The sequence below is a fragment of the Parapedobacter sp. SGR-10 genome (assembly GCF_011030405.1).
GTDB lineage: Bacteria > Bacteroidota > Bacteroidia > Sphingobacteriales > Sphingobacteriaceae > Sphingobacterium.
In genome coordinates this window covers 403,700-461,370 of the sequence record NZ_JAAJTJ010000001.1, presented here as the reverse complement: position 1 = coordinate 461,370, position 57,671 = coordinate 403,700, and the positions used below count along the sequence as shown (strand labels likewise).

Annotated in this window: 47 protein-coding genes (2 of these 47 running past the window's edge); 29 read left to right on the top strand and 18 right to left on the bottom strand. The window is 43.8% G+C overall.

What is annotated here, in order from left to right; translation table 11 throughout:
• The 12 genes from G5B00_RS01890 to sufD form a co-directional block, all read left to right on the top strand.
• A protein-coding gene (locus tag G5B00_RS01890) for a SusC/RagA family TonB-linked outer membrane protein (RefSeq protein WP_240894346.1) crosses the window boundary here: on the top strand, positions 1–1,282 show its 3' end. 1,880 nt of this gene lie to the left of the window's left edge; the window shows 1,282 of its 3,162 coding nt (coding positions 1,881–3,162); its start codon lies beyond the left edge, outside the window; the stop codon is at positions 1,280–1,282.
• Between the two features lie 12 nt (positions 1,283–1,294).
• Positions 1,295–2,872, top strand: coding sequence for a RagB/SusD family nutrient uptake outer membrane protein (locus G5B00_RS01885; RefSeq protein WP_163871540.1), 1,578 nt, complete (start codon positions 1,295–1,297; stop codon positions 2,870–2,872).
• Positions 2,873–2,910: 38 nt separating this feature from the next.
• A complete protein-coding gene (locus G5B00_RS01880) occupies positions 2,911–3,933 on the top strand; it encodes a DUF5017 domain-containing protein (RefSeq protein WP_163871539.1) in 1,023 nt (340 codons plus the stop codon).
• A 10-nt stretch (positions 3,934–3,943) separates the two neighbouring features.
• Positions 3,944–4,885, top strand: coding sequence for a DUF5017 domain-containing protein (locus G5B00_RS01875; RefSeq protein WP_163871538.1), 942 nt, complete (start codon positions 3,944–3,946; stop codon positions 4,883–4,885).
• A gap of 11 nt (positions 4,886–4,896) precedes the next feature.
• Complete coding sequence (locus G5B00_RS01870) at positions 4,897–5,811, top strand: endonuclease/exonuclease/phosphatase family protein (protein WP_163871537.1); 915 nt, start codon at positions 4,897–4,899, stop codon at positions 5,809–5,811.
• Positions 5,812–5,847: 36 nt separating this feature from the next.
• Entirely contained in the window at positions 5,848–6,843 is a 996-nt protein-coding gene (locus tag G5B00_RS01865) for a metallophosphoesterase family protein (protein ID WP_163871536.1), read from the top strand.
• A gap of 115 nt (positions 6,844–6,958) precedes the next feature.
• Entirely contained in the window at positions 6,959–8,086 is a 1,128-nt protein-coding gene (locus tag G5B00_RS01860) for a sialidase family protein (protein WP_205966253.1), read from the top strand.
• 112 nt (positions 8,087–8,198) lie between these two features.
• Entirely contained in the window at positions 8,199–8,780 is a 582-nt protein-coding gene (locus G5B00_RS01855; RefSeq protein WP_205966252.1) for a helix-turn-helix domain-containing protein, read from the top strand.
• A gap of 211 nt (positions 8,781–8,991) precedes the next feature.
• Positions 8,992–10,443 carry a Fe-S cluster assembly protein SufB gene (gene sufB, locus G5B00_RS01850; protein WP_163871535.1) on the top strand — a complete coding sequence of 484 codons (1,452 nt, stop codon included), beginning with the start codon at positions 8,992–8,994 and terminating at the stop codon, positions 10,441–10,443.
• 55 nt (positions 10,444–10,498) lie between these two features.
• Positions 10,499–10,849: a four helix bundle protein gene (locus G5B00_RS01845; protein ID WP_163871534.1), complete on the top strand. Its 351-nt coding sequence runs from the start codon at positions 10,499–10,501 to the stop codon at positions 10,847–10,849.
• Positions 10,850–10,979: 130 nt separating this feature from the next.
• Positions 10,980–11,738, top strand: coding sequence for a Fe-S cluster assembly ATPase SufC (gene sufC, locus G5B00_RS01840; protein WP_163871533.1), 759 nt, complete (start codon positions 10,980–10,982; stop codon positions 11,736–11,738).
• A gap of 50 nt (positions 11,739–11,788) precedes the next feature.
• A complete protein-coding gene (sufD, locus tag G5B00_RS01835; protein WP_163871532.1) occupies positions 11,789–13,093 on the top strand; it encodes a Fe-S cluster assembly protein SufD in 1,305 nt (434 codons plus the stop codon).
• Positions 13,094–13,152: 59 nt separating this feature from the next.
• On the opposite strand, the gene G5B00_RS01830 is transcribed toward sufD, so the two are convergent.
• Both G5B00_RS01830 and G5B00_RS01825 read right to left on the bottom strand, forming a co-directional pair.
• Positions 13,153–13,539 carry an energy transducer TonB gene (locus G5B00_RS01830; RefSeq protein WP_163871531.1) on the bottom strand — a complete coding sequence of 129 codons (387 nt, stop codon included), beginning with the start codon at positions 13,537–13,539 and terminating at the stop codon, positions 13,153–13,155.
• Positions 13,540–13,715: 176 nt separating this feature from the next.
• Entirely contained in the window at positions 13,716–14,168 is a 453-nt protein-coding gene (locus G5B00_RS01825) for a hypothetical protein (RefSeq protein WP_163871530.1), read from the bottom strand.
• A 90-nt stretch (positions 14,169–14,258) separates the two neighbouring features.
• Between G5B00_RS01825 and G5B00_RS01820 the strand changes: the two genes are divergently transcribed.
• The 8 genes from G5B00_RS01820 to G5B00_RS01785 all read left to right on the top strand — a co-directional run bounded on the left by G5B00_RS01820 (position 14,259) and on the right by G5B00_RS01785 (position 26,644).
• Positions 14,259–15,479, top strand: a complete 1,221-nt coding sequence (locus tag G5B00_RS01820; RefSeq protein WP_163871529.1) for an MFS transporter — start codon at positions 14,259–14,261, stop codon at positions 15,477–15,479.
• A 271-nt stretch (positions 15,480–15,750) separates the two neighbouring features.
• A complete protein-coding gene (locus G5B00_RS01815; RefSeq protein ID WP_163871528.1) occupies positions 15,751–16,359 on the top strand; it encodes an RNA polymerase sigma factor in 609 nt (202 codons plus the stop codon).
• A gap of 151 nt (positions 16,360–16,510) precedes the next feature.
• Positions 16,511–17,665, top strand: a complete 1,155-nt coding sequence (locus G5B00_RS01810) for a FecR family protein (RefSeq protein WP_163871527.1) — start codon at positions 16,511–16,513, stop codon at positions 17,663–17,665.
• A 111-nt stretch (positions 17,666–17,776) separates the two neighbouring features.
• On the top strand, positions 17,777–21,271 hold the full coding sequence (locus G5B00_RS01805) for a SusC/RagA family TonB-linked outer membrane protein (protein WP_163871526.1): 3,495 nt from the start codon (positions 17,777–17,779) through the stop codon (positions 21,269–21,271).
• Between the two features lie 11 nt (positions 21,272–21,282).
• A complete protein-coding gene (locus G5B00_RS01800; protein WP_205966251.1) occupies positions 21,283–23,151 on the top strand; it encodes a RagB/SusD family nutrient uptake outer membrane protein in 1,869 nt (622 codons plus the stop codon).
• A 48-nt stretch (positions 23,152–23,199) separates the two neighbouring features.
• On the top strand, positions 23,200–24,402 hold the full coding sequence (locus tag G5B00_RS01795; RefSeq protein ID WP_163871525.1) for a DUF5000 domain-containing lipoprotein: 1,203 nt from the start codon (positions 23,200–23,202) through the stop codon (positions 24,400–24,402).
• A 29-nt stretch (positions 24,403–24,431) separates the two neighbouring features.
• Positions 24,432–25,109: a DUF4998 domain-containing protein gene (locus tag G5B00_RS01790; RefSeq protein ID WP_205966250.1), complete on the top strand. Its 678-nt coding sequence runs from the start codon at positions 24,432–24,434 to the stop codon at positions 25,107–25,109.
• 362 nt (positions 25,110–25,471) lie between these two features.
• A complete protein-coding gene (locus G5B00_RS01785) occupies positions 25,472–26,644 on the top strand; it encodes a trans-sulfuration enzyme family protein (RefSeq protein WP_163871523.1) in 1,173 nt (390 codons plus the stop codon).
• A 41-nt stretch (positions 26,645–26,685) separates the two neighbouring features.
• Here the strand turns inward: G5B00_RS01785 and G5B00_RS01780 are convergent, their stop codons facing one another.
• Positions 26,686–27,243, bottom strand: coding sequence for a hypothetical protein (locus G5B00_RS01780; RefSeq protein ID WP_163871522.1), 558 nt, complete (start codon positions 27,241–27,243; stop codon positions 26,686–26,688).
• Between the two features lie 246 nt (positions 27,244–27,489).
• Here G5B00_RS01780 and G5B00_RS01775 point away from each other — a divergent pair, with 246 nt between their 5' ends.
• From G5B00_RS01775 to G5B00_RS01765, 4 genes are all read left to right on the top strand, one after another.
• Positions 27,490–28,419: a lysylphosphatidylglycerol synthase transmembrane domain-containing protein gene (locus G5B00_RS01775; RefSeq protein ID WP_163871521.1), complete on the top strand. Its 930-nt coding sequence runs from the start codon at positions 27,490–27,492 to the stop codon at positions 28,417–28,419.
• Positions 28,419–29,129: an SDR family NAD(P)-dependent oxidoreductase gene (locus G5B00_RS01770; RefSeq protein ID WP_163871520.1), complete on the top strand. Its 711-nt coding sequence runs from the start codon at positions 28,419–28,421 to the stop codon at positions 29,127–29,129. Before G5B00_RS01775 ends, G5B00_RS01770 begins: the two co-directional genes overlap by 1 nt.
• 640 nt (positions 29,130–29,769) lie before the next feature.
• Positions 29,770–29,901 (top strand): hypothetical protein, encoded by a 132-nt coding sequence (locus tag G5B00_RS18245; RefSeq protein WP_255453770.1) that lies wholly within the window; start codon positions 29,770–29,772, stop codon positions 29,899–29,901.
• 5 nt (positions 29,902–29,906) lie between these two features.
• Complete coding sequence (locus G5B00_RS01765) at positions 29,907–30,068, top strand: hypothetical protein (RefSeq protein ID WP_163871519.1); 162 nt, start codon at positions 29,907–29,909, stop codon at positions 30,066–30,068.
• Here the strand turns inward: G5B00_RS01765 and G5B00_RS01760 are convergent.
• The 15 genes from G5B00_RS01760 to G5B00_RS01690 form a co-directional block, all read right to left on the bottom strand.
• Positions 30,058–30,363, bottom strand: coding sequence for a hypothetical protein (locus tag G5B00_RS01760; protein WP_163871518.1), 306 nt, complete (start codon positions 30,361–30,363; stop codon positions 30,058–30,060). The two genes, G5B00_RS01765 and G5B00_RS01760, sit on opposite strands and share 11 nt — an antisense overlap.
• Positions 30,364–30,570: 207 nt before the next feature.
• On the bottom strand, positions 30,571–32,412 hold the full coding sequence (locus G5B00_RS01755) for a carbon starvation protein A (protein ID WP_205966249.1): 1,842 nt from the start codon (positions 32,410–32,412) through the stop codon (positions 30,571–30,573).
• 129 nt (positions 32,413–32,541) lie between these two features.
• Positions 32,542–33,720, bottom strand: coding sequence for an AGE family epimerase/isomerase (locus G5B00_RS01750; protein ID WP_163871517.1), 1,179 nt, complete (start codon positions 33,718–33,720; stop codon positions 32,542–32,544).
• 11 nt (positions 33,721–33,731) lie between these two features.
• Positions 33,732–34,667 (bottom strand): DUF4434 domain-containing protein, encoded by a 936-nt coding sequence (locus G5B00_RS01745; protein ID WP_163871516.1) that lies wholly within the window; start codon positions 34,665–34,667, stop codon positions 33,732–33,734.
• A complete protein-coding gene (locus G5B00_RS01740) occupies positions 34,668–35,342 on the bottom strand; it encodes a GDSL-type esterase/lipase family protein (protein WP_163871515.1) in 675 nt (224 codons plus the stop codon).
• A gap of 1 nt (position 35,343) precedes the next feature.
• Positions 35,344–36,036 carry a GDSL-type esterase/lipase family protein gene (locus G5B00_RS01735; RefSeq protein ID WP_163871514.1) on the bottom strand — a complete coding sequence of 231 codons (693 nt, stop codon included), beginning with the start codon at positions 36,034–36,036 and terminating at the stop codon, positions 35,344–35,346.
• A 10-nt stretch (positions 36,037–36,046) separates the two neighbouring features.
• The gene (locus tag G5B00_RS01730) at positions 36,047–37,447 is read right to left on the bottom strand and encodes a DUF5009 domain-containing protein (RefSeq protein ID WP_163871513.1); all 1,401 of its coding nucleotides are present in this window, start codon (positions 37,445–37,447) and stop codon (positions 36,047–36,049) included.
• 15 nt (positions 37,448–37,462) lie between these two features.
• Positions 37,463–38,347, bottom strand: coding sequence for a hypothetical protein (locus G5B00_RS01725; protein WP_163871512.1), 885 nt, complete (start codon positions 38,345–38,347; stop codon positions 37,463–37,465).
• Position 38,348: 1 nt separating this feature from the next.
• Complete coding sequence (locus G5B00_RS01720; RefSeq protein WP_163871511.1) at positions 38,349–39,548, bottom strand: copper amine oxidase; 1,200 nt, start codon at positions 39,546–39,548, stop codon at positions 38,349–38,351.
• Positions 39,549–39,550: 2 nt separating this feature from the next.
• Positions 39,551–40,471 (bottom strand): DUF5017 domain-containing protein, encoded by a 921-nt coding sequence (locus G5B00_RS01715; protein ID WP_163871510.1) that lies wholly within the window; start codon positions 40,469–40,471, stop codon positions 39,551–39,553.
• Between the two features lie 17 nt (positions 40,472–40,488).
• Positions 40,489–42,066 carry a RagB/SusD family nutrient uptake outer membrane protein gene (locus G5B00_RS01710; RefSeq protein WP_163871509.1) on the bottom strand — a complete coding sequence of 526 codons (1,578 nt, stop codon included), beginning with the start codon at positions 42,064–42,066 and terminating at the stop codon, positions 40,489–40,491.
• An 18-nt stretch (positions 42,067–42,084) separates the two neighbouring features.
• Entirely contained in the window at positions 42,085–45,228 is a 3,144-nt protein-coding gene (locus tag G5B00_RS01705) for a SusC/RagA family TonB-linked outer membrane protein (RefSeq protein ID WP_163871508.1), read from the bottom strand.
• Positions 45,229–45,246: 18 nt separating this feature from the next.
• Positions 45,247–47,109 carry an FAD-dependent oxidoreductase gene (locus tag G5B00_RS01700; protein WP_240894345.1) on the bottom strand — a complete coding sequence of 621 codons (1,863 nt, stop codon included), beginning with the start codon at positions 47,107–47,109 and terminating at the stop codon, positions 45,247–45,249.
• Position 47,110: 1 nt separating this feature from the next.
• Positions 47,111–48,019: a phosphodiester glycosidase family protein gene (locus G5B00_RS01695; protein ID WP_205966248.1), complete on the bottom strand. Its 909-nt coding sequence runs from the start codon at positions 48,017–48,019 to the stop codon at positions 47,111–47,113.
• Positions 48,020–48,314: 295 nt separating this feature from the next.
• A complete protein-coding gene (locus G5B00_RS01690; RefSeq protein WP_317168823.1) occupies positions 48,315–49,601 on the bottom strand; it encodes an MFS transporter in 1,287 nt (428 codons plus the stop codon).
• Between the two features lie 294 nt (positions 49,602–49,895).
• On the opposite strand from G5B00_RS01690, the gene G5B00_RS01685 reads away from it, so the two are divergent.
• From G5B00_RS01685 to G5B00_RS01665, 5 genes are all read left to right on the top strand, one after another.
• A complete protein-coding gene (locus G5B00_RS01685) occupies positions 49,896–51,125 on the top strand; it encodes an ROK family protein (RefSeq protein WP_163871506.1) in 1,230 nt (409 codons plus the stop codon).
• 249 nt (positions 51,126–51,374) lie between these two features.
• Complete coding sequence (locus tag G5B00_RS01680; protein ID WP_163871505.1) at positions 51,375–51,968, top strand: RNA polymerase sigma factor; 594 nt, start codon at positions 51,375–51,377, stop codon at positions 51,966–51,968.
• A gap of 46 nt (positions 51,969–52,014) precedes the next feature.
• Positions 52,015–53,214 (top strand): FecR family protein, encoded by a 1,200-nt coding sequence (locus tag G5B00_RS01675; protein WP_163871504.1) that lies wholly within the window; start codon positions 52,015–52,017, stop codon positions 53,212–53,214.
• Positions 53,215–53,299: 85 nt separating this feature from the next.
• On the top strand, positions 53,300–56,722 hold the full coding sequence (locus tag G5B00_RS01670) for a TonB-dependent receptor (RefSeq protein WP_163871503.1): 3,423 nt from the start codon (positions 53,300–53,302) through the stop codon (positions 56,720–56,722).
• A gap of 5 nt (positions 56,723–56,727) precedes the next feature.
• Positions 56,728–57,671 carry the 5' portion of a RagB/SusD family nutrient uptake outer membrane protein gene (locus G5B00_RS01665; protein ID WP_163871502.1) on the top strand. 469 nt of this gene lie beyond the right edge of the window, so 944 of the gene's 1,413 nt are visible here — the first part of the coding sequence; the start codon lies at positions 56,728–56,730; the stop codon falls past the right edge of the window.

Genomic DNA, 57,671 nt, shown 5'->3' with positions numbered 1-57,671 from the left:
TTCCCGCGAGAAGTTTATGCAAGCACTTCCGATGGTCTCTGATGCTAAGTTTCGCTTTAGCTATGGCGAAACCGGAAATAACCGAATCGGGGATTTTGTACGATTCTCTTCACTGAGCACCGACTATCCGCGTTACTATCCGTTTAACAATACTCCAACACCGTCGGTAAACACCAACCGGTTTGGGAACGAAAACCTGAAGTGGGAAACAACGAAACAGACGGATATTGGGCTGGATTTGGAGTTATTTAAAAAGCGATTGAACCTAACTATCGATGTATACCGCAAAAACACCCACGATCTATTATTAAACGCAAATGTGCCGTACAGTTCAGGCTATTCGACGATTTATAAAAATATTGGGTTGGTACGGAATGAGGGGCTTGAAATCTCGGTAAGCACGACAAATCTAAAGAGACGGAATTTTGCGTGGACGACAGATTTTAATATCAGCTTCAATCGAAACAAAGTGTTGGGACTGACAGACGATGAAGAACAGATACTTTCGGATGTGAGCTGGACATCAACCTATAACAGCCAACCTTTGTATATGGCTAAGTTAGGTGGCAGCGCAGCAGCGTTTATTGGCTACGTATGGGATGGTGTCTATCAATATGCAGATTTTAACAAATTGCCAAATGGGACGTACGTGCTGAAGAACGGCGTACCCACGAATGGTCTGGATCGTGAGGCTATACAACCTGGAGATATGAAATACGTGGATATCAACGATGATGGGATTTTAAACGAACAAGATATCGTGGAGATCGGTCGAGGCATCCCCATTCATATCGGCGGGTTCAACAACAACTTTAGTTATAAGGGTTTCAATTTGAATATCTTTTTCCAATGGTCCTATGGCAATGATATCTTCAATACCAATCGGATTATGTTTGAAGGAAACTCGGAAGGCCGTGGACATTTGAATCAATACGCTTCCTATGTGGATCGATGGTCGCCCGACAACCAAGATAGTCGCAATTATCGGGCAGGGGGCCAAGGTCCTCGGGGTGTTTATTCTTCCAAATACATTGAAGATGGATCTTATCTACGCCTGAAGACGGTAGCTCTTTCATATACCTTGCCTCAATCCATGGCTAGGAAGATGAAGATGAATAATTTAGAACTCTACGCTTCGGCACAAAATCTATATACCTGGACAAACTATTCTGGGATGGATCCCGAAGTATCGGTCAGACACTCCACACTCACACCAGGATTTGATTATTCAGCCTATCCCATGGCAAAAACCCTCGTGTTTGGTATTAAAGCAGGATTTTAATATTGTGAAAAAATGAAAAAAACACTTCTATATATTGTCGTAGTTGGAATGATATCGATGACATCTTGCAACAAATTTCTTAATGTTGTTCCAGAAGATTTTGTCAGTCCTGAAAACTATTTTGAGACAGAAGATGAGGCCAATTTTGCCTTGTCCGGTATTTACTCGACCATGACACAAAATGCAACATATGCCTCCTATATGTTGGGGCGCATGGGACTGGAAGGTGATGAGTCGTGGAATCATTACACTGGTGACCGATTTACGGTAGCGGACAACAATTACGGACCCAATGAATCGCGGATATTGGCAAATTGGCGGGAATGGTATGCGGGAATAAATCGCGCAAATATCTTCCTTGAAAACATCGACCGTGTCGCTATGGATGAAGACAGAAAGCGGAGTATGATTGGGCAGGCACTGTTTTTACGCGCTTATTTTTATCTTATGCTTGTGAACCGGTTTGGTGCTGTGCCGCTCATTTTGGAAAGCATTAAGACGAGTGACGTCGAGAGTCTACAAATACCGCAGACGCCAGCAAAACAGATTTATGATAAGATAATCGCAGATATGGAAGAGGCGGCGGAGATGGTAGACGACATCACGACCATTGGGTACGGCGGCCGCGTCAGTAAATCAGCGATCTGGGGTGTGCTAGCCAGGACCTGTCTTTATGTAGCAGGGAACCCCATCAACGATGTATCCCGGTATGAAGAGGCTAGAGACTGGGCGAAAAAAGTGATGGATACAGGAGTACACCGTTTAAATACGTCATTTCCGCAAGTTTTTATCAATCACGTAAGGGATATATACGATATTGAGGAAAGCATATGGGAAGTTGAATTCTGGGGAAATGGTACAGGTGTTTATGCCAATTTGGGCGGTTATGTGGGGCGGAACAACGGGATTGGTAATACACAGGATCCAAATGTGGGATATGCTGTCGGCGCAACCCGTATTGCTCGGCCGTTGTACTTCAAATTTAAATCCGATGATTTACGGAGAGATTGGGCAATCGCACCTTTTCGCTACGTCGGCAACCCTGCAGATACGGTCTATTGGGAATCGGGTCAGCTCTATCAGCGGTATTGCGGTAAGTGGCGGCGGACGTACGAACTGATTTTACCGCGCTCAACGACAAGGACGGCGACAAATTTTCCTTTGTTGCGTTACTCCGATGTGCTACTCATGTTCGCCGAAGCCGAGAATGAAGTCAATGGAAGCCCTACCGAAGAGGCCTATGAAGCGATCAATCAAGTGAAGCGACGGGCCTATGGATATGACCAATTTACCCCCAACACCGATATCGATGAAGACGATTTGTCTTATCAGGAGTTTCTGGAGTACATTCAAGATGAACGATCGCGGGAATTGGCATTTGAAGGATTGCGGAAAAGTGACCTGGTACGTTGGGGAATTTACGTCCGTAATATGCAATATATAGCGCAGGATGTGGCCCCCTTATCGGGCGATTTTTATGACTTTCCGAGAAGGACTTTCGGCTCAGTGACGGAGCGACACACGCTTTGGCCCATCCCTACATACGAAATGGGGCTGAATCCACATTTGGTACAAAACCCTGGTTGGTAATTGTCGGTAGTCAATCACGTAAGCTAAAAAAAACAGTTATGAAACAAGTAGCAAAAAAATATATCGTCTTATTAGGCATATTCTTCATGGTGCTCTCGTGTAAAGAGATGCCAGAAGACTTCACGATCCACTCGAAGGAGCTACCCATGGCAGCTCAGGAAGACAAAGGAACATTGGAATTTGATGTAACGGTCGACCCCAGTAGTACGCTGAGAGTAGGGGATAAGATCACCTTTCTTTTTAGCGGAAATGCGGATGTTGTGGAATTCTATTCCGGTACTTTTGGTCATGCCTATGATTATCGGGATAAGGATCGGTTCTATGATGTAGGTGCTCACTTAAGCTTTCAGTCTTCCAAGGCACCTAGTACCGGTAACTCCCAACCCAATTGGGAACCCGCTGAATTGTTCTATTCGACAGATTTCAACGGCGATCGAACCAGCGCGAATGCCTATACCAGTGTGAAGGCGGCGACATGGATACCGATTACCGATCGCTTCAATTTACCAAGAGGTACGCCACAAGGCCTTACCGCTTATGTCCATTCAGGAGCAGGGGATATCACAGATATCTTTGCCGGCGACGGTCCGGTGTATCTAGCTTGGCATTGCACGACCCAGGCTGCATCGAATCGGGTGCAATTTAGGGTGATCGAATCAAGTATCCAAGGTGCCGTGGCTGACAATAGCAGTTTGTCGACCGAATTGTATAACCAAAGTCAGCTTAATTTTCAATGGGTATTAAATTCAGCGGCGGCAAATCAAGGATCGCGCTTGCCTACTGACTACACTTCGGCTACAACCCTCCAATGGGACGGTATTTATGACAATACCTCAGGGCCGTTTAAAGAAGGTTACGCGATTAGTGAGCCGCTCGAGTTGCCCCAATTTAATGCCGGGAGGGACGTATCAACGACCATCGTCGGACGATGGGATGCCAATAGGATGAAGTATACTTTTACTTACGACAAGGCGGGTGAGTATGAAGTGGCTTTTATAGCCTACTATCTCGGCTCTGAACAGGAAATTACGAAGACCCTAACCCTAAATATTGTAGAATAAACATACAACCATGAAAGTAAACTATATTTTTGTTTTACTGTGTATCACTTCCATGTGGTGTTCTTGTGAAAAGGGCGTAGTACCTGACGCTCCTGAATTTGATGCGCATGTCGCTTCCTCGATTTATAAAGTTGGAGATAGCATTATCTTTAATTTGGAGGGAAATCCAGATGTGATCACCTTCTATTCGGGGGAAAATGGGGCTGCTTATGCGTTTAGGGACCAAGAAAGAGTCTATGAAGCAACCACTGGTCTGTCGTTCTATAGCGCGATGTATGCTGGAAATAATCCGGATTGTGCGGCATTGAAATATTCGATTGACTATAACGGGGAATATACACCGGAGGCCATACGTCAGGCAACTTGGGTGGATATAACCGATAGATTCCACATCCCTACGATCAACGGGACATCGGCTGTTTTGGAGCCTTCCGGCGAAAAGGATATTTCAGATATATTTCCCGATGAGAACACGCCCGTCTATTTCGCTTGGTTTTTTACAACGGCCGAAAATTCGGACAGAACGCGCTTTCAGATTAGAGAGTTTGAAGTGAGGGGTATTGTCGCGGATGACCCAGGTTTGTCTGGCGTAACCTACGACTTTCTTTCCTGCGGTTTCCAGATGATCAAAGGCGAAGGCTTCGCGATCCAAGACGACGAAACGACTACACCTCGGGTAACCGAAGCAATGATTTTGTGGGATGGTATATTTAAAACCACAGCGTTTAAAGAGGGATGGGCCGTTTCACTCCCCATCTATCCTACGAACAAAGTGAACCTTGGCAGGGACTATGGTGTCGGTATTAAATCAGCTTTGGACGCAAGGCTTTTAAGTCATGGGTATGTGTACCGAAAGCCGGGAAATTATCGGGTTACCTTTGTTGCAGCTGGAGTCAACGCATATGGAAAAAGCGAAGTGGTTAAACATATCGACATCACCGTTATACCCTAATGTTATTGTATATGAGAAATAACAGAATTATTTTGATCTACCTCCTTCTGTGCATGTCTATAGGCGTAGCATGTACCAAAGCCTCCGATTATGGAGGGGACTCGGACCCTTCCGAGACAGAGGCTACACCCATTCGCGTGGCCACCTATAATATTCGTTCAAACTTTGGATCAGATACCCAGGATTGGGACACACGATTAACTTCACTGGATGCCTTGTTCCAAAAATACGATTTTGATATTATCGGTGTGCAGGAACCTTATCAACGCCAAATTGATGATTTGATGGCGTTGTATGAAGATACCTACGATTATTATGTCGTACACACCGGCAACATTGTTGTTGGTGGTGTATCCCATAGCAATCCTGTTTTTTGGCGGAAATCGCGCTTCACTTTACAGGATCAAGGCGTTTTTTGGTTTTCCACAACACCAGAAGTGGAAGGCTCGGTCAGTTGGGATGCTTCTCAGGCACGAAACTGTGTTTGGGTAAAGTTATACGACAAGGAATACAAACTGTCTTTCTTTGTGTTCAATGTTCATTTCGATCATCAAAGTACGACAGCGAGGAATAATAGCGCTGTGCTGTTGATGAATAAAATAAAGGCTATAGCGGGTGCACATCTGGTCATCTGTACTGGTGACTTCAATACCAATCAAAACACTACCGCTTTCGCTACCTTAACGACGAGCAATGTTCTCATCGATACCCATTCGATCGCAGAGAAGGTGGTTAATGATGACTACAAGACGAGTCATGGATATAGCATCATCCCACCAGAAGAGGGTAGCTTGCGTATCGATCATGTTTTGATCTCGGAGTTATTTCCGAAAAAGGTTAAACTGTGGCAGTGTGCTATAGATAACTTTGACGGTAACTGGGCATCAGACCATTATCCTGTTTTTATTGATCTGGACTTAAATTAAGGTATAACATTTCTTTGTTGGTAAAATATAGACACAATGAATAGAAGATTTTTTATTAGGAACACCTCGTTGATTGCAGCTACCGCTGCGTTGGATATACCTTCGGTAGCGGCCGAAAGGACGACCAGACCGCAGGGCACGTTGTCGAGTATACGATTTGGTATCTGTACCGACTTGCATTATGATATTATGCCGGATGGGTTGGATCGGATTAAGGCGTTTATCAACACGATGAATGCCGAGAAAGCGGACTTCATTATACAATTGGGGGATTTTTGTAAGTGTTACGACTACAATCGCCCCTTACTTGATGAGTGGGGCAAGTTCGATGGGCCAAGTTATCATGTTCTGGGGAATCATGATATGGACGGAGGATTCACTAAGGATCAGGTCGTCCAGTTTTGGAAGTCGGACGGCAAATATTTTTCTTTCGACATCAAGGGTTATCACTTTGTCGTACTGGATGGTAATGAGGGCAAACGTACCGATTGCCGACGGTACCCCTCTACATTTTCGAATACACAGCTCGCATGGCTGGAGGATGACTTGGATCAGACATCATTGCCCGTCTTGGTCTTTGTTCACCAAGGACTAGATAGTGATTCGGGTGTAGAGAACGCAAGCAAGGTACGGTACATCCTACAAGAGGCTAATCGGAAGTTCGGTAAGCCGAAAGTACACGTTGTCTTCTCCGGACACCATCATAAAGATTACCATAACGTGATCAATGGGATTCATTATATTCAGATCAACAGCATGTCGAATCATTTTCTCGGCAAGAACTATAAGGCCGCATCCTATCCCTTGGATGTTCTCGCCAAGTATCCCAAATTGTGGGAGGTGACCCCATATCGCGACGCACTATGGGCAAGGATAGATATAGCGCCGGATGGTACGTTTACACTGAGCGGGCAAAAATCCACGTTTATTGGGCCTTCACCCAAGGAGCGAGGCGTATCACGGTTCAAAGATATCTACCCCGCTGTTCCTTATATTTCTGATCGGAAGTTTTCCTTATCCTTAACCTCATAGTTTTATTTTCAATATGAATTTCTTATATATAACAGTTTTATTCGTATGTTTCGGTTCCGACGTATTTTCCCAATCTACACACCCAATCCAATCAGATTCGATAAACATCAACGGTGTGCCAGGATCCGTAGTAGCCTATAGCCCGGCGTCGACTGGCATTTATCTGGGTTCGCCAAGTCTTGCCATCTTGCCAAATGGCGACTATGTGGCCTCTCACGATACATTCGGTCCACAAAGCTCGGAATGGGTTCAGGCCGTATCCCGTATCTATCGGTCTTCCGATAAGGGTGCACATTGGAAGCAGGTTGCCGAGGTTAAAGGTGCTTTTTGGTCCAAATTGTTTGTGCACCACGGTGCACTATACTTTTTGGGCCCGGATCGCCACCACGGAACCTTGCTTATCCGCAAATCCACAGACGGCGGAGAAACGTGGACCACACCCACCAACAAGCAGAACGGCTTGCTGTTAGACGGGTTGTACCACTGTGCACCAATGCCCGTTATTGAACATAATGGACGGTTGTGGCGGGCTATGGAAACTGCGCACGGGCCTATCTTGCAGTGGGGTAAGCGCTACGGTGCCATGATGATGTCGGTACCGGTCGATGCAGATTTGCTGAAAGCCAAAAGCTGGACAACAAGTAATGCGCTGTTGTATGATTCTACCTATCTCAATGGTAATTTCAATGGCTGGTTGGAAGGAAACGCAGTCGTGGGGCCGAGTGGAAATGTGGTGAACATCCTGCGGGTAGACGACCGTACTACATTCGAAGAAAAGGCTGCGATTATATCCATAAGCAAAGATGGGAAAATGGCTACATTTGATGAAGAAACCGGTTTTATCTCTTTCCCTGGGGGGAGTAAAAAATTTGTTGTCCGTTATGATGAAATCTCTAAGTTATATTGGACACTGACGAACTATATCCCCGATACACTGAAACGTAAACTTTACGAACAGTCCCCGCGGCTACGTTCCTCGCGAGTCCGGAATACGTTGGCACTGTCCAGTTCCCCTGATATGATTCACTGGAAAATAAACAAGATCGTCTTGCAAGATACAAGTGTGGCCAAACATGGCTTCCAATATGTAGATTGGCAGCTGGAAGGCGAGGATATTATTTTCTTGTCCCGTACGGGGTATGACGACGATACGGGAGGGGCAAATAATTGCCACGATTCCAATTTCATTATTTTTCACCGGATACCGAGGTTCCGTGAGCATAAGGATTCCGAGGTGCTATGATAGGCTTTAACCAGAATTTTTTCTTTTAAGTTGCTTATTGCATTGGATATAAAGTTTGTAAAATAACCAACCATATTGTTACTTTTGTCAATCATTTGTAGCAATATCTAATTTGGAAAAGAAATTCGCTTATAACGAGATAGGAAATATTCTCCGAAAATATAGGAAAGGCAAAAAACTGAGGTTGGTTGGTCTTGCCGAGACGTCGGGGGTAAGTATTGCGATGTTGTCAAAAATAGAAAATGGCCGGATGCTACCGACTATACCGACCTTATTTGCCATAATCGGGGCACTTGGTGTCGCACCAGACATATTCTTTAGCGAACTTGGGGAACAAAATACGTTTCCTGGGTATATCTTTATCCCCAAGACAGAATATGCTTCTTTTGTTAAGGAGGAGAATGCGAAAGGGTTTCACTATTTTTCTATTCTGGAACACCGTATCGAAGGGACCTCTTTACAAATCTCTCTTCTTCATTTGGATCCGGGTGCTAAGCGAAAGGCCGTAACCACCCATGCATACGAATATATTTACTTGATATCTGGTAGTATTGAGTATATGCTTGGAGACCAGATTTTTCCCATGAATGAGGGAGACTCTTTATTTTTTGATGGAAATATTCAACACGTGCCTTTTAACAAGTCGGATAAACTTGCTACTCTTCTTGTTTTTTATCTATTTACTGAAGTTTAAAGTGAAAAACGTGGGATAACAAAGAGTACAGATAATTTCAAAAAATCATAGGAATGTCTTTTCTTTCTCTAAAAAGTGACTTTGATCATATAATTTGACGAATTGGGAAGCAATAGCGGTAAAAAATGCTGTTTTATTGGTTTTTAAGTCTTAACTTTGTAATCCCAAAAATGGCTAGGAAGTTACCTAACGAAGAGAGGGGGAGAATGATATGAGTACCAAAGACGACGAATTACTAAAGGAACTGGAGCAAGAGGAATACAAATACGGTTTTACGACCGATATTGAAATGGATATTGCTCCCAAGGGACTGAATGAAGATACTATTCGCCTGATATCGGCCAAAAAGAACGAACCCGAATGGTTGTTGGAATGGAGGCTGAAGGCTTTCCGTCATTTCTTGACGCTGAAGATGCCCACATGGCAAAACTTCCGGAATCCGGACGTGGATTTCCAGGGAATATCCTATTATGCAGCTCCTAAACCCAAGAAACAATTGGAGAGTCTGGATGAGGTAGATCCGGAGCTTTTGGAGACCTTTGCGAAGCTGGGCATTCCTTTGGACGAACAGAAGGTCCTGGCAGGTGTGGTCGCGGTGGATGCGGTATTTGATTCGGTATCCGTCAAGACGACGTTTCGTGAAAAACTGAAGGAAAAAGGTGTTATATTTTGTTCCTTTGGTGAGGCAGTACAAGAGCATCCCGAATTGGTCAAGGAATATCTGGGCACGGTCGTGCCACAGACAGACAATATCTATGCAGCGTTGAATTCGGCGGTGTTTTCGGACGGATCCTTCGTATATATTCCGAAAGGTGTACATTGTCCAATGGAGCTGTCTACCTATTTTCGTATCAATGCCGAAAATACAGGACAGTTTGAACGTACGTTGATCATTGCAGATGAAGGCTCCTACGTGTCTTATCTGGAAGGCTGTACAGCTCCTATGCGGGACGAAAACCAATTGCACGCAGCTGTGGTTGAACTGATCGCCATGAAGGATGCAGAGATCAAATACTCTACGGTCCAAAACTGGTATCCGGGAGATAAGGATGGCAAGGGAGGGATTTACAACTTTGTGACCAAACGGGGGATCTGTAAAGGAGACAACTCCAAGATATCATGGACACAGGTAGAGACAGGATCGGCCATTACGTGGAAATATCCGGGCGTAATCCTAAGAGGTGATAATTCAGTAGGCGAATTTTACTCCGTCGCGATGACCCGAAATATGCAGGTAGCGGATACAGGTACGAAGATGATCCATTTGGGTAAAAACACCCGATCCAAGATTATTTCTAAGGGTATCTCGGCCGGTAAGAGCCATAACAGCTACCGTGGTCTCGTGAAAATCGGCCCTAATGCGGACAACTCGAGGAACTTCACGCAGTGTGACTCCCTGTTGATCGGTGATCGTTGTGGAGCACATACCTTTCCTTATATCGAAAGTAGAAACAAGACGGCCAAACTAGAGCATGAGGCTACGACCTCCAAAATCGGAGAAGATCAAGTCTTCTATCTGAACCAACGCGGGATCGATTCGGAGAAAGCTGTGGGCTTGATCGTAAATGGTTATGCCAAAGAGGTGTTGAATCAGTTGCCTATGGAGTTTGCCGTAGAAGCGCAGAAACTGTTGGCAATTTCGTTGGAAGGATCTGTTGGTTGATGTGGAAATTTGTGGATTTGAAAATTTGGAGATGTGGTAATTTGAAAATTTGAAGATGAAGGGTAATGATAATTTAATAGTTCGCTTATCATTCGAATTTTCTCTTGATATTATTGAGTATTGTGAGTTGTTGGAAGAAAAAAGAAAGTATGTGTTGGCCAACCAATTACTTAAGTCAGGTACTTCAATAGGCGCAAATATCAGGGAAGCTCAAAATGCAGAAAGCAAAGCAGACTTCATTCATAAATTTAAAATTGCTGCAAAGGAAATCGATGAAACTTCATATTGGTTAGATTTGTGTACGTATGCGAAATCGTACCCTGACCCAGTAGGTTTGGCAGAGAAATTAGGTAGTATCGCAAACATTGCAAATAAAATTATAATAACATCAAAAACGAATAAATGATAATTTGGAGATGTGAGGATTTGGAAATGTAGAAATGTGATTTTCATATTAATGAAAATATTGAATACTAGAGCTAGATCAACATTTTCAAATCTCCAAATCATCTAATTTTCACATTAAAAGAATAGAAATGCTAAAAATAAGTAACTTACACGCATCTGTTGAAGGTAAACAAATATTAAAAGGACTAAATCTGGAAGTAAAGGCTGGAGAAATCCATGCAATCATGGGGCCAAACGGAGCCGGAAAAAGTACGTTGGGCAATGTATTGGCTGGGCGGGATTCGTATGAAGTCACCGAAGGGGAAGTTTTGTTGGATGGTGTGGATCTATTGGACATGTCGCCTGAAGATCGTGCCCGCGAAGGCCTGTTTCTGGCTTTTCAATATCCGGTCGAAATTCCGGGCGTATCCAACATTAATTTCCTCAAAACAGCTGTCAACGATATTCGCGAATATAAAGGCTTACCTCCGATAGAAGCAAAGGAATTCCTGCAATTGGTCAAAGAAAAGCAAAAGCTTGTCGAATTTTCTGCCAATCTGGCCAATCGTTCATTGAACGAAGGCTTTTCGGGTGGTGAGAAGAAACGTAATGAAATCTTCCAATTGGCCATGCTGAATCCCAAATTGGCGATCTTGGACGAGACGGATTCCGGACTGGACATCGATGCTTTGCGTATCGTGGCCAATGGCGTCAACCAGCTCCGTTCACAAGACAATGCTTTCGTTGTCATCACCCACTACCAGCGCCTGCTGGATTACATCATTCCGGATTTTGTGCATGTCCTGTACGATGGTCGTATCGTCAAGACGGGTCCGAAGGAATTGGCATTGGAGTTGGAAGAAAAAGGTTACGATTGGTTAAAAGAAGTAGATACGCTGAATGCTTGATCGGCCGACGATAAAATGATAAGGAAATGAGCGGATTGATAACAAATAACATGAGTACTATAGTAGCAAGTTCTTTATTTCAACAGTTGACCTCGGCGTATCAAGAAGTGGAAACGACCAATGAGTCTTCCTTATTGAAGTCTTTGCGCCAAGGAGCCTATGCCCACTTTGAGCAGGCAGGTTTTCCGACAGTGAAGCATGAGGACTGGAAATATACCAATATCCATCATCTCGTCAATAAGACATATGTCTTGAATGCCGAAGTGGATATAGCAAATCTGGATCTGAGCAAGGCCGATATCCCCGGTCTGGATGCACACCGGATCGTATTGGTCAATGGACAATATGTATTGGCTTTTTCATCGTTGGACGACGAAGTCGGTGTGGTCGTAAAGTCTATTCAAGAGGCTGTTGAAGAAATCCATTTCCAAAAACATTTTGCACAGCATGCCGATAAGACCGGCAGTGCTATGGTTGCCTTGAATACCGCCTTATATACATCGGGTATATACCTTTCTGTCCCAAAGAATAAAGTCGTTTCCAAGCCTATACAGATCGTGCATATCGCGACGGGGGATCAAGAATTCTTTGCACAGACAAGAAACCTGTATATTTTGGAAGCCAATGCCGAAGCCGAGATCATCGAATCTTTTATTACTCTGGACAATACGGCTTCCAATCTGCACAATAAGGTCACAGAGATTGTATTGGACGAGAATGCTAAATTGCAGCACTATTACCTGCAATTGGCGTCGGACACAGGTAGCTATATCAACCATACGGAGGTCTATCAGACCAAACACAGCCTATACAACAATTACAACTGCAATTTTCCGGGAGTAGCCTTTGTGCGTAATGATATCAATGTACGTTTGGATGCCGAAAATGTAGAGTCACACCTCTATGGGGTCAATTTATTGGCCGATAAGCAGTTGGTCGACAATCATACGATCGTAGATCACATGAAACCGCACTGCGAATCGTACGAATGGTATAAAAATATTCCGCAAGACGAAGCTACAGCAGTTTTCAATGGAAAGATATTTGTACGTGAGGATGCGCAGAAGACGAACGCATTTCAGCAAAATAACAATATGCTGATCGGAGACAAGTCGGCCGTCTATACAAAGCCTCAGCTGGAAATCTTTGCGGATGACGTCAAGTGTTCGCACGGATGTACGATGGGACAGTTTGATGAGGATGCTTTGTTCTATTTGAGGGCTAGAGGTATCGGCGAAGAGTCGGCACGTGTTCTATTGGTACACGCCTTTGCATTTGATGTGACTTCCCGCTTTTCAAATGACGCGGTTAGGGCATATGTAGAAGACCTGGTGGCAAAGGGATTGGAAGAATAACCTATATCCCTTTGCTCGATTATTCTAAAGAATAATGGCTCCGTACAGCACCTGCCTTATTAAAATCGGCGGGTTGTCCTTGTTGTCGAAGTTGATCCTACGCGGGTCGATATTCTCAATGGTAAGGTGTACTCTACCTTGACAGGAACACCCCGAATGAGGCCGGGAGTCCAGTTTTTATTGCTAGCTTGCGTTAAGGCTCTTATGGCGGCTTCTCCTGTGCCGTATTCTAAGTCTTCGACGATTCTGATATTCGTCAGTTTTCCCTTTTCATCTACGACGAACCTTATTCTAATAGTCCCCTCTACTTTTTCCTCAACAGCCTCCCGAGGGTATCTGAAAAGACTTGCGAGATCTTTTCTAAAGTTCGTCATGCCGTCCGGATATTCGGGATTTTTCATAAAAGTAGATTGGTCGTATTTTGTTTCTTTTCCCGTCGAATCCACCGTAGTGCCATGCAGTAATTTTCCGTTATCGTAATACTCTGTAAAAGTGTATTTCCCTTTTTGAAAAGTGCCTTTCCATTCACCGGTACGTTTATGGTTCGCAAAGTTCCCTTTTTCTATACTGTTTTTGATACCTCTAAGGGGGTTCTCCAGTTCGGCATACCCATTGCCGTTCGTCAGCAGTGTATTGCCCAGGAGTCCTTGAAGATCAGTATCAGCGTGTCTGTTACTTTTGTTTTCTTTTTTTCTATGGTGTAGGGGTACTGAAAGGCGATTTTGAGTGTGCCGTCTGTATAATAGTAGAGGGCGGTATCGATCCGTTTTCCGTCGTGCGAATAATATTCCTTTGATTTCATATTTCCGTTCTCATAGGCTTCATATTTTTCTCCGACAAAAGTTCTTTCTTTGAGACTCTTGTATGTGCCCAAGAGTTTGGTGTTATTGTTGGATAGATAGGTGTCTTTCACTGTCACCTTTTTGTTTTTATCAAATTCGATGAGCCTGGAATAGTGGGCATTTGCTGCTTTTTTTGTTTTTTTGTTGTCTTTCGTGTAATATTCTGTCACGGAAACCTGTGCCTGGGTGTACAGGGCAATCAGCAATAATGGTAAAATTGTGAATAATTTCATGTTTTATACGTATTATTCCTTGAAATTTAAGCATAATATTTAAAAAGAAAAAAAGGAAAGGGCTTTATTTTTTTGGAAACACAACATTTTATGGAAAAAAAGAATTGGTTCAAAACCTATATCTATATATGGACAGGGCAGTTTGTGTCCCTGTTGACGAGCTCTTCTGTCAATTTTGCGGTTATGATCTGGTTAAGCCTGGAGTACAGATCGGCCGAAATTTTGGCTTTTTCGGCTATTGCAGGATTGGTGCCGCAGGCGGTGATAGGGCCTTTTGCGGGTGTCTTTATCGACCGGTGGGATCGCAAGAAGGTCATGATCTTTGCGGATGCTTTTATTGCGCTTTGTACGTTTGTGATGACCTTTATACTGCAAGAGGGTGGTACTGATCTTTTTTTGATCTATTTGCTGCTGGCCTGTCGGTCGGTGGGGAGTGCATTCCATTCGCCTGCGATGCAAGCTATAGCACCGCTTATCGTTCCCGAAGACAAGTTGCTCCGTGTGTCGGGGATCAATCAGATGCTGCAATCGGTCAGTAGCATTGCCGGCCCGGCTCTGGGTACATTGGCCATTACGTATTTTCCCATTTCGCAGGTGCTGTACCTGGACGTGATCGGAGCCGTTGCGGCAATTGTTTCTTTGTTTTTTGTCACCATTCCGCATTTGCCGACAGGAACTAAACACTCGATCTCCGGCGTATGGAGCGATTTGAAGGCAGGCATGCACGCAATCTATCATAACAAAGGGTTGAGTATGCTGTTTTTGTATGCGATGATTGCTACTTTTTGTATCATGCCCGTAGCGATCATGTTCCCACTACTGACCATCGGTCATTATGGAGGGGACAAGTGGGAAATGAGTGTGATCGAGATTGTGTGGGGGGTAGGCATGTTGGTCGGGGGGAGTCTGTTGGGGGTGGCACGGATATCGGTTCCAAAGGTTATTATGGTCAATGCTATGCATATTGTCCTTGGGCTGACCTTTGTATGGTCGGGATGGTTTCCTTCTTCCTGGTTTATTGGTTTTGTGCTTTTGACCACATTGGGCGGGATAGCGATGTCTATCTTTTCGGCGGCTTTTATGACGATCATCCAGGAAGAGGTTCAGCCACAGATGTTGGGGAGGGTGTTTTCGTTGTATTTCAGTATAGCGATCCTGCCGAGTGCCATTGGTCTGCTTTTTGCAGGATTTATTGCTGATGCTATCGGTGTTGCCAATGCTTTTGTGATCTCGGGATGGATTGTGGTACTGATTGGTGTGGCTTCGTTTTTTACGCCTTCTCTGATGCGGCTAGGGTACAAAAAGGCTTAGATATGTATTTTTGTCATTTTTATGTCATCTATTGTAGGAAATACAGAATTTATTTTGCTTAGTGTAAAATGTACACTATATTTGTATCATCATAATTTAGGTTTATAATTGGTTAGTAAAGGTTTTCATTCTCCCCGTTTGAAAACCTTTTTTTATTTGTAAATAAACTCTATTCGTGCGCCAGCGTGAGGTCTATATAGAGTTTTCTCTATCGTTATTGGTGAATGCAAAGCATTTTATGTAAGTTTGAGAAAATAGCTGCTTATTATATATGAGTACTGATACTAACCATCCCAACGATAAGGACTTGTTATTTCGGCTACGGGCAGGAGATCATGAAGCATTTGAACTCCTTTACCTTCAATATTCCAAATCCTTATATTGGAGGCTTCGGCGTATGGTAAAAAGCTTAGAAGAAGCTGATGAATTATTGCAGGATTTATTCGTAAAAGTCTGGGAAAAACGGGAAGAGATTATTATTCAACAGTCTTTTGAAGCCTACCTTTACCGGATTGCACAACGGATGGCAGTGGATTATTTCCGAAAATTAGAACGACAGAGCAGAATGCAACATCATGTGCAACTATCTATCCCCGAAACGACGGAGAGCGTGGAGGAATATATTTTGGCAAGAGAAACACAACAATTGCTCGATGATGCTGTTGCTCAACTTCCGGAGCAACGACGAAGAGCGTTTACACTGTGTAAAATTGAGGGTAAAAGTCATCAGGAAGCAGCAGAGATTATGAATATCAGCCCCAATACTGTTCACAACCATTTGGTGAAGGCTATCAGCTCTGTAAAAGAATATCTTGAAAAGGCAGGTAAAACTCTGTCCCCGTTGATTTTAATTTTGGCACTTTCCCACGGAAGTTGTTAGGTTTTAATAATTAAGCAGCGCACGCGACGTACGTGTGCTTAAATTGACCATAAAAATAAATTTAAAAAAAATCCACAGCCCCAGTAGTCACTTTATATTTTTCAAGCGTCATATCTATAAAAGGGCAATTACGTCCTGACCAACTTTGCCCATGCAACGCATTGAAGAATTATATAACAAGTATCTAACCAATACGATCAACGAACTTGAAAAGCAGGAGCTTTTCGACCTGATTCAGCAGGCCGATGATAATCGTCTCGGAAAGCTGGCTGATCAATACCTTCAGAAATCAGAACCGGAGAATCTCGACCATTTGGAAGCAGATACCCACCGCATTTTACAGCACATCAAACAGCGTATTGCCGGACGGGAAGAAAATCCGAAGATGCCGGCCAGAATATTCCCCTTATGGCAGTGGATGACCATAGCTGCTTCGATGTTGATTATCGGTTTTGCAGGATACTATGTTTATAATTCCTCGACCATAAGCGTGTCAACTCAGTTAACCAGTATCTATAGCGATGATGTGGCTCCCGGAGGCAATAAGGCTACGATCACATTATCTGATGGTACAGTCATTGAATTGGACGAAGACAGGGACGGTGTCGTAGCATATGGAGATAAGCTTGCTTATACCGATGGCGAGAAGGTCATGATCACCCCCACAGTGGTACAGCATGCCACGCTAGCTACACCACGTGGCGGACGATACCAACTGACGCTACCTGATGGCAGTAAGGTATGGCTCAATGCGGCTTCTTCTATTACTTATCCTACACGATTCGAAGGTCGTCAGCGTACTGTAAAGCTACAAGGAGAAGCATTTTTTGATATCGCTGAGGACAAAACAAAGCCTTTCATTGTGGAGAGCAATGAGCAGCAGATTACAGTCACAGGAACGACATTTAATGTAGAAGCCTATGGAGATCAGCAAACCACAAATACTACCTTGGTCTCTGGCAGTGTGGTTATCAACAGCAATGATGGACATCGCATGGTGTTGCGGCCAGGGCAAAAAGCTATATTACAGGGGGACAGTTTTAAGACCGAACAGGCTGACATTCATGCTGTCACAGGCTGGGTGCAGGGCGAATTTGTATTTCATTACAGTACACTGGCAGATATATTGCCACAACTCGAACGCTGGTATGATATAGAGGTGGAGATTACGTCTATACCACAAGAAGAGTTCTATGCCGAGATAAGCCGCAATATGCCGTTATCCGCTGTGCTAAAAGCAATAGAAGAAACAAGTAATCTACGGTTTGAGATCAAAGAAAGGAGGCTCCTGTTGAAGAAGAGATAGCATCCCATAAAAAGCCGGAAGTGCTTGCAACACCCCCGGACAAAGCCAGGTTAATGTGCCTGCCTACTGCGAGTAAAAACATCACATTTTCTAACCTAACAAAACAAATTTATGAATTATATCATAGATTGCAAGGGTGTGTATACCCGCAACATACACATTCTGCAATATTCACGCTTCAAAATATTGATTCGCATGAAGCTCCTTTTTATACTTTTGCTGTTTGTTGTGCAAGCCAATGCCAGCCTTAAGTCTCAGACTATCACATTAGAGTTTACCGATACACCTCTGGAAAAGGTGTTGGGAGAAGTAAAAAAGCAGAGTGGCTACAGCTATATCGCCAATACCAAGCTACTCAAAGAAGCCAAGAAAGTAACGGTAAGAGTCTCCAATGCCGAACTGGATGAGACACTCCGTACGATCTTTCAAGACCAGCCCCTTTATGCAGAGGTCAGTAATGGGATGATATATGTCAAATCGAGAAGAAGAAGAAATGACAACACAAAAACCTCTGCACATCCATCTCTGCACGTTCTCTTGCAAATGGCGGTACAGGGAAAAGTGACCGATACCTTGGGTGTAGCACTGACGGGGATCTCGGTTTTGCAAAAAGGGCGTTCGGCTCAAGCCACCTCTACTGATCTGAATGGCAGGTATGTGATAGATGTACCCGGCGATGCGGTTCTTGTTTTTTCTATGGTGGGATATGAGACACAAGAACTACCCGTGAACGGAAAATCACAATTGAATGTAGTGATGAAAGCATCTACCTCTCAACTGGACGATGTGGTCGTAGTAGGTTTCGGACGACAGAAGCGGACGGATATGATCGGTTCGGTCGTATCGGTAAAGCCGGAGCAGCTCAAAGTGCCTTCCAGCAACCTGACAACAGCTCTGGCAGGCAGGGTCGCCGGTATGATTGCTTTTCAACGTAGCGGCGAACCGGGCATGGACAATGCTGATTTCTTCATCCGTGGGGTTACTACATTTGGCTACAAGGTGGATCCACTGATCTTGATAGATAATGTAGAAGTGACCACTACGGATTTGGCACGTCTACAAGTAGATGATATAGCTGACTTCTCCATCATGAAAGACGCCACAGCCACCGCTGTATATGGGGCAAGAGGCGCCAATGGCGTTATCCTCATTACGACCAAGGAAGGTAAGGAAGGGCCGGCTAATATCTCTGTCAGAATAGAAAACTCGGTATCTACACCTACCAGCAATGTAGAATTGGCCGACCCGGTCACTTATATGAAAATGGCGAATGAAGCCATTCTTACCCGAGATCCCTTGGGCTTCTTGCCGTTTTCTCAGTCGAAGATAGAGCGCACCGTACCGGGAAGCGGATCATTGGAGTATCCTTCGACTGATTGGAGAAAAGAACTGATCCAAGAGTACACGATGAACCAAAGGGTCAATTTAAGTGTCAGTGGAGGAGGGCAAGTCGCACGCTATTTCGTGTCGGGAGCACTGAATCAAGACAATGGTGTGCTGAAAGTGGATAGAAGAAGTAACTTCAACAACAACATTGATCTCAAAACCTATTCCCTGCGAAGCAATGTCAATGTAAACCTAAGTCCAACAACCGAATTCATCGTGCGATTGAACGGATCATTCGATGACTATAGCGGCCCTATCGATGGGGGCAACAAGGTGTATCGTGATATCATGCGAACCAATCCCGCATTATTTGCTCCATATTACCCCAGTGAGGGAGAATACAATTGGGTGAAACACACCATGTTTGGTAATTTCGGAACAGGAGGTTACCTGAATCCTTATGCAGATATGGTCAAGGGATATAGGGAGTATTCGCGTTCTATGATGCTGGCACAGCTGGAACTCAAGCAAAACCTGTCATTCCTCACAGAGGGGTTATCATTGAGGGGAATGGCAAATACGACAAGAAATTCATATTTCTCCGTGAGACGGCAGTACAATCCTTTCTATTACCAGTTTATGGGGTTAGGTCCGAGCGGGGAGCCCAATTATTATCTGATCAATGAGAATCAAGGTACAGAATACCTAGACTACGCCGAGGGAGATAAAACGGTAAGCTCTATATTCTATATGGAGGCGGCACTGAGCTACAACCGTACTTTTAGCGATAAACACGCCTTTAGCGGCATGTTGGTCAATATATTGAGAAATCAGTTGAATGGCAATGCGGGGGACCTACAGCTATCGTTACCATTCAGAAATCTTGGGGTATCCGGACGTTTTACTTATGCATACGACAGCCGTTATTATGCCGAATTTAATTTTGGCTACAATGGTTCCGAACGCTTTCACGAATCCAATCGGTTTGGCTTTTTTCCTTCTGTGGGTTTAGCGTGGAGCGCGTCTAATGAAAAATTTTGGGAAAATATTAAACCGGTGGTATCCAATCTGCGTATCAGGGGTACTTACGGGCTCGTGGGAAATGATGCAATAGGAAGCCCTCGTGACCGTTTCTTTTATCTTTCTAATGTCAATATGAACTCCACTGACCGGAGCTATACCTTCGGCCGGGATGGGGGGAATAGCAAAGAAGGGATATCCGTCACACGCTACTCCAACCCGGATATTATGTGGGAAACGTCCTACAAGACAAACATCGCACTGGAAGTCGGGCTATTCAACAGGTTGCAGATCACTGCGGACTATTTTAACGAAACGCGAAAAAACATCCTGATGGTTCGAGAAGATATCCCGACTACGATGGGATTATCGGCCGATATATCGGCTAATGTCGGAGAAGCCAAAGGAGAAGGAATAGATCTGTCGATGAACTATTCGCGCAATTTTTCAAATAGTCTGTGGATACAAGGGTTGTTTAATTTCACGTATGCGACTAGTGTATTCAAAGTATATGAAGAGCCTTTGTACGATGAGCCTTGGATGACGCGGGTGGGCTACCCCATTTCCATTCGTCGAGGTTTCATTGCCGAACGGCTGTTTGTGGACGATGAAGAAGTGGCCAACTCTCCCCAGCAACATTTTGGTGAAGTACGTGGAGGGGATATCAAATATATGGATATCAATGGTGATGGACAGATCACAGAGTTGGATATGGCACCCTTAGGCTACCCGGAAATCCCCGAAATAAATTATGGGGTTGGATTATCGGCAGGATATAAAGGATTTGATGCTTCTGTATTCCTCCAAGGTCTTGCCAGAGAATCATTTTGGATAGACCCTAAGGCTACGGCACCCTTTAGGCGCTACCTATATTCAGATGAGGTTTTTGCTCCGGGTACGATTCTCCAAAATCAAGTGATCAAAGCATACGCAGACAGCTACTGGTCTGAAGAAAACAGAAATGTGTATGCCCTGTGGCCTCGTTTGAGCCCAGAGGGAGGGAATGCCAATAATGAGCAGTACAGCACATGGTTTATGCGTGACGGGACTTTTCTCCGGCTGAAGCAAGTAGAACTTGGGTATACACTACCACAGCATGTGATAAAGCGAATCAATGCCCAGCGGCTTCGGGTATATTTCAATGGTACCAATCTGCTCACTTGGAGCAAATTTAAGCTGTGGGACGTCGAAATGGCCGGCAATGGGCTTGGGTATCCCGTACAGCGAGTATTCAACATCGGCGCACAGCTATCATTCTAAACCAATTGATCATGAAAAAAATTATTATATTATTCATGTCACTTATAGGGCTTAATTCCTGCAATTATCTGGATATCGTACCCGATAATGTGGCTACACTTGAAAATGCGTTTACGATGCGCAGTACAGCGGAACGATTTTTATTTACCTGCTACTCATACTTACCCAATCAAGGTGGAATCCCGACGAGCCCGTCACTGTTGGGGCATGAAATCATACCATTGTACGTGTACAACAGTAATTCGACCGCATTTGTGAGGGGACAGCAGAATGTGGTCGATCCTGTGTTGAATTGGTGGGACGGACTGATGGGAGGAATCGATATGTACCAGGCGATTCGTGATTGCAATATCTTTATTGAAAATATCCACGCCGTACCAAATATGTCTGATGAAGAAAAGCTGAGCTGGGAAAGTGAAGCTAAATTCTTGAAAGCATACTACCATTTTTTATTGATGCAAATGTATGGGCCGATTCCGATTATACGCGAAAACCTGTCTATTGATGCGGATCTTGAGAAGGTTAGGGTATCAAGAGAACCTATAGATGCCGGATTCAGCTATATTACAGCGTTATTAGATGAGGCAATTCCCCATTTGCCCCTGATCATCGCCGACGAAGGCAACGAATTGGGCAGAGTCACCAAACCCATTGCCATGTCTATTAAGGCTTTGGTGTTGGTGACTGCGGCAAGCCCCCTATACAATGGAAACAGGGATTACCTTAGCTATACCGATCCAAAATATGGCTCTCTGTTCAATCCCGATTATGATGTGGAAAAATGGCGATTGGCTATGGAAGCGGCAGAAGCAGCAATTGATGTATGCCATGAGGCAGGTATGGAATTACATAAATTCCGACCGGGAGTAGGACAAAACCTTTCTGATCACACGATTATACAGATGGGCATCAGAAATGCCGTATGTGAAAAATGGAACAGCGAAGTAATCTGGGCATATACAGGCGCTACTGCGACCCAAACAGCACTCACACCACGTACATGGGATCCAACCCGAAATCATGACGGTATGCAAGGCCGCTATGGTCCACCTTTGAATACTGTCAATCTTTTTTATACCAAGAATGGCGTGCCCATTGACGAAGATACAGGATGGGATTATAATGGTCGGTTTGACCTCAAAGTAGCAAGTGCAGCGGACAAATACAATATCAAACAGGGCTATACTACCGCTGCGATGCACTTCGATCGGGAAGACCGGTTCTATGCATCCACAGGATTTGATGGTGGGATATGGTATGGACAAGGAAAATTTGACGACAACGATACTTGGCACTTGGAAGGAAGGGCCGGTGGATTTACGTCCCGTCAATTTGCAGATCGATATACACCAACGGGATATTGGCCGAAAAAACTTATCAATTACCTCAATGTGGTAGGGGTTTCCAGTTACTCTGTTGTCGCATACTACTGGCCCAATATGCGCTTGGCAGACCTGTACCTGCTATATGCAGAAGCAGCCAATGAATACCTGGGGCCGAATGACGGTTCTTTTGAATACCTGGATCTGGTTAGAGAGCGGGCAGGTTTGCCCGGTGTACAGGATGCATGGGCACAGCACTCCCGGAATCCGACAAAATTCCAGACCAAGGAAGGCTTGAGAGAAATTATACATCAAGAGCGTCGTATAGAATTGGTATATGAGGCCAAAGGCTTATGGGATTTGCTACGATGGAAAAAAGCGGCCTCAGAGTTGAGTAAGCCGATGATTGGTTGGGATCTATTGCAGACCGATGCCGCACTTTATTATCGCGAAACCGTGGTATTCGAGCGTACTTTCCGCCAACGTGATTATTTTCAGCCCATCAGAGAGTACAACATTATCAGGAACCGGAATCTGTTACAGAGCCCTGGTTGGTAGTAGCGTCGACGAATAAACAACAAGAATGACTAAATCAAAAAAAGAATAATGATGAAACCTATATCTAAAATAGCTAAATATGCTGTTTATATCAGCCTGGTTTTTTCCGTTATTGCTTGCAAGGAAGAAATTAAAAAACCACTTACCCATGGAGAGAGACCGAGCAAAATCCGTGAATATAATGTGTCAAATTTTGCTGGTGGGGCAGACATTACCTATGAAGTGCCTGATGAATGGGTAGCCTATGTGGTGGCTGAGTATGAAATTAAACCGGGAGTCAAACGGGAAGCACGGTCTTCGAAGTATAAGGACAACATTACTGTCGAAGGGTTTCCAAGCGCAGGCCAATATACCGTCTCCTTATTTACGGTGGGCCGCGATGAACAACGGTCTGAACCGCTAATCATCCAAGTCAATCCCCTTAAACCGCCTGTATCGGAGGTCTTTGAAACATTAAAAATCATACCAGATTTTGGAGGAGCCAACGTATCAGGAGAAAACGTTTTTGAGAGCAACTTGGTTTTTGATCTGATTACATTGAATGAAGATAATGAATGGCAAGTTATCGAACAGCTATATACTAGCAGCAAGAACATCAAATTTTCGGCTCGGGGTTTCAATACCGATCTACGCAAATTTGGGGTGTATGTGCGTGATCGTTGGCTCAACTACAGCGATACGCTGTTTGGCGAATTTAGCCCGTATTTTGAAGCACAGATCGATATGTCTAATTTTTATGAGACTAACCTTCCCGGAGATCAACATGAAATGCATCAGGTGGGAGCTGCCCGGCGTATGTCCTGGCTATTTGACGGACGGACAGGTAATCAGACGCAGGGATATTATTCTCCGCTGAATTCAGGCGTTCCCCAGCATTTTACCATCTTTTTGCAAGGTACTTATCACTTAAGCCGGATCAAACTGTGGCAACATATTGCTGCGACGGCCACCTACAATTCTGCGAACCCAAGGAAATTCCGGGTGTGGGGCAGTATGGATCCAAATCCCGATGGTTCGTTTGACGAAAGTTGGTATGTGTTGGGAGAGTTTGAAAATATTAAACCATCCGGTACGCCAAGCGGCAATGCTACGCCCGAGGATCTTGATGTGGCCAGGGCAGGGGAGGAGTACGTATTTGACCTTGATATACAACCTTGTCGATACATCCGCTTTGAAACACTGGAAACATGGGGACTTACCCAACACGTATATATTACCGAAATGGCCTTCTGGGGCAGCAAAATTGAATAATTAAAATACGCAAAACCATGAGACAACATATGAATATTAAATCTATCACCATTTGCTTCGTAATCGTACTATATGGATTGATTGGATGTACACCTATGGATTACTACTACAAAGACTTAGTTGAACTTGGCGACCGTATTTATGTAGGAAAATTGAATAATATACGTGCTTATGTCGGCTATGAGCGGCTAAAATTAGAATGGGACCACCCATCAGACCCGAGTATAACGAAGGTGGTGGTCTATTGGAATGATCGTAGTGATTCCGTGGTGTACCTAATGGATAAAACCGAAGATGTAGGGGCTGTTCTGATAGAAGGGCTGTCCGAAGAACAATATGTATTTAATGCAATCACCTATGATGAGAAAGGGAACCGCTCTCTGCCCACCGAAATTACCGCTCGGGCCTATGGAGAAATGTTCCAGCAGACACTGCGAAACCGGGTGATTGAAAGTACTTCTGTATCGTCCGGATCCGTGACAATTAATTGGTATGAAGAATTTTCGGAAACAATGTTGCATACCGAACTGCGGTACACAGACATCAACGGAAATATCCAAGAGATCAGCATTCCAAAAGATTCGGAACAAACCGTTATCAATGATATAGATATGGATATTCCTATTTCATATAGAAGTGTTTTCATTCCGGAGCCTTTGGCTTTGGACCAGTTTTATACGGAATTTGATCAATATGAGATCCCTTGATCTCCGGTACATATCATGTTAGAGGCTGTCTCCTATATTTGCTTGATACAAACATAGGAGACAGCCCTTTGTTTTTTATTGATTAAACAGGGGAGAAGTATGTTTTATTAGCTATGGTGAGAAAAATAGTGTTAAATAATGCAAAATTGCTTTTATTGTGTACAAATTACACTTATCTTTGTGTTATCATAATTTAGGTTTATAATTGGTTAGTAAAGGTTTTCATTCTCCCCGTTTGAAAACCTTTTTTTATTTGTAAATAAACTCTATTCGTACGCCAACGTAGGTTTGTAAAATGTTCATTGTGAGTTTTCTCTATCGGTATTGGTGAATGCAAAGCATTTTATCTAAATTTGTCGATCATGAAGAAAGATCAATCCCGAATTATCAGGGAGCAGGCTCCACGCTCTGCGACCAGAGAACATTCCGTTCCATTATATCTTACATCCAGTTTTATTTTTGACAGTGCTGAGCAAGGACGAGCGATCTTTGCGGAGGAAGAAGAGGGTATGGTGTATTCCCGATATGCGAACCCCAATACCTCCGAGTTTATCAACCGGGTATGTGCGATGGAAGATGCCGAAGCTGGTCTTGCATTTTCTTCGGGAATGGCGGCAGTATTTGCCGGATTTGCTGCATTTATTGAGAGCGGAGATCATATTGTGTCCAGCCGGGCCATTTTTGGATCCACGCATCAGTTGTTGACGCAGTTGTTTCCCAAATGGGGTATCACCCATACTTATGTGAGTACGGCAAATATTGCCGATTGGGAAAAGGCGATACAGCCCAATACAAAGATTATATTTCTGGAATCCCCTTCAAATCCGGGGCTAGAATTGTACGATCTGGAAGCCCTGGGACGTTTGAAAGAAAAATATCCACAGGTCATCTTTTCCATCGACAATTGCTTTGCAACACCTTATCTGCAAAAACCCTTACCGTACGGATTCGACCTGTCCATACATTCGGCAACCAAATATATGGACGGACAAGGACGTGTATTGGGTGGAGTAGTGGTCGGCAAAAAAGAGCTCATGGATAAAATGATGTTTTTCATCCGTCATACAGGGCCTGCCATGTCACCTTTCAACGCATGGGTACTCTCAAAGAGTCTGGAAACGTTGGGATTACGCATGGATCGCCACTCTTCTAATGCGTTGGCGCTGGCTGAGGCATTGGAGAAACACAGTGAGATAGTGGATGTGAAATATCCTTTTTTACCATCCCATCCGCAATATGAGTTGGCTAAGAAGCAAATGAAAGCGGGAGGAGGAATCGTGACTTTTGAGGTCAAGGGTGGCCAAGAGCGTGCCTTTCGGTTTGTCGATGCGTTGGAAATGATCAAGTACACGTCCAATCTGGGTGATGCGAGAACTATCGCTACGCATCCGGCTTCGACCACACATTCCAAGCTAAAAGAGGATGAACGTGCCAGCTTGGGTATTCATCCGGGTACGATACGTTTGTCTGTAGGATTGGAAGATCAGGAAGATATTATCGGTGATATTTTGCAGGCATTGGAAAGGACGAAATAAAAAGTAGAGACGCGATCAATCGCGTCTCTACAATAGTTATTTTAATTCCCTTTCGAAAAATTAAACACCAGATATCCGGTGGTTCCATTATCCAAAGGAACGGGCATTTTCATCACCAAAGATCCTTCGTTGGCATATGATAGATCCAGACGGTAACCGCTTGTGACGTTGGACGCCTTGTCTCCGGCATACAATTTCTTGAATTGAAACTGCGGTTCACCTCCTGATTTCCCTGGATTGTAGACGTCCCAAATGATCGTGCGTACGGCTCCATTTGCACAGAGTGTGCCGCTTGTGTTGAAGGTGATACTTCCTTTATAATTGCCACCGGGCAGATTCCATTCGCTACCGATAAAACAGTCGACAGGGGCTTCGTCAAAAATATTTTTGACCGTGTAGGTTTGGGGAATATTTTCGCGGGTTACCGAGTTGAGCACCCATTTTCCCTTGATGCCCGATCGCCATTGAGAGGCCGAAGGTCCTGAAGTGGACCCTGCTGTACCGGTCACTTCGGAAGAACCTTTTTTCTGGGCACCGCACGATGCCACCACCAACACTACTACCAGTAGTGATACGAAAGAAAGAATACGTTTACACATAATTATCATTTTCTAATTTTAAATTCACTTATATCCGCAAAGATAAGAAACTTATGATCTCCATGACGACCTCATCCAAAAATCATACCATAACAGAAATTTTTGGATCAATAGGAGACAGGAAATTTATTTATTGGGGGGAGATAGTTTGTTTAGAGAAAACGAAGGGTTAATATTGTTAAAAGGAATATGTGTTTTTAGTGATTAATGCGTACTTTTACGAACCTTAAGCAGGAATTCGGATACATGCGTAATAAAAGACTGACAACTATAGGTAAGAATATTCTGAAATCCATCATTACTCTTGTGGCTTTGTATTGGGTTTCCAGAAAAATTGACTTTACCGAACTCAAAACGGCGCTTGTCGACTGCAATTGGTTCTTTCTTTTTCTGGGCCTATGCAGTTACGTTGTCTCGCAGCTTGTGGCCTCTTCCCGGTTGAATAGCTTTTTCAAGGCCATACATCTTGACCTCTCCGAACGGTACAATTTGCGATTGTATCAATTGGGCTTGTTGTACAATTATTTTTTACCGGGCGGTATCGGCGGAGATGGCTACAAGATCTATTTCCTCAAAAAAAAGCACCAGATCTCAGGTAGAAAGATATTGAGTGCCGTGTTTTTTGATCGGTTGAGTGGCTTGTGGGCATTGGCTCTTATCACGTGTGCTTTGGTTGTGTTTATGCCCCGGTTGGCAATTCCAAATGCTATTACGATAGCAGCAGCTATCATTGGTACGGTCTCCTATTATTTTTTCCTGCGCATACTCTTCAAGCAGTTTGCCCGGATATTTGTTCGTACACATATTAAGGCATTGGCCGTACAGGGGTTTCAGGTTTTGGCGGCCATATTGATTTTGTATTCCTTAAATTTTGACGGCAAATTTTCACCATATTTACTGATATTCCTGTTGTCGGCCATTGTGGCTATTGTTCCGTCTATAGGAGGTGGGGTAGGGCTACGTGAGCTCGTCATGGTCTATGGGGCGACCTATTTCCAGATCGATGAGCATACAGCCGTGCTGCTTAGTTTGTTTTTCAATCTGATTTCGGTTATAGTCGCATCTTCGGGAATATATTATATTTTCAGACCTCAGCGATTGGGGGCAGATCATCTGCCTACCGTAGCGGAGGTCGAAGAAGAGATTGACAAGGATGCTTTAAAAGAAGAAGAATAATGGCAAATATTATCATCACAGGTGCGAGCAGCGGTATTGGTTTTGAAGCTGTATTGGATTTGACAGCCAACAAGGACAATCAGGTTATTGCATTGGCACGTTCGACAGACAAACTGCGCAAGCTGCATGAGATTGCTTCCTCCTTAAATCCGGATGGCGGGAAGTTGTATCCGGCACAATTTGATATTGTCTATGACAATTATGAAGACTCGTTGATCCCCTACATAAAATCTAAATTTGACAAGGTCGATATCCTGATCAATAATGCGGGTGCATTGGTCAACAAGCCCTTTTTGGATACTTCTGCCGAAGAATTTGCGTATATGCTCCAAACGAATGTACTGGGACATGTCAATATGATTAGGCATGTAGTACCTTTGATGGGAGAGGGGGCACATATCGTCAATATCGGTAGTATGGGCGGCTTTCAAGGCTCGGTCAAGTTTCCGGGACTGAGTGCGTACTCGGCCAGTAAGGGTGCTTTGGCCGTGCTGACGGAATGTTTGGCAGAGGAATTTAAAGATAAAGGAATCAAAGTCAATTGCCTGGCTTTGGGCTCTTCACAAACGGAAATGTTTGAAACGGCTTTTCCGGGGGTAGAAGCGGGGACATTGGCCTTTGAGATGGGCAGATATATCGCCGAATTTGCCCAGAACGGCAGCAAATACTACAATGGCAAGGTATTACCGGTTGCGAATACGACGCCGTGACGGATCTTAACCTATCCTTCGTGTTCAACACTGTTTTTTTATCTTAAGTTGTTGATTGTTTGCCACTAAGACTCTAAGTTTTTTCTCTTTGTGATTTTCCCGAATGGTCCTGTCGGGTGTACATATCTTAGCACTAGGCACACGCGGCAAGCGTGTGCCTAGTGTGATAATGATTTGCGATGGTAGGCTATGGAGAAAATATCATGCAGGTAATGAGTGGATCTGCTGCGTATCTGGCATTTCCTTCCCGGGGTGTATCCCTCACGTGAGAACGTACATACAGATCGAATGATCGCATACAGAAGCTCGCCAACTGTCTATATAAATCAGCAAGATGGGTGCAACGGTTGCATCGCTATATGTACAGGTTCATTGACGCTATGCAAGATTTGGTCCATGGCATACAGCAGTCTGCAAAGTGTGCAGCCTATGTACGCACATGCATATCCGGTATTCCAAAAGACATGTACATTTTTGCCGATGGTATGCACGGTTTGCAAACAATGTACACACTGTTTCATAACATGCACACACCGTTAGCATAAATGTGTACACAATTTGGTAAAATGTATACCCTGTTTCGATCCATGGCCATGGATCTATACAAAATGTATCCCTATCCTGTCAAATAGGGTACCGTGTGAACACACTTGCAAGCGAAGTTGAGCAGAGTATATACGCGTTTTTGCAGTCTGCGCATCCACTTTGGTTGCCCATGCACGGATTCAGTGGTATATTGTATGCACACGAGCATGAAGCCTTATCACCTTAGGCCATATGCATGTACATGTGACGGGGTTAGGGATACCTTTTAGAAATCGCTATGCAGGTCTGGCAACGAGGTACACGCTGGGCCGTAGTATGCGTATCCCATCGGACGAACTGTGTATGCGCCGAAAGGCTAAATCTTACCTTTCGGGATCGAATATCATTCCTTAGCAGCTTCGACTTCGGTCTTGATCAGGCGCACGGCCGAGCCACGCTTGATCGTGGTCAGTTCTCCCTTCTGCCGCATGTCAACAATCTTGCTGTGGCTTACGCCAAACTCGATCCCGACCTCCTTGACCGTCATCAGTTCGTCCTCGCTATAGCTGATCAGCCGCTCGTCGGGTTTGAGATCGGCCTGCAAGGATTCCAGTTTAAACTTGATTTCTTCTTTGCTCACATTATCTAGAGGGAGGGACGACACCATCTCTTCAATGTTTTGGACAGACAATAATAATTGATACATCATCGTTTTCATAGCATAATTGATTAGTGTTCATAAACATTTGGTTCCGAACGACCCTATCAATAGCAGCTATTACCTTTAATGACGGTTTGATCTGTATGCTTTTGTCTTTAAGACGGTAGCAATATTTTTTTGGACGGCTATAGGATAGTCGTTCTTGTCTTTCTTTTCATATATCAGAGTTTACTCCTGTTCTAAATCTTCTGTGCTTTATTTCTCCACCAATACTTTCACTGTCTCGCCATATTCATCTACCTTATCTGCTGGCATGCTCATCAGTTGAAACCATTTCCTGAATGCAGCGACGAATACGATCGACATGAGTACTAAGGCCAGCACAGCCAATGATGCTAGCATATACTGCCCGTTAGGAATGTAGATGTCCACCACTTGGATATATCCAGCCCAATATGTGATGACAGACATGAATATGCCGGGAATAGCCGAGCAAAGCGCATACCGTCCTCGGTTTAATCGCAAGAGCATGGTTGTACACACGATCAGTCCACAAGCCGCCAATAATTGGTTGCTGATTCCGAACAATGGCCATATACTGCTTACATTCCCTGTAAAAACCAGGTACCCCCACGCAAATGTGAATGCAAAACTGCTGATCAACACACCCGGCAACCAGTTCTTGTCCTTAAACTTAGGGATAACCGTTCCAAGCATCTCTTGCAAAAAGAAACGCCCGACTCGGGTACCAGCGTCGATGGCGGTCAAGATGAATACTGCCTCGAACATAATCGCAAAATTGTACCAATAGGCCATCAAGTCATCCATGAATGGAATATTATGAAAGATGTGCGCCATACCTACTGCTAGAGATACGGCTCCACCGGTGCGCCCTTGCAACTCGACCCCGATCTTATCGACATAGCTCTGCAGGTCTATCTGATGCAGCGTGGGGTTATTCGCCAAAAAACTGTCGTAAACAGCCGTTGGCACATTGATCGCGAAATAATCGCCCGGCATCAGCGTACAGGCAGCAATCAATGCCATCAATGCGACAAAGCCTTCGACCAGCATGGCACCGTATCCAACAAACAGTATCTCCTTTTCATTGCCCAACATCTTTGGGGTTGTACCGGTAGCTATGATCGCATGAAAGCCTGAGATGGCACCACAAGCGATCACGATAAAAATAAAAGGCCATACGGCACCGCCAACAACGGGCCCACCACCATGGATGAACTGGGTAAACGCAGGCATTTCGATGTTAGGGTTCACAAAGATAATTCCTACTGTCAACATGAGGATGGTACCTATCTTGAGGTAGGTGGATAGATAGTCCCGCGGGACTAACAATAGCCATACAGGAAGTACAGAGGCTAGAAAGCCGTAGACTGCAATGGCAATAGAAATAGTCGATACATCCCAATGGAATAGGTTACTGATGTATTCATGCCGCATTAGATCATGCCCTCCAATGATACCGAAAAGCAGTAAAACTCCACCTAAGATACTGGCAAAGCCGACACTGTTTTTTCGACGCCGCATAATCAGTCCCATGACAATGGCTATCGGCATAGTGATGATGACAGTAAACAGTGACCACGGAGCCTCATGCATAGCACTGATACAGGCCAAAGACAGACCGGCCAACGTAAGTACAAGGATAAAAAGCACTGACAGTCCTGCTACAGAGCCAATGGTTGGACCAATCTCCTTGGAGGCAATCGTGGCTAAGCTTTGCCCTTTATGACGTACAGAAGCAAAAAGTACGATCATATCATGTACGCCTCCGCCCACAACGCAGCCGATCAAGATCCAAAGTGCACCGGGTAAATAGCCAAATTGTGCCGCCAGTACAGGACCTACCAATGGACCGGCTGCAGCAATCGCGGCAAAATGATGTCCGAACAGTACGTTTTTGTTCGTAACTACGTAATCCTGTCCATCTGCATATTCGACTGCAGGAGTAACGTTTTTGGCATTCAGCTTCAGTACCCGGTTTGCGATAAATATACCATAAAACCGATAAGCAATCGCAAAGATCAATAGGGCGACAAAGACCAGTGTTAAAGCGTTTATTTCATTTAATAGATCCATTTCTTCTTACGTTAAATCAGCATATGTTTACATTGTATATTTCTTGATAAAATGATATTACAAAAAAGTGGCCTGTAAGAATGGTTACTTTCTTCCCCCATCGACTACCGTATCTCAATGGATATAAACTTATAGAAGCAATGTCTGCTCTTTTTTCAGAGATTCCAATTCCGTATAAATCTTGAACAAAGCCCTGGGCAAATGGAAACATCCCTTCCATTTTCCGCCTTTCAAAGTCAGCAAAGGCTCACCCTGCCTATTCAGATATCCGTACCATTCTCCATACGTAGGGTCTGCAAAATTGCGGAAGGCATATTCATCCAGTTTCTCGAACCATGTTTTGCATTTATCATTGCCTGTATAGACATATCCTTTGGCCATACATACCAATGCTTCCAAATGTACCCACCAAAGTTTTTGATCCCATTCAAGCTGTTGTAATGGTCTGTTCAGGATATCCTTAAAATATAATATACCCCCATATCTTTCATCCCATCCAAACTCAAGGGCACGCAAAGCGATATCTACACATTTTTTCATCAACACATCATCCCCACGTCTATCGGCCAGATCCATCATAAACCACATTGCCTCGATAATATGTCCGGGATTGACCAATCTTCCATCAAACGAATCAGAAAAGGAACCATCCAGATTAACATTCTCCATAATCAAACCCGTATTAGGCTGATAAAAGACTTCCATGACCTCATGCACGACATTGTCGATCAGCGACTCGACGGTATCCGTACCAACGATATGTTCGAGTTCCAAGGAGAGATTGCTCAGGATCATAGGAAGAGCAAACCCTTTCAGCGAACGGGTACCGGGATAGGCTTTGTTGTACTTTCCTTTGGGGTTGTCCCGACGTTCGAGTATGCGGTTAAAGGTATCATAAGCCACCTGAGCGTATTCTTCTTTGCCGGTAATCTTGTACAAAGCCCCTAGTCCCATGCTCGCAAAGCAATCCGAAAAAATATTGTAGGGTTGCACAAGAGGACGACCGGATCTGTCCAATGCAAAATGCCAATCTCCCTTCTCGTCTCTTCCATTCTTGAGTATAAAGTCAGCACCCTGTTCCGCCATTTCTTTCCATACGGCATTCTGCTCTACACGTTCGTACAGCATGGACAATGTCCAGATCTGCCTTCCCTGCAACCACATGAACTTATCTGTGTCGAATACTGTACCATCCCGGTCTAAACACGTCAAAAATCCGCCGTATTCCTTGTCATTGGAATACTTCACCCAAAACGGCATGGTGTTCTCCAACAGTTCCTTTCTATACCGCTCAACAAATTCCTTCATTTCTACTCTATTTATTTCAATGTTTCTAAATACTCCTTATACCTGTTATATAAATGTCCGGCTTGCAAATAGGCCGATTGGGGACTCATAAAATGCGAAAATTCAAAAGTGATCGCTTTGTCGTATCCGGCTTTTCGGGCAGCTTCCAGTTTCAGACGAAGTTTCTCGAATTTGATCGGCATAAACTTGATCGGCATATCACGGTCGAACGATTCGGCATTGGTCCAGCATTGCATGTTATATTTATCGGCCAGACTCTTGTTGACCGCAAAAAAATCTTCCAGTTCATGATAATCAATATGTCCGTCCTGGAATGCGACAGCATCTACAGCGTTGTGTATTTCGTGGAATATCTCATTCCATTCTTTTTCGTGTTCCTGTATAGACACAAAGTCTGCTTTGGTCAAGCCGGAAGAAGTGGCCATGACAGCTTTTTTGCCGTCGATCCAAGGGGAAATAAAGGTAGGCAGGTTGTCGCTCACAGCTTTGCATTGCTCACCTAAGATACGAAAGGCACTGGCGGCTCCTTTGGTTTGGCGACTGATCTCCATACTCAGGTACCATCCACCGAAACTGCTGTAATGTCCATACCTATTCCATACCTCATCAATCACAAAACGATTGGCATCGATTTCGTGCTGCATATTTCCCGTGTCCCAATACTTTCCGCTATCGTACAGACCAAAGTAGAATTTCATACCGTGCTTTTCGGCCAATTGCAGAAACATATCGACCAAATCAACTGGTGGGGTGTAGCAGCCCATACTGTTCTGTAGCCACGTCGACGGATACGTCATAAACCTTCTGTATCCGCTACGGATCAAGATGACCGTATCGATACCAATGGCCTTCATGTATCCAAAATCACGATCCCATTCTTCTCTACCCCAATTTTGATGCGGTATATCGTGGCTTATCTCATCCAAAAAAGTACCCGTAATCTTCATCTATAAATATTTTTTCTCCTTTAAATAATTTACCCAACAGATATAGGCATCTGTATTGACGTGTATGCCATCCATTGTATATTCCTCTTTCAGTACATAGTCATCTGCCAAGGCTTCTTTGATATTCACATAGACCAGATTGTACTTTTGGGCCAGATCTTCTATACCCCTGTTTAAAATTCTGATCAGGTGTTCTTTTCCAAGCAAGTAGTCATATTTCAAAACTGATTCATGGAGAGGCAAGGTGCTCTGGACGTATATTTTCGTCTTGGGACTTGTGTTTCGGATGATTCTGATGATCTCTTCGTAATTCTTCAGACTCCATTCGGCAGGTAGTCCCCGGCCTATGTCATTGATCCCCATCATAAGAAATATCTTCTTGGGCCTGGACTTCATGGCATCGGCAATTCGTGCTTTCATACCAAATGTATTGTCACCACCAATCCCACGGTTACCGACCTTATATTTTCTGCCGATCAGCTCCTGCCATGGTCCGCGTTCGGTGATACTGTTTCCAAAAAACACCACGTCATATCGCTTACCCTTTAATGTCTGGTACAGCTTTTCCCGACCGTCATAATACCAGTTGCTATAGGTGCTATCCCGTGATTTATCTTGGGCATACACTTGTATCGTTCCCAACATCGCCAACAATATCCATATTGCTCTCTTCATTTTACAATGCCTTTACTTTTTTCAAATAATCTACCAGTTCAATATAAGCGGACACTTCCAGATGAATGCCGTCAGGCGTGATTTCTGAACGCAAATGTCCATTTCTGTCGGCAAGAACCGTATGTAAATCGATGAACCGGACACCCTCCGCCTTGTGGCTGATCTGCTTTAGGCCCTCGTTCAATATCTGGATATCACTATTCGTCACGGACTTAAAGGATTCGATCAATTTATTCGGATTGACCGGCAGTATGCTGTTGAGATAGATTTTTGTTTTAGGTGAGGCCCGCTTTATCTCCTGTACAATCCTGGAATAGTTCTCCATGATGTTCTGTGTCGGTATACCTCGCTTGAGATCATTGACACCGATCATCAAAAAGACTTTTTTTGGTCGGTGCCGTGTGATCTCGTCTAGCCGTGCAAGCACACCGTACGAGATATCACCACTGATTCCTCTATTCAATACCGGCAGATGCGGCAAAATATCGTTCCATCTACCAGCCTCCGTAAGACTATTGCCTACGAATATGACAGACTTTGGCAGGACAGGCATTTTTCTGAAATCGGCCAAACGTTCGGTATAGCCGGAGAAAACATAACTGCTATCAATCGTATCGGTAGTTTGCCCTCTCAAGTTGTAGAGACTCCCTAACACCGTAAGTAAAGTTAGAAAACTTGTTTTTATGAGTAACATATTTAAAAAATTATGATCGCCAAAACCACCTCCTATTGGTCGCATAGTTGGTGATCGAAATCATCAATAAAATATAGATCACTGTTTTTACCAAACCCAAATAAGGATGGATACCCGACAACGTGTCAAAAACAGGTAATATATGCACCAATCCCAAAACAGGTGTAATAAAAAATGCGGATACACAATAGGCGATCATTGGGTTCTGTCCGTTCTTTACTATTGCCAAAATAATAGGGTTGTTGGGAAAGCTTTTGGTCAAGTAATCACAGACAATATAAAAAATAAAAGCCAATCCGCTTGTCAGAAACCAATAGCTAAAGGAAGATGGATCTTTCTTGATCCCTCCATCCAAAGGCTCAAAGAACAAGGCGACAGAAGCCAAAACAAATCCCCAACTAACCAAACTCTTATAGAAAGCAAATTGTCCCTGATTGTATTTCTTAAAAAAGAGAAAAAAAGCTATTCCAAAAGCAGCATGTCCAATCAAATTGAATTGTAGCAAACGCATGTACAGTGTCACAACATGGAAAACGATAAAGGCTAAGCCGAGTAAGGCTAAAAATCTTGCTTTCTTTTGCTCTAGATCAGTATACAGGTTGTTTGTGATATCCCTGTTTCTCACCAGCAAATCGCCCAATATCGAACCGGGTAACACGATGCAGAGGTATTTCAAAAATGAAAAATTGTAAAACCATCGTATGTCGGGGTGGAAATCCCAAAGTACCTGCGTCCAGCTTCCTTCGATATCTTTGGTAAACCACACACCCATAAAAGCAATAAGCACGGCTATCCGTAGCAGAAAACTTTCGGAAGTCAGCAACCAAAATACAGATCCAAACACTGCCATATTCGCCAGGACCAGAATGATGATATTATTTTTTGATTTGTCAAATGTGTTTCCGAGTATTTCGCTATGGTAATAGATCAATAATCCTATCACGAGAAAACCCAACAGTTGCAAACCATATCTTCTGAACCTTCCTCCTTCAAAACGCATGAAAACCAGAAAAAAAGAAAAAAATGTCAGCAAAGAAGTCGCGTAATTCAGCCATTCTGGCCCCGACAGGTTTTCCGGTGTAAGATAAGCCAGCGTAATCGCAAAAAATACAAGCACCAGCCCCCGTCTTAACAGCCCAGAAGAGATCATCCTATATTGTTTATTGGCCAGTTTATTTCGCAATGCCAAAGGAAATGCTGCGCCCATGGCGAATAGAAAGAAAGGAAAAACAAGATCTACCCAGGTGATACCCGGATTATTGGGATTGAACTTGAAATCCGGCGGGCCGACCTGGGCGTGATACATCCATGCCGGAAAATCCGACGTCCACGGAATTACGGCAGCTAAGACCATTCCGATGATCGCCAACCCGCGAAGTAGGTCTATACTATAGTTTCTTTTGATTGTCATAGCTATCCACCCTAATTAATGACCAGTACCGCTGATATTGATTTCTTCGGCTCCTTTCCTTTTCTCCGCATCTGAAGCCATCACCGAAAAGAAACTCACGTTAGGACAATTCATTTCTGTGTATCTTTCGCTCTGAAACGGAACGATCAGAACCTTTCCGTTTTCCATGCGCAACAAATCTGTATGTAGCCATTTCCCGCCGTTTACTTTCGTTTTGGTCGGCTGTACAGGTTTTCCTTCATTGCCCATCTGATCGATCGCATTTACCCGTTTAAACTCTCCTTTATTTTCTAACGTGTATCCTGCACATTCAAAAGTTGTTTCATACTTTTTACCCGCTCCCTCAACTATAAATTTCACCAGGCCTTTACCGATTGTTTCCAACGATAAAAATACCTCTTCTCCCGGATACCAATAATATTCTTCTGTCGCGGGACCGTTCAAAAAGATACTTTCCTGACCGGATTTATGAGATGTCCTTCTTAAAAAAGGTCGAAACGCTACGCGTGCTTCGGAAATATTGCCCTGTTTGTCCTTGATTACTTCCCAGCTCAAGCCAATATCCGTCTCCTGCCCATCGACATTTCCGCCAAGGTAAATAGAAGGATTATCTAGGTATTGCTTGGGTTTCTTAGGATTTTTACGGGTGTCATCAAATATAATTTGAGGCAAAATTACTGTACCTCTTATGCCCACCCAATTGTCTGTACTGGAAACCAGTTTCCTGTAATATGCTCCCTCAAAACAGGGCTTTGAAACATCGGGACGAACTTCATTTGGAAAAAAATCTGCATAATTATTTTTAGGATCGGATCTTTTATCCGTTTCGTTCTTTTTTAAGGGAGCACATGAGATCATCAAAACCATTATCCCCAAGCCAGTTATATAGTTAAACTTCATTTTATTTCAGATCTATCGGTACAAAAATCAATGGAGTAGGCAAACAAGAAGCGCCGGGAGGTGAATAGGTAAAATTGATCTCCTGAATTTCTTTTGTTGGGTCAGGTCTGTAGATTTCTACAAGAATAGCCTCTGGTGCAGCTTTGGTGATCAATGTATCTCCGGGCAATTGTCGTATGGTTTTGGCCCCCTTGCTGTCAAAAAGTTCCATAGTCAGCCCCATTCCGCCACACCATTTATTGTCTGCCGAACGGGAATTCCATGTAAGGAGAGCTAGTCCTTTTCCATCTGTACTTTTCCATTTGATGTTTGTACTATACAATACCCCGTAATTGCCTGCATTTCGGGCATAAGCCTTGTCGGCTCCGATCGTACCTGTTATCCAAGGATCATCGTGGCCATCGGCAATGATAAGTTGAGAAATCCCATTTTTAGTATCTAATGTATCTACTCCTGCAATAGCATAGTTCGAAACACCGAAAAGACCTCTTCCTGCATTGCCATGACTATGAGGAATGATATTCTTGATCGTAGCAAACGCCTCAGGGCCACTTTTTTCGGGTGAGGTCTGTAAGACACTGATCTGAGCAGGCTGATCAATGACAAACTCATAAAAGCCATGTACCAATTCGTCGTATTCAACGACATTCCTTTCCAGCTGCTCATCAATGGCAATAACTTCTCCTGGTTGTACCGTGCGTACATTATTTGAAACTTCCGAAGCAAAATAATCCTCCAGGCCTTGTTTGCCTACTTGAAAATAATTGGTGCTTGGCTTTTGGGAAGAGTATTTTAGCATGCGAATAGACAGAACCTCTTTACCCGTGTTTTTAATGACAGCTGTAATTTTTCTCTTGATCTTTTGCGGTTCTTTCACACCATTCACATTGTAGACGTACAATCGGACAGCCCCTGGGACAACGTCTTCCTGCAAAGCAATGGCTTCGGGTACACGAATGTACTCCGGATCGTCCGAAATGATAAATTGAGGCCCTGGACGTACTGTTTTGGTATAGGCTATTTTTGCAAAATCAGTTCTTAAAAAATTGTCCAGTTTTACGATATTACCGATTTGACCGGATTTAATGACAGCTTCTTCCTTTTTATTGGCAAAATATAAATTTGCTTCCTGAGCATACGTGTCCATTCCACAAGTAAATACGGTTGCTGCTAAAAAAAATCTAAAAATGTGTTGTATCATGCTTATTCTACTTTTACTTTTATAGTCTTGACGCTTTCTTTTATCCCCTTATAGTTGCTGTTAACAAAAACAAAAGTTACTTCATATTCTCCTGATTCGGGAAAATTATATTTGAAACTGCTCATTTGGTTATCCGGATATTTTTTGATGGCTTTGCCATTGTCCGGGGCGACTTTATTGGGGTCAAACCTTTTCGTTATTACCCATTTTTCTACAGCTTCCAGGTTACTTTCCGGATTATAGTATATCATGTCGGCATGTGTCAGGAACCAAACACCTTTCCCGCCAGGATTTGAGATACTTACCGATGTCCAGCCTGCATTTACCCGGTCAGTCACCGGAATGATTTCTGTTTCTGAAAATTTGTTCTGTATATTGAACTGGTATATTCTCCAGGTACGTTGGGTAGGTGTAGTGCTAGGTGGCTTTTCACCTACATATCTGAATGCAAAATATACAGGTTTGCCCGATACCAGCAAATCCGAAACACTGGCATAGTCCGAAATCGTCCGAACACCTACTGCACCGCCTGCTGCCACACACCAGGTGAGTCTGTCACTAATATCTGTCCATGTGGCCTTCTCAACACCCTCTTTTGTATATTCTCCGGTAAAATCTGTGGATAGGTAAAGTTTGAGATTATCTGTTTGACTGCCGTAGAGAACCTGCGTTTCCATGTTTAAGATCAAGTCTCCTCCTTCCAGTTCCAATCTGTTACGGTTTTTATACTCTTTCCCCTTTTCGCCAGAGTAAAAAGTTATCATATCTGCATAGCCAGAAAAGTGAAACTCGACGGAATCCTCGGTACTATATACCTCCTTATCTATCGAGACATCCACCACGGGATCCAGCAATTCGTCCCTTGTACAAGAAAATGTTGAAAGCACTATCGCAATCGCCAAAAGTTTTTTTAATATGCTCATCTTATTATGATTTATAATTACCATCCATTATTTTGCTCCATGAGTTTGTTTACAGTCATCTCATTGCGCGGTATCGCAAAGAGTGTATCCCTATCTGAAATGTTCTCTACAGTTCTGAATCCAAATTGATAACTTGAGTTGGCCGACGCTTTGTACGTACGCAGGTTTTCCATAGTCAATATATAGGTACCCCATCGGATCAGATCGAACCTTCGGAGTCCTTCAAATCCAAGCTCAAAAGATCTCTCTTTTTGGATCGCTTGCTGAAAAAGGACCTCATCCAGTCCCGGAGACAAGTCAGCAGCTTCGATATCCGTGGCTCCTGCCTTAAGCTTTCCAAACGCCCTTCTGCGCACCATATTGACATATTCATCAGCCTGTGTGCTGCGATTGCCGGGAAGCATATTGTCTGCTTCGGCATACATCAGCAACACGTCTGCATAGCGCAGTAACGGAAAATTAATCACAGTTGTATTAGTGCTTTTCTGAGGTGACACTTCAAATTCCCGTCTCCACTTAGAAGCGTATCGGTTGTAAATGATGGCGGCTGTCCCTGCTGCATAGGGTACCTGTGCTGTACTTGGTGCCGTAGCATACGTATAGGTATTGATATTCCAGTCTCTTCTTTCATCGTCCTCATCAAACAAATCGTAGTAAGGTTTCATGACCCGTTGCGCACCATAACTATATCCTACTGTCGTATTTGATGTTCCTATACCATTGATAGAGCCCACCATCCCTTCTTCATGCTGTGCCCCCGAGATATAGGAAAACTCTACTTCCCATATAGATTCCCGTGTATCATACACGCCCTGTGCATGGTTTTTAAAGACTTGACTGTAATCCGCATTCAATCGGTGATAGCCAAAGTTTATTACTTTTTCGGCCCATTTTTTTGCTTCGGCATATCGTGAAATGTCCCGGAGTGGTGCCCCGGCCATTTTCAGGTTGACCCGTGCCAGTACACCCCATACAGCAGACTTGGAGACACGTCCCGCATTGTTGAATGTGGTAATATCCGCCACCTTATCTGCTGCGGTCTCCATGTCACTTGCGATCTGTCCGTAGATCTCTGTATAGGTAGCAGGAGCCATATCCACATCACTTGGGGTTTTCGTAGAGGACAATCGCAAAGGTATCCGACCCCAATTTGTGGTCAGGACGAAATAGTAATATGCCCTTAAAAATAAAGCTTCGCCTCTATATACCTCCCGCAGATTGTCCGGCATATCGGCTTTATCAATGTTTTCCAACAGCATATTTGCCCTGTTAATCCCTTCGTAAAGAAGGCTCCAGGTTGTCAGCAACTTCGTGTCTCCTATATCGTAATTCAACAAAGCGATGTCTTGTGAAGTACTGGACAGACCAAAATAGCTCTCATCACTCATATCCATTTCAAAGAAAAGGTATCTGCCATACGTCCCTGTCTTGCCCAATATATCGTACACACCCGCTAGGGCAGAGAAGACTTCTTTCTCATTGGTGTAGTAATTTGCCGGAGCCACAAAATCCGTAGGGGTTTCCTCCAAAAACTTGTTACATGAGGTAATCAGCAAGAATACACCCAAAAATCCAGTTAAAATTATTTTTTTCATCTCTTTAACTTTAAAAAATTAAAATGTGACGTTCAAACCAAAAGTATATGTCCTCGCTCGTGGATATGCAGAATAGTCAAATCCTGAAACCAGGGCACTGGCACGAATGGATACCTCCGGATCATAACCGGAGTAATTGGTCCATGTATGTAAATTTTGTGCAGTAAAATACAAACGTGCCTGGGAAAGCTTCACTTTGCTTATATAATTTGTCGGTAGATTATACCCCAGAGACACCGTTTTCAACCTCAGGAAAGAGCCGTCCTCAACCACACGGTCAGAATACGTTTTATAGAGAGAACCACGGGCAGCCGGCAATGTTCCATCGGGATTGCTCGGAGACCAGCGATCCCTGTACGTTGCGAACTGGTTGGTGTTGTATTTGTAACCCGACTCCATAATCAATCTATTGGCATTCAGAATATCATTTCCATAAGACCATTGAAGAAATACACTCAGATCAAATCCCTTATACATAAAGTTGTTGGACCATCCTCCAAAATGCTTGGGCAATGGGTTACCAATGACTACCTTGTCATACTCATTGATCAGCCTGTCGCCATTTAGATCTTTGTATTTGATGTGACCAGGCTGTATGGTATTAGCTCCCATACCATTGGCTGTTAATGTCGGTTTCAAGGTATAGTTGACGCCATCGAAATCAAAGTCATCGTATGTGTACACCCCATCCCACAGCACACCATAGAACTGCGAAACCGGTTGACCGATCTTCGCTACATAAGCTTCCACAGTACGCCAGTCATCGCCCCATCCTACAGCCGTCAATCGGGAAGTCTCATTGTCTACTAATGCCAGAACTTTATTGCGATTGAACGAAATATTGAAATCCGATGTCCATGTAAATGCTTTCCGGACAGGAACAAACCCTAACGTGAGTTCCAGCCCGTCATTTTGAATCTTGCCAATATTCTTCATTGCAGAAGAATATCCGGTAGAGGGGGATAAGTTGGCATTCATCAACAGATCGTGGCTTTTCTTACGATAAAGGTCCACCGTGAATGTGAGCCGTTCTTTGAAGAAACCCATATCCAGACCTATATCCGTTTGCTCGGATGCTTCCCATTTTAAAGCCGCATTACCCAATGAAGTCGGTATCACACCCCGGATAACAGATCCACCGAATCCATAGCCGGAAGTATTTTGGCTTTGAAGAGCAGCGTGAGCAGCAAAATTTCCTATCGCATTATTTCCTGTGCGTCCCCAGGAAGCACGTAGTTTTGCATTGGATACCCATGTAGCCCTTTTCATAAACTGTTCATTGTTGATGCGCCAGGCCGCAGCAAAAGAAGGGAAAAAGCCATATACATTATCGCCCAATAGACGGGATGAACCATCCAAACGGTTAGTTACCGTAAATAAATATCTTGAATCATAGGAGTACATCGCACGCGCCATAAAACTAGCCATACTCGCCGCTGTCGAAAAAGAAGAAATACTATTAGGTTCTCCTTCATCCAAGCCGGATAACCCCAGGTTTTCATTTTGCAACCGGATCGCCATAGCTCCAAAGTTCAGTCCGGAAGTTCGCTCCGCAGTGAAACCTGCCATTGCATTGACATAGTGCTTCTTGGCAAAAGTTTTGATGTATGTCAATTGATTGGATACATACCACCTATCGGATTCGTAAAAAGCTCTGGAACCGTTCAACTGGAAGTTCGTGAATTCGTGTCCAGTTCGGGAGTTGGATCCATTGAATGTATCGTATCTTCGGTTACCTTTATAAAAAGTTCCGGACAATTTATATTTAAGATTTTTGAACAGTTCATATTCTGCATAGCCGTTGACCGTAAAAGTGGTCCCATAATTCTCCCGAAGTTCATTTTGGGTGGTCATTATAGGATTAAAACGATGTTCTTGCGATTGTTCGATCTCAGGATCTAACCCTTCCTCCAACAAATTGGTGTTTGTCACAGAAACCGGCCTGTATGCCCACACACTGAACAATAAATTCAACTCGTGATTATAGCCTGCTGTCGAAGTAGGTGTACCGTAGTTTTTATAATTAGAATAAGAAGCATCCAATCCCAGTTTCAATTTCTTATTCACTTCCTGGTCCAGGGTAATCCTTCCTTGTGTCCTGTTAAAACCGGAATTAAGGATGATACCCTCCTGGTTAATCCGGGAGAGGGATGCGCTATATTTAGTTTGTGCCGTACCGCCCTTGAAAGAAAGGTGATGGTTGGACATTGGTGCAGTACGCATCACCTGATTTTCCCAGTTAATGCCATCGAGCAATTTGTAATCCTCCATATCTACTTCACCCCCTTGGAGATATAACCCCTTGGTCCGAACCGAATCGATATCCCATTGCAACTTCACAAAATCGTATGGACCGAGTACTTCCTGTCTTCTTGTGCTGTTTTGAAACCCATAATAAGTGTTATAGGCAATTGTGGGAGCAGACAAAGCTCCTCTTTTCGTGGTGATAATGACTACTCCGTTTCCGCCGCGCGCTCCATAGATAGCTGTCGCAGAAGCATCTTTCAATATATCAATCGACTCTATATCCGCAGGATCCAAAGCGTTGATAGGGTTTGCAGCCAACCCTCCATCGTTTGGGCTTTCGACAGGCATTCCGTCGATGACGTATAAGGGGCCTACATTTTGTGTAATAGAGCCTATCCCTCTGATGACGATATCAATCGTAGATCCAGGTTGGCCTTCGGATGAAGTCACCTGTACACCAGCAACACGTCCGGCCAAAGCTTCGTCAAAAGATTTTACCGGAGCCTTTTGAAGATCTTTCATTTTGACACTCCCGATCGCACCCGTCAGGTCAGATCGTTTTTGCTCGCCATATCCAATGACAACCACATCTTCTAACATGGAGCTACTTTGCACCATCTTAATGTCTAAAACTGTTCTGCCGTCGAGCTGAACCGTTTGTGTTTCGTAACCAAGATAGTTAAAGACTAACCTGCCGTTTGTATTGGGAACCTTAATGGAGAACGCACCATTACTATTCGTGCGGGAGACCGTATTACTACCGTCTACCTTGACTGTGACTGCCTCCAACGGTTCACCATTATTGTTGAGAACCCGGCCTGTTACCTGTCTTTCCTGCCCATACACCAAGGTGACAGAGCATATCATCAACAGAAAGCTTAGCCTCAATGAAGTCCATTGAATGAATTTATACATAACTATTAAAATTTAGGTTTAAAAATTCTTTATATTTCCTTTAAAATCTACTTCCTTTTCAAACAAGCCAAGATGTGCGTCCAACAAAACCGAAGCCCATCGACGATTCAACCTGGTATCGGCATTTACCTCTACGCTATATCCTCCACGGGACAATATCCCGTTCAAATCAGCAATGGAGATCTCTTTGTTTATGGATTTTACGATCTCCTGATAGCCTTTCACGGTCAAAGGCTCTCCCGAAGCTGTCCAGTTGTTATTCAACAAAGGGAAATAGCTTCTCAAACCGACCAAAAGTTCGTATTCGCTGATTTCCCTCTCGGGATAAAACCAGGTCTGATTTGCCCATTTGTACGGAATACCGGTTCCTTTCAGTATACCTGTAGCGCCTGTTTTTTGCAGAATTTTGAAATGCGGATCCGTTGCAGGTACATCGATATACGGCATGATGTACGCTTTCTGATCCAATAAGACAGACTGCACTTCACGAATGGACACCTGTGACGGAGCTGTAGCCCGTTGGACAGCCAAAGCTGCAATCACTCCGGAAGCCTGCCCAATACCCAATACCACGGGTTGCAGGCGGGTAGCTCCGTTCACGATATTGCTTACACCGATGCTTTTCTCGGCGACGATCAGTCCTTCATAATCCCTGGGGATCAGTGACCCCATAGGTACATTGTAAGATGGTACGCGTATCTTGACAAAATCGATCTCCGGAGCATTACCATATTTATAATGATGATGATCAATCGTATAATCGCCCACCACGACACCCGTACGGTAGTAGGCCTCTGGCGTATCAAAAGGAGTCGTGATATGCTGTAAAGAGAATAAAGACTTGGCTTGTAAACGCCTTGACTCACGGTGGTAAGGGATCATCGGAAAACCATCTTTGGTTGGATACTCATCGTATGCTATTCCTAAATTTTTGAATCCCAGTTCGGACTGTATGTAATACACAAAGCGTAGCGTCATCTGCTTGGCCTCTTCCAAGAGTTTAGCGCGTTCGGCAGGGGTTTTCTCGATGATGTTCAGGTAAATATCATTGCCTTTCTTCGGCCAGTTGATCATGAACTTATTGTTCGGTAAGCGACCGTAAGTCAACATCTTGAAGCAGTCGTTGTTGTCTTTGTTGAATGTAGCCGGGTCGGACACATCGCAACAGCCGGCAAACTCTTCTTTGTCGTAGTTTTTTGGCTTTTTTATCGTTTTGTCTGCTCCTTTACCAAAATCTTTGAGTGTGATGACATAAGTCAGATCCTGTACGATGTCATTTGCTTCCTCTAAGGCAAAAGGTTCTCCGGTCAAGGATTTACTGTCCATACCCAAATAGTACGGTACCTTCAAAGAGGCCATGACATCGCCAAGTTCTGTTGCATCGATAAGGATCTTTCCCTGGATAGTCGAACTTTTACCCGATTTAGAACTAATGTCTACCAACCATTCTCCGTTTGTTTTTCGGGCATTGCTCCAGGACGTTTCGAACAATACCTGGACCTTATTTTCTGCCTTGACCATTTTTTGGAGGATTTGGTTACCTACCGATGGTTCAAACAACGTATTGCTTACCCATCCTGTTTCTACTGCTTTCGGACCACCATAGTAATCATATAGGTGTTGACGAAACTCCCCCCATAGACCAGAAGGCAGTCTGTGATTACCATCGATAGCAGATACCCCCGCCGAAGTCAACATACCGCCCAACCATACCGTCTCTTCGATCACAACCACATGGGCACCCAAACGGGCCGCTTGAATCGCAGCCATTGTCCCACTGGCTCCACCACCGACAATGATGACATCTGTCTTGGTCTGTGCGAATAGTTGTGCCCATGCACAGGTCAAAAAGAATAGGATTACATAAAATCTCTGCATCATTCTATCTCTTTTTTACGATTAAAGCACTGATGACCTTTCTTTCTCCTGCAGCATCCGAAGGTTTGATTGTTGTTTCTCCATCCACGACCAACGACGAAGAACCTCCGCCATCCAGATTTACAGCTCCTACACAGCCTAAGCTTAACATTTGTTGAGCCAATTCTTGTAAAGTCAAACCTGGAATGTTGGTGCTTCCTCCTTCTGCAACAAACAGCACAACATTGCCATTTTTCAGATGACCTATCGCCGTTCTCGGCCTTGAAGAAGTAGGAGTAGCACTCGTCGTAATCATCTCCTCCACATCAGTAATATGAATAATAGAGTCTCTTATCAGCATAGGCGATCCCCCAATGGCAGTAGTTTGTGTCCACAATGCGCCTTCTTCTGGAAACGATGCTGTTGGTGCTATTTGGGGAGCTTGGCCTTCTGCATTGGGACTTGGTTGCGGATATGCATACAACTCTCCGTTTCCAGTACCCACACTATATACCCACGATACAGACGGTTTATAATCTTTATCCAAACCGAATGCTGCCCGTGTAGGATAGTATGTTGTGTTCGCTCCGTTATATACCCGTGTCAAAGATTTTACATTCACAGAACCGACCGCTGAATTGTACATCACCAAGCTTAAACTTGTCGTGCCCGAGAAGAATCCCCCGTTCACGCAAGCATACACTTCACCGTTTTCTTCGTTAAAAAATGTGGTAGGAGTTTTAGCTACAGTGGAAACAACAGGTTTCAAGTCAATATTGAGACGGGGATTAAAAGCCAATAAATACATGTTCGTATTTTTGCTGTTTACTTTTTCGCTACTCTTGTAAATCGTAATCCCTCTCGGAAAATTAGCCATCAGTCCCGTCTGTTTCTCCCATACGGTAGTGTCCAAATCTATAACCGGCTTATCCAATCTGTACTTGTCTAATTGATAAACAGAATACAAGCCTATTTTTTCTTCTTTATTGCAGGATAGAAGAATTAAAATGGATAGGCCTAAAAAAAGTCTCGAAAAATAATGCATCATAACAGAGATATTAGGTGTAACAATATGCTAAATAAGAAATAATATTTTAAACAAACAAGTTATTTTTAATTTTATTTAAAAATAAGATGATAAATTTGTTATTTATTAATAAACAAGTGTGGTTGACTTATTTTCTTTTGCAATTAGATGGAAACCAGGCCCAAAGGAACTATAATTTTGATTACTCTGTCGCCAAGATTTCTTCTTCCGGTTTTTGCAAGGGCACGAGCCATGTCACTACAAAGGCCGGAATGGTGGCTATCAGTACCCAAATGAAGAATTCTTTGTACCCTAGGTAGTCGCTCAGCAATCCGCTAATCATTGAGGGAATCATAAAACCTAAGTTCATCAAACCGCTTCCGAAAGCATAATGGGCCATCTTATAGGGGCCAGGTGCTATGTTTTGCATCATAAACAGAATAAGGCCCACAAAGCCAAATCCATACCCAAAGTATTCGGTTACGACCGCAGCACCGATAGTATAAAGATTTGTCGGCATGGCTATAGCCAAAAATGCATAAGCGGCAAAAGGCAGGTTGAAAACGGCACACAGAATAAGCAAGGTCTTTCGGGTCAGCCCCCTTTTAGCAACATAATATCCGGCGACAATAGAGCCTAGCACAAAAGCGATCGATCCGAATACACCATACAACAAGCCTATTTCGGAGGTGCTCAGCCCCAAACCACCATCAGCTCGCGAAGCCTTGAAAAAAAGTGGGATAATCTTGATCGCTTGTCCTTCCGCAAAACGGTAAAGCACAATAAAACAGAGGCTATACCAAATGTTTTTTTTCTGAAAAAAGGTGATAATCACATCTTTTAGCGTGTGAAAACCCTCTTTCAAAGAACTTGTTTGCACCACGCTTTGGGACGAAGGCAAGACACGCATATTATACAGCCCCAATATCAACATGATGGCGCCATAGACAAACATGACAATCATCCAGGCATTCCGTATGCCTATCTCTCCTTCCAACTGCCCGGCCAAATAGACCAGTGCTCCTCCCGAAAAAACCTTGGCTATATTATAAAAGGCTCCTTGCCAACCTACATACTTAGCCTGCAGCTTGGCATTTAGTTCATTTAGATACACACCATCGGCCGCTGTGTCATGGGTGGCTCCGCTAATGGCAATGATCGTCAATACAGCTATCGAAAAACTGAAAAAATGATCCAATTGTAAGGTCAGGCCGACCAATCCAAACAGTACACCTGTAAACACCTGGGTCATGTATACAAAGAATTTTTTTGTCTTATACATCTCCAGAAAGGGCCCCCACAAGGGTTTCAAAGTCCACGGTAGCATGATCAATGATGTCCAAAAGGCGATTTGTGTATCGGATACCCCCATGTTTTTATACATGATTGAGCTTGCTCCCGACAAGGCTACGAAAGGTAATCCCATAGCAAACCAAGTCGTAGGAATCCAATAAATAGGATGGAGTGTTGTTGATTTATCTTGTCTCACGATATATGTCTAAAGTTGGTTATTGTTATATTTATCATCATCTTATCAAGAGCGTATATTCCTTATAGCAGGAAATATTGCTCAATTTTATTAAATAAAATCATCAAAACAAAATTAGTTTTTAAAAAAATTTAATAATTATTTTATCTGTTGATTACTTTGGGCCGAATGGGGTTTTAAAAAAGATTTAATAATGCTGGGCTTTTAAAGTGCCTATTTTGCATGGAGTAGTCCATATAAGTAACTTTTTGCTATATTTAACCGCTTCATTAATAAAGTTTTTTATTTAACAAAATGAGTTCAAACTTCCTTACCGATCTGCACAATGCCAATATCAGCGGCGTAGCCTATAAAAATATTAGGCTGAAGAAAAAGATATTGGCTTATTTTGCCGTCCATGAGCTGGGTACTATTGCTGAGCTAAGTAAAGAATTTAACGTCAGTATTCCCAAGATTAACGAATCCATCAATGAATTGATCGAAGAAAGCCTAGTAAAGGATTATGGCAAACAGACATCAAATGTAGGAAGAAAGCCTAATAACTATGGCTTAGAAGCAAACTCGGCATTTTTCATCGGTGCGCAGGTCAGTCACGACTATATCTCGATCGCCATGATCAATATGAAAAAAGAACTGGTAGCCAGCAAAGATGAAATTCCCTTCCAATTGGAAAACAGCGAGCAGTCCCTGCACGACATCTGTAAAGAAATAAAAGATTTTATCTCAAAGCTCCATATCAAACGGGAAAAAATATTAGGGATCGGTATCAATCTGTCGGGAAGAATAAATTACAGAACCGGGTATTCGTACAGTTATTTCAATTTTTACGAAGATCCCTTGTCCAATTTTTTCGAACAGGAACTCGGTATACACACCTTTCTTGAGAACGATACCAAAGCCCTTTCGTATGGCGAGTTTTCAAGCGGTATCGTGACCAACGAAAAAGATGCGTTATTCATCAATGTCGACAATGGAATAGGTCTAGGCATTATGATCAATGGACAATTGTATTATGGCAAATCCGGGTTTTCGGGAGAATTTGGCCATATCCCCATATTCGACAACGATATTATCTGCAAGTGTGGCAAGAAGGGCTGTCTGGAAACGGAAGCCTCTGGCCATGCACTGCGAAAAAGAATAATAGAAGCAATCGAAACCGGTGCAACCAGTATTCTTACTAAGAAATTCAGCACCATCGAAGACATTCGTCTGAATGATATCATCCATGCGGCAAAGAGAGACGATACCCTGTGCATCGAAGCCATTAATGAAATCGGAGAAAAGCTGGGACGTGGGCTAGCAGCCCTTATCAATATTTTCAATCCCGAGCTGATCATCATCGGAGGAGTGTTGGCTAAGTCTGAGGAGTACTTGAGTCTGCCCCTGAAGAATTCTATCAACAAATATTCGCTGTCTATTGTCAACAAAGACACCAAAATCGTTATATCCACCCATGGCGAAAAATATGCACCCATAGGCGCTTGTCTATTGTTAAGAGACAGGCTGTTGGCGATCACAGAATAGCGATTTCCAAAGTCTAGTAAGTCACCACGACGATAAGACTTTGGAAGTCTTGATTTATGTCTTTTCAGTCTTTCCTCTTGTCTAAATCCTTTGGGAATGCCCAAAAATAAATTGGTAAATAAAAAATAAAATCAGATATTAGACGATAATTCTATACAAAACTAACTCATGATTTATAGCTTATTTCGTTGATCGTACTTGTAAGTGAGCTAAATACAGATCCTAGAAAGAAAGATTTTTATAAGGTAAATGATAGCATTAGACACCTTTTCCGATGAAGAATTATTTGAACTTGTCAAAGAGGGGAGCAGGGGTGCCTATGAAGAAATTTACCATCGCTTTAAGGGCGTATTGTATGCGCACGCCTATAGAATGCTTGGTGATCGGGAAGAAGTCAGGGACCTGATTCAGGAAGTATTTGTGGCTTTATGGTCAAAAAAAGATTCGCTCTTTATTAAAAATATATCGGCCTATTTGTATTCTTCTGTCCGAAATCGGGTCATCGACAGGATGTCTAGACAGAAGAGCAAAAATAAATATTTAGACTCCATGGCATTTTATGTGGAGCATTATAGCTATCAGGTGCCCGACCGTATTCTTTATGAAAAGGAACTCAGGTCGCTCATAGAAGCCGAGGTAAATGCCCTTCCTGAGCGGATGCGGTTGGTTTTTGAGATGAGTCGGAAAGAACACTTGTCCCACAAAGAAATCAGCGAAAAACTCGGCATATCCGAAACTACCGTACGAAAACAAGTCAATAATGCCTTGAAAATCCTACGTTCGAGGTTTAAAAATAGAGATTCTTTCATTTTTTTTCTTTTTATCTACTCCCTACCGTATTGATGTCCGTCTTGCATATGGAAGTTCGGCAGAACTGACATGACTAGACATGAAAAAGCACCAATTTAATAGACTTCTTAAACGGTATAAGCAAGGTAAAGCCTCCGGTGAGGAAAAGGCTCTTGTAGAAGGATGGTATAATTACCATGCTGGTCTTGAGCGCGTGTCTCTACCGGAAGAAGGGATTTTGGAAGAAGACCTGCAACAGATATGGCAACATATCGCGGCCGAAGATATTCCTGTACAAAAGATAAAATGGGCCAAATGGTCGGTAGCGGCTTCTGTAGCTGTATTCCTGATGCTCTCTACTTTATCGACAATCTATTTCAGCAATCTATTTAAAGAAAAAAAACCAGGGACCGCTGCGCCTTCATATCCCTTGTTTATGCTCAATGACCCCAAGCAACAGGGGATAGGGATGTATGATGCCTATGTGCAGCTTGGTTCGGGAGCAATGATCAATCTAGACAGTGTAAAGTCCGGCAAAGCATTCTCCTACGATAAGATCAATCTCAGTAAAGAGGAGGATGGTACAATCGTGTACAAGCCTGAAGTCAATAAGTGGGATGAGCTGAACGCAAGCCGTCATATGCATACGATCCATGTGCCGAAAGCAAAACAATCTAAATTGGTGCTGTCGGATGGTACTAAAGTATGGCTCAATTCGGAGTCTTCGATTTCTTTTCCAGAAGTGTTTGCCTGGAACGAACGGCATGTAGAGGTCAGTGGCGAAGTGTATTTTGAGGTTACCAGGGATGTTTCCAGACCTTTTTATGTCAAGACGAAAGATGCAGTGGTCAAGGTGCTTGGTACGAGCTTTAATGTGAGTGCCTATCCGGATGAACACATATCTACGGCTACGCTGGTCACAGGGTCAGTAACTGTGTTTGCTCCCACTGAAGATGGCGAGGAGAGGCCTGCAACAAGCAGGACGCTGGTACCTGGCCAGCAATGGGCGATAAACAAGCACAACCATAAGATTTCTCTTCAAACCGTTGATCTGGAAGATATCGTGGCATGGAAAGAAGGGCTGATCTCATTTACGAATCTTGATCTCAAGTCCATTATGAAGAAGGCGGCCCGGTGGTATGATGTGGAAGTGGAATATGAATCGTACAATCACACTAGAAGGTTTACCGGAGGTATCTCCTCCCGAACGACATTGGAAGAGTTTATCAAGATTATGGGCCTTTATCAGGTCAAAATAGAGCGGGAGGGAGATAGACGGCTTATCGTGAGTGGTAAATAGTGTCGATTGTTTAGCTTTTCCATAGGCTAAAACTTTGGAAAAGCTAAAAGGAATAGAGTAGTAAATAACACCTAAATTATAAAGTATGCAGATTACTTTTGTGAATCGGCCAAATCGTTTGGCACATTATGAAAAGAAGGGAAATCCATATTCACGTTGGTTTCCGTTACGATTACGGGTCATTACATGGTTATTGGTCACGTCAATTTCGTACGCTGCGGCGAATACTTTGTTTGCCCAACAGTTGAATTTAAAATTAGAGAAGGTTTCGTTGCAGCACGCGCTGAACGAGGTCAAGAAACAGAGCAAGTACATCAACTGGTATGAAGGTGGAGCAATCGTGTCGGATGTCCCTGTGACCATCAATGCCAAAAATATATCCCTAAAGCATGCGTTGAGCAAAATCTTCGATGGACAACCCTATACGTACAACATCGTGGGAGAAACGATTGTTGTCAAGCGGAAGAAAGAAGATGTGCCTGCTATAGCTGCAGCATCTCCGTTGCAAGAGATCATTACGGTCGAAGGTAGGGTAAGACTGGCTGGCAAGCAGGCGGATGCAAGCCATGCGGGTATCAGCGTACGTGAAAGAGGAAGTAGTTCTTCGGCTATCACGGACAAAGACGGAAATTTTAAGATAAGGGTGCGCAAAAATGCTGCTTTGATCTTCACGATGTTAGGGTACAGTACCCGGGAAGTCAATATCGGTGTAGTCGACAAGATTGACATCGAACTACAGGAGGAACTAAGCAAACTCGATGAAGTCGTTGTGACTGGCTATACGGTACAGGAACGACGGGAAATAACCGGGGCCATATCGCAGATCAAAGCGAAAGATATTGAAAGTATGCCGATCCAGACTTTCGACCAAGCGATGCAAGGACGTATGGCTGGAGTAAATGTTTCTTCGGCAACGGGTGTTCCGGGTGGGGCAGTTCGTGTACAGATTCGTGGCGAAGGTTCCATTTCCGCAGGCAATGATCCACTATATATTGTAGATGGGATTCCAGTCAACTCGGAAGATGCAAGTACGGTCACGTCCAGCAACCCCCTGTCTTTTTTGAACCCCAAGGACATCGAATCTATTGAAGTGTTGAAGGATGCCGCAGCGGCGTCTATCTATGGTGCACAGGCGGCCAATGGAGTCGTGCTGATCACGACCAAAAGTGGGGCAGCTGGTCCTACAGTAGTCAATGTAGAGTATAACCAAGGGCTGGTGACCCCCATGCCGTTGATCGAAACCATGAATACCCAACAGTTTATTCAAGGAAGGATGGAGGCCAAGCGGAATTATTATCCCGAATATTCCTATGAACAGGTTCGTAGTGAAGTGCTGAATGAATTACAGTTGCCTATAGGTATGACAGATGCCGAAATTATGGCGTTGCCTAGCTACGATTGGCAGAGTGCTGCCTTCAGGAACGGCCTTTCTAGTGTACTGAACCTGTCGGCACAGGGAGGAGCACAGCGTACCACCTTTCGTGTCGCAGCATCTTATGAAAATAACCAAGGAAGCGTAGTTGGGACGAAATTTCAACGCGGAACCGCCAGTCTTCGACTCAATCATCAGGTAAATAGTAGATTATCTTTTCGTGCCGATGCCGATCTGACTATGCTAAAACAAGAAGGTGCGATAGGTACGAGTGGTTCATATCTATATCTGTCTTCTCCACAATATAGTGCACCGTTGATGTTGCCTTTCCTTTCTATTTATAATAGCGATGGATCGTATAACTTGAATCCTCAAGGATTTCCGGGTACTTTTAGATATCATGCTATTGCCGCTGCTGATATGAATGACTACATCGGCAAGACCAACACGCTATTGGCGAGGTTACGAGCTGATTATAAAATTAAGAAAAATCTTAATTTGAGATCGTATATAGGTGTCCATTACTCCGTCAATGTCGATAACCAATTTCAGGACCCAAGAACGAATGAGGCGCAAGGTAGGCGAGGTATATTGACCATCAATCAACGTTATCCGGTTTCTTTTACAACCACACATCATCTGACCTATAACAAGACTTTTGCGAAGTACCATAAGGTTACGGCGCTAGGAGGATTGGAATATAGAACCTATTCTACCGAAACTTTTAGGGTGCAAGGGGATGGTTTTCCAAGCTATCGCTTTCGCACGTTGCAGTCAGCCTCTACGATCAATAGTGCAACGGGTTCCTATACGGCTGTACGACGTATGGGGGTATTTGGGCAGGTCAACTATAACTACCGAAACAGGTACATGTTGAGTGGGATTCTACGTTATGACGGGTCTTCACGTTTTGGCGATAATCATCTATTTGGATGGTTTCCGGCGATTTCCGGTGGGTGGGATGCTGCCCAAGAGGATTTCTTGAAAAGTGTACAGTGGCTCAATCAGCTTAAGCTACGGGTAGGGTATGGCGAGACTGGAAACGACCGGATCGGAAACTTTACGGCCCGCTCGCTGTACGGTACGACCCAGTACGATGGGCAGGGAGGTACTGTACCCACTCGATTGGGTAATGATGACCTGAGATGGGAGCGCAATACGACGACCAATATTGGCCTCGATTACTCTATGCTGAACAGGAGAATCTATGGTAGCGTAGAAGTATATCGAAGGATTAGCAAGGATTTGCTGCTGACACAGCCTATTCCATGGGTCAGTGGCTATGCAGAGATCAGCCGCAACGTAGGTGAAGTGAAAAACGAGGGGATAGAATTTGAAATCAATGTCAATCCGGTACGTTCTTCCCGTTTTAACTGGACCTCCGGATTCAATATCAGCTTTATCAAAAATCGTGTGACCAAACTGTACGGAGATCTGGCCTCATTGCCGGGTAGGGCTTCAATTAGGGTAGGTTATTCCTTACATACGAATTTCTTAAATCAGTATGCCGGAGTCAATTCGGCCACCGGACGACCGATGTGGTATGCTGCTGACGGAAGCTACAGCTACAGGCCGGGTGCACAGGGATCCGAAAGTTATACGCTGCGCGACAGAGGCAATAGATTGTCCGATTATTATGGCGGTTGGAACAACAACTTTAAGTATAAATCTTTCCAGTTGGATGTGCTCTTGCATTACGATATGGGGAGAGAGCTGTACAACAATATGGCACGTATCATGTCCCGAAAAGGAGATGTATTGGTCAATGGCGCGGTGTGGTATTATGACAACCGTTGGACTGCACCCGGACAGATCACGTCGGTACCCCGTCCGATAGACGGTGCTACAGAACTTAATGCGCTGGCTGCAGATGGATCTTCCACACGCTTTTTGGAGGATGCTTCGTATATCCGTTTGAAGCATATAAACTTCTCCTACGATATTCCATCTAGTTTTGCCAGTAGGCTGAAAATATCTAATGCACGGGTGTTTTTTCAGGCATTGAATGTGATGACCTGGACCAAATGGACGGGATACGACCCGGAGTTTTACATCGATGAAAGCAATTTTGAATCCAATGCCGGTATCGTACCACAAACGAGAACATACAATTTAGGAGTCCAATTTAAATTCTAAAAGAAATGAAGATATATAGTTTTTTAATCTTATTGCTGTGGTTCACTTTAGGATTGGTATCCTGTAAAAAAGCAATACAGGTCGACCCCAAACAATCCATTCCTTCCTGGACTGCTCTGGAGACGATGGAAGATATTCAGGCGGGAGTATTCGGTGTATATGCCACCTTGCGCGATGTCAATCTCTATGGTAGGGATCTGATAGCTGTTGCCGAAGCATTGGCAGACAATGCGGTGCATACAAACGTCAGTGGTCTGCGTAATGAGTGGAACAATAATCTAGGGGCGCATTTAGACCCTTGGGAGGTGGGTTTTTATGGTGTCAATCGAGCTAATTTGGTGCTGGACGCCATAGATCGTATCGATGCTCCGGCGTCCTGGAAAGACGCGTGGGCCGGTCAGGTACATTTTATACGGGCATTGTTGTACTTCAATATGTCGACGGTGTATGGCTATGACCCCACGGCCATCATAGGAGCCAATGACCGAGGGACGGTCCCTATTTACGAAAAAGGAGTAATCGATATCAATGACCTTGTACTCGTCGGGCGGGCTCCGATCGCCTATATGTATGATTTTATTTACAAAGATTTGGATAGTGCCTATGCCAAGTTATCTCGCAACGCGGTAGGAGAGAGACCGCACCGTGTCACACTGGATGCGGTTAATGCACTCTATTCCAGGGTAGCGCTGTTCAGGGGAGATTATGAGACTGTGGTGGACAAAGCAAATGAAGCTTTGGCGAATGTGGGTAACTCTTTTCAGACAAACGAATCCTATATCAATGCTTGGAGAGCAGAAACCCATCCGGAGTCAATATTCGAAATCAAATTCAATGTCAACGAAAACGTGGGGGCGAATAACTCCCTACGTGCTACATTTACGACGCGTGCCTTTTTACAGGATCAGATTCCCTCTACGCACGGCAGTCTTGCAGTACACGATGACTT

Coding starts and splice junctions, on each gene's coding strand:
- G5B00_RS01775 (WP_163871521.1), top strand. CDS start 27,490: ATGCGTAATAAAAGACTGACAACTATAGGTAAGAATATTCTGAAATCC.
- G5B00_RS01845 (WP_163871534.1), top strand. CDS start 10,499: ATGAAGGGTAATGATAATTTAATAGTTCGCTTATCATTCGAATTTTCT.
- sufD (WP_163871532.1), top strand. CDS start 11,789: ATGAGTACTATAGTAGCAAGTTCTTTATTTCAACAGTTGACCTCGGCG.
- G5B00_RS01810 (WP_163871527.1), top strand. CDS start 16,511: ATGCAACGCATTGAAGAATTATATAACAAGTATCTAACCAATACGATC.
- G5B00_RS01790 (WP_205966250.1), top strand. CDS start 24,432: ATGAATATTAAATCTATCACCATTTGCTTCGTAATCGTACTATATGGA.
- G5B00_RS01815 (WP_163871528.1), top strand. CDS start 15,751: ATGAGTACTGATACTAACCATCCCAACGATAAGGACTTGTTATTTCGG.
- G5B00_RS01710 (WP_163871509.1), bottom strand. CDS start 42,066: ATGAAAAAAATAATTTTAACTGGATTTTTGGGTGTATTCTTGCTGATT.
- G5B00_RS01800 (WP_205966251.1), top strand. CDS start 21,283: ATGAAAAAAATTATTATATTATTCATGTCACTTATAGGGCTTAATTCC.
- G5B00_RS01770 (WP_163871520.1), top strand. CDS start 28,419: ATGGCAAATATTATCATCACAGGTGCGAGCAGCGGTATTGGTTTTGAA.
- G5B00_RS01825 (WP_163871530.1), bottom strand. CDS start 14,168: ATGAAATTATTCACAATTTTACCATTATTGCTGATTGCCCTGTACACC.
- G5B00_RS01715 (WP_163871510.1), bottom strand. CDS start 40,471: ATGAGCATATTAAAAAAACTTTTGGCGATTGCGATAGTGCTTTCAACA.
- G5B00_RS01730 (WP_163871513.1), bottom strand. CDS start 37,447: ATGACAATCAAAAGAAACTATAGTATAGACCTACTTCGCGGGTTGGCG.
- G5B00_RS01760 (WP_163871518.1), bottom strand. CDS start 30,363: ATGATGTATCAATTATTATTGTCTGTCCAAAACATTGAAGAGATGGTG.
- G5B00_RS01765 (WP_163871519.1), top strand. CDS start 29,907: ATGCATGTACATGTGACGGGGTTAGGGATACCTTTTAGAAATCGCTAT.
- G5B00_RS01805 (WP_163871526.1), top strand. CDS start 17,777: ATGAATTATATCATAGATTGCAAGGGTGTGTATACCCGCAACATACAC.
- G5B00_RS01675 (WP_163871504.1), top strand. CDS start 52,015: ATGAAAAAGCACCAATTTAATAGACTTCTTAAACGGTATAAGCAAGGT.
- G5B00_RS01880 (WP_163871539.1), top strand. CDS start 2,911: ATGAAACAAGTAGCAAAAAAATATATCGTCTTATTAGGCATATTCTTC.
- G5B00_RS01680 (WP_163871505.1), top strand. CDS start 51,375: ATGATAGCATTAGACACCTTTTCCGATGAAGAATTATTTGAACTTGTC.
- sufC (WP_163871533.1), top strand. CDS start 10,980: ATGCTAAAAATAAGTAACTTACACGCATCTGTTGAAGGTAAACAAATA.
- G5B00_RS01705 (WP_163871508.1), bottom strand. CDS start 45,228: ATGTATAAATTCATTCAATGGACTTCATTGAGGCTAAGCTTTCTGTTG.
- G5B00_RS01740 (WP_163871515.1), bottom strand. CDS start 35,342: ATGAAGAGAGCAATATGGATATTGTTGGCGATGTTGGGAACGATACAA.
- G5B00_RS01720 (WP_163871511.1), bottom strand. CDS start 39,548: ATGATACAACACATTTTTAGATTTTTTTTAGCAGCAACCGTATTTACT.
- G5B00_RS01865 (WP_163871536.1), top strand. CDS start 5,848: ATGAATAGAAGATTTTTTATTAGGAACACCTCGTTGATTGCAGCTACC.
- G5B00_RS01685 (WP_163871506.1), top strand. CDS start 49,896: ATGAGTTCAAACTTCCTTACCGATCTGCACAATGCCAATATCAGCGGC.
- G5B00_RS01795 (WP_163871525.1), top strand. CDS start 23,200: ATGATGAAACCTATATCTAAAATAGCTAAATATGCTGTTTATATCAGC.
- G5B00_RS01735 (WP_163871514.1), bottom strand. CDS start 36,036: ATGTTACTCATAAAAACAAGTTTTCTAACTTTACTTACGGTGTTAGGG.
- G5B00_RS01780 (WP_163871522.1), bottom strand. CDS start 27,243: ATGTGTAAACGTATTCTTTCTTTCGTATCACTACTGGTAGTAGTGTTG.
- G5B00_RS01745 (WP_163871516.1), bottom strand. CDS start 34,667: ATGAAGATTACGGGTACTTTTTTGGATGAGATAAGCCACGATATACCG.
- G5B00_RS01870 (WP_163871537.1), top strand. CDS start 4,897: ATGAGAAATAACAGAATTATTTTGATCTACCTCCTTCTGTGCATGTCT.
- G5B00_RS01885 (WP_163871540.1), top strand. CDS start 1,295: ATGAAAAAAACACTTCTATATATTGTCGTAGTTGGAATGATATCGATG.
- G5B00_RS01725 (WP_163871512.1), bottom strand. CDS start 38,347: ATGAAGTTTAACTATATAACTGGCTTGGGGATAATGGTTTTGATGATC.
- G5B00_RS01700 (WP_240894345.1), bottom strand. CDS start 47,109: ATGATGCAGAGATTTTATGTAATCCTATTCTTTTTGACCTGTGCATGG.
- G5B00_RS01820 (WP_163871529.1), top strand. CDS start 14,259: ATGGAAAAAAAGAATTGGTTCAAAACCTATATCTATATATGGACAGGG.
- G5B00_RS01670 (WP_163871503.1), top strand. CDS start 53,300: ATGCAGATTACTTTTGTGAATCGGCCAAATCGTTTGGCACATTATGAA.
- G5B00_RS01785 (WP_163871523.1), top strand. CDS start 25,472: ATGAAGAAAGATCAATCCCGAATTATCAGGGAGCAGGCTCCACGCTCT.
- G5B00_RS01875 (WP_163871538.1), top strand. CDS start 3,944: ATGAAAGTAAACTATATTTTTGTTTTACTGTGTATCACTTCCATGTGG.
- G5B00_RS01755 (WP_205966249.1), bottom strand. CDS start 32,412: ATGGATCTATTAAATGAAATAAACGCTTTAACACTGGTCTTTGTCGCC.
- G5B00_RS01750 (WP_163871517.1), bottom strand. CDS start 33,720: ATGAAGGAATTTGTTGAGCGGTATAGAAAGGAACTGTTGGAGAACACC.
- sufB (WP_163871535.1), top strand. CDS start 8,992: ATGAGTACCAAAGACGACGAATTACTAAAGGAACTGGAGCAAGAGGAA.